Below are 55359 nucleotides of genomic sequence, written 5' to 3'. Positions count from 1 at the left end.
CAACAGCCTGATCAACACGCTCGAAACCGGTGCCGGCAAGCTCACCCTGGCCGACACCAACGTCGAAGGCGCCAACCTGCTGGCCCTTCAGACCCGTCAGTCCCTGGCTACCACGACCCTGTCGCTGGCATCCCAGGCCGACCAGAACGTCCTGCGTCTGTTCTAATCAGACCACAGGCGGCAAAGCCAGGAACGGCGGCGCCATCTGGTTTCAACGACAAGAGAGAGGCGGTGCAGAACGCACCGCCTCTTTTCTTTTGGCCCCTGCCCCGGCAGCCATGCCAGGCGCCACCGGGGCACCCAAAGCCCCGTGAGTGGATTTGATTTGCATTCATGGGCCGCTTTCCACGTCCCGGAAAGCCGTTTTACCGCCTATACTTATCCGCACGAATCAATGGCCTGCCAGGAAGGCAGCGGCCGATGCTCATCCGGCACCGCATCCGCACGGCCACGCATGTGATCACCCTCGCGACCATGGAGAACGCATATGGCGCTGAAGATCGAGCTCAAGCCCGGCGAACGCTTCATCCTCGGCAATGCGGTCATCACCAATGACGATCAGCGCACCCGCCTCTTCGTGGAGGGCTCAGCCCCCATCCTGCGCGAGAAGGACATCATGCGCCCGGAGGAGGCCGACAGCCCCTGCAAGCGGCTCTACCTGGCCGTCCAGCTGATGTATCTGAGCAATGATCCGTCCGAGCAGCACTCGCTCTATTTCCAGCTCACCAACGACATCATCCAGGCTGCCCCCAGCACGCTCGAATACATAGAGCGTATGAACAATCAAATCTTAACCGGCGCGTTCTACAAAGCTCTGAAGGAAGCAAAATCGCTCATCGAATATGAGCAGGAGCTTATGTCGAATGCACAATCCGGCGCAGGCGTACGGTCAGACGGCTAGGGTCGTCTCTAACCCGCGTGAACACGAAGCCAATCTGCTTATCAAGGCCGCCAAGCAGCTCCAGGCGGTGAAAGAGCCATTTGATCCGCGTAGTGACAAATTCCGCGATGCGGTGACCTATAACCGCAAGCTCTGGAGCATCTTCGCGTCCTCTGTTGTGGGTGACGACAACCCCCTTCCCGACCAGATCAAGCAGAACATCGCCAATCTCGGCATCTTCGTCATGAAGCACACGGTCTCGGTCCAGGCGAGCCCGGCACCCGAGAAGCTGGACGTGCTCATCAACATCAACCGCGAAATCGCAGCCGGCCTCTATTCCAAGCCGGCCTGAGCGGCCGCGTTGTATCCGCAAGGGGCACACCCTTCGCCCACGGACAGCACCGGACACGAAAAAGGCTCCCTCAGCGAGGGAGCCTTTCTTGTTGGGCAGGACGGCCCGTCTGGCGGATGCCGCCTGGATGCCGCCTAGATGTAGTTCGTCAGCGTCAGCCGCGAGACAAGCGAGGTCACCTGGTAGCTGGCGGTCAGCTGGTTCTGCAGCTGCAGGATCTTCGCCCCCACCTCGTTGGTGTCGGCGTTCTCCGTCTCCGCAAGCAGCACCTGCGTAGCGTTGATCGTGCGCTCGTGACGGTCCTTGGTATTGGACAGGCTGGTTTCCTTCAGTGCCAGCTGCGTGCGCAAATCGGCAATCGACGTGGTGCCGTTGAAAGCAAACTTCTTGCCTGTGCGCTGCGTGGTCTCGTCATAGGCACGCTGCGACAGTGGGTCTGCGTCCGGGAACTCCAGCGCCGCCAGCACGGCCAGCGTCTTCACCACGTCCCGCGTCGGTCCCTCATCGGCCCGCGTCGCGTAGCTGATGATCCGGCCGTCATCGATCTTCGCCGTCGCGCTGTCACGGATCGGCGTCGTCGTGTTGTCGCCCTTGTACCAAAACACCGTATCCGTGGTGGTGGCATCGCGCAGGCCGGTTGCCGTGTCGAAAGGCGGGCCGTCAACACGCTGCGGCGGCGTCGCTGAATCATACTCGAAGAACTCGGTCGCCGCCCGCTGGGCGCTCGCCCCCTTCAGCGAGGTCTGCGCCAGGATTTCCACGTCCCGCGCCAGCGCCGACTGGAAATTCGCCGCCGTCGCATTGGCATCCGCCCCCACCAGGAACTTGCCTTCATTCGGCGTGCCGGTGGTGATCGCCTTCAGCGTCAGGGTTTCCTTCGTGCCGTCAGGCAGGTTGAAGGAGATGTTGATTGTCTGCCCGTCGGTCGGCAGCGGGGCTGCGAACTGCACGGACAGGGCCTGCGGCGCCCCGGCAATACCCGCCGTCACATTGGCGAGGTCAGTGGACACCGCATCGAATTTGAGGCCGAAGGGCGGCGCGTTGTCTTCGGTCACCGTCACCGTATCACCGGCCGGCACAGGGATCTGCAGCCGCCCGCGATTGTCCGAGCCCAGGTCAGCCTGGGCGCGTTCGGAGACAATCTGCTTGAAGCCTGCCCGGCCCACGTCACCATTGATGACCGTGTCATAGACTTCCACCGGCTGCGTCTGCGTCGCGGCCCCGCCAAACAGGTGCCGCCCGCCGATATCAGTGTTGAGCACCGCCAGCACTTCCTCCAGCCGCTCCGCGGCGGTGTACTGAAGCTGCGTCTGCTTGGTGTCGATGGTTTCATAGCCTGACGTCAGCGATGCCGTGCGCATTTCCGCGGCGATGTCATCCACGCGCGACAGGCTCTGCTGCACCGTTGTCAGGCGCAGCTGCGTCTGGTCGATGGTGCGGATATAGGCATCCATCACGTTGAGTTCGGCCCGCAGGTCGAGCACCAACCCCGCATTCACCCCAAGGCCCGCATGGCTCTGGGACTTCTTGCCGGTGGCAAGCTGCGTCTGCAGATCCGTGAGCTGCGCGCGCATGGTGTTGATCTGGTTCGTCGTGGTCAGAGACTGGAGGAGCGAAGGCACCTGCATTGTTCTATTCCCTACCCGTCACCTAGCGAAGGATGGTCGAGAGGAGATCCATCATCTCCTGCACCGCCGACATCACCCGCGCATTGGCGGCATAAGCATTCTGCAGCACCAGGAGCTGCGCCATTTCCGTGTCGATCGACACGCCGGACGTGTTCTGCTGCTTTTCCTCAAGGCCGAGCTGCACAACCTTCTGGCTGTCCACCGCCCGGTTCGCCAGCACCAGCTCGTTCGCCTGGAACGAGACGATGCGGCGCGCAAACTCATCCACCCCGCCTGAGAACGGCTGGGTCGTCCCGCCAATGCCGGTCGCCGGGTCAAAGGCCCGCGCCGTGCCGGTCAGGCGCTCCAGCAGGTCCGACGGCCGGGTGGGATCGCCCGTATCCGTTGCCGGCGTCGTCGAATAGACAACCAGCGACGAGGGGTCGGCCCGCACGGCGGCATTGAGCGCGATGCGGCTGGCAAAGCCCACCTTCTGCGTCGCACCGTCCTGAGAGGCTGTGTAGGCAAGCTGCGCGTTGCGGCCGTCCACGAACAGCGGCAGCGCCGTGCCCTGGCCGGTCAGCCCGGTTGCCGTCACCGTCGCGCTGACGGCGGCAATATCGGTCGTGGCGCCTGCCCCGTCATCGACGATGCGCACCGTCGTACCGGCCGGGTTGGAGGCATCCACATTGATGCCCGCGGCCGCCAGGGCTGCGTCAAGGTTGGTGGCAAAGTCACCCGCACCCGTCCCCCACGCCACACCGATGACCTGGTCACCCGGATTCGGCGTCACCGTGTTGTCCAGCGGCAGCGAGGCCGGATCATCCACACGGATGATGGTCACCTGGCGCTGCGTGCCTGCGGGCGTTTCGGTATAGGTCAGGTTGATGCTGTCGCCGTTCTGCAGCGACGCCACATCAATGTCGAAACCCGCCGGCGGGCCCGCATGGGCCGTGGACGCCACCGTCGTTTCCGACAGCGACTTGGCGAGGTTGTGGGCAATCTCGTCGAGCTGCGCCTGCGCCTGCACCAGCCGCTCATCGCGCAGCTCGATGAGACCGGCAATCTTGCCTTCGCGGATCGTGCCGTCCCGCAAAAGGTCGATCGGCGCGGAGTTACCCACCTGCAGCGTGATGGTGCCCACGTCGCGCAGCGCCGGATCGGAATTGTACAGCGAGGACGGCCCCAGCGTCGGATGCTCGTCGAAGCTCAGTACCGTCGGCTCCGTGTCCAGCAGCAGGTTACCGCCGGTGGTGAACACGGAAATGCGGCCGCCGTCGCGCTCGATGGTGCGGATGTCCATCAGCTTGGACAGCTCCGCCACCGCCTTGTCGCGCTCATCCTGCAGGTCAGCGACTGAGCCTGCCTGGTTGGCCGAGATCTTGAGGTTGATGTCGTGGATCTTCGACAGGGCCGCATTGGCCTCCGCCACGGCGTCCGACAGGCGGCGCTCTGCTTCGCGGCGCATCTGCTGGATCTCATCCGACAGGCGGTTGAGCTCGATGGCTGCCTCATCGGCCGCCGCCAGCGCCGCTTCACGCGTCACCGTGGATTCCGGCGTCGTCGCCAGATCCTGGATCGACGTGCCGAGACGGTTGATATAGGAGGCGATGGAGGTCTCACCGTCCGGCGTGCCGAACAGCTGATCGACCCGCGTCAGGAATTCCTGCCGCACATCCAGCTTGGCGCTGACACCGCTGGAGCGGTTGAGCTGCCCCAGCAGGTAATTGTCCACTTCGCGCACCGCGGCCCGAACCGACACACCAATGCCCTCGCCCGCCACCAGCGCGTTCGACTGGCTCGACACCTTGCGCGTGTAGCCTTCCGTCGTCGCATTGGCGATGTTGCGCGACGTGAGGTCCACAGAGGCCTGGTTGGCCTTGAGACCCGATACGGCGGCATGGAGCGCTGTGGTGAGAGACATGGTAACTGCTGTGTTCTTGGTGCGATGAACTGTGCGGGTGAAACCGAGTGAAGCGCCGTCCGGCGGGCTGTTAGGTCAGCCCGCCGCCGGCAAGCGGATTACCGCTTCATGTTGAGCGTTTCCTGGACCAGCTCGTCCGAGGTCGTCACGATGCGGGTCGTCGCGGAATAGGCCTGCTGGGTGACGATCAGCTTCGAGAACTCGTCCGCAATATCCACGTTGGAAGTCTCGCGCGCTTCCGCCACGATCTGGCCGGACGCGCCCTGGATGGCCTCGCCCGAATCCTGCGTCGCAGCCCACGCACCGCCATCAAGCTTGCGCAGCTTGTTGTCGGCGTTGAACTTCACCAGCGTCACTTCCGCCAGGTCCAGCTGCTTGCCGTTGGTATAGGTCCCCACCACGCGGCCATTGTCCGACACGGCAATGGAGGCCAGCGCGCCGGAAGCAAAGCCGTCCTGCTCAATATCCTTCACCGAGACGGAGCCGTTGGAATCCGCGAACTGCGAAATCTGGTTGGAGCCGTGATTGACGGTGATGTTGCCCAGGTTGATGCCATCCACCGTCAGGTTGGTGACGGTCGTGGAGGTGATGGGCGGCGTGGCCACACCGGAGGAGTTGAAGGTGTAGTTCTGGCCCACATTGTTCCACTTGGCAGCCGCGCCCGTGGCCGTGGTGCTGGTACGGTAGAACAGGTTCCAGGTCTCCGAGCCGGCACCCTGCCCGGCGCCGTTGGCCGTGTTGTTCACCTTCGACCAGCGGAGTTCCACGTTCACCGGATTGCCGATCGAGTCGTACATGGTGATGGCACCGCCGGCGAGCGAGCGGTCGAGGAACAACTGCTCGTCCTGCGCCTGCACGAAGCCGTCACCACCGAATGTCGTCGGATCATTGGTGAAGGTCGCGTCCAGCATCAGTTCCGAGTTGGCCACCGCGGCATCCGCAGTAACGGTCTTCGGGAAGGACGGCAGGTTGGCCGTGTAATCCAGCGTCGTCGTCTGCTTGGCGGAAATGAAATCGTTGGTGATCTGGATGCGGTCCGGCACGTCACCCAGCTTGTTGCCGGTCACCGGGTTGATGGCCAGGCCCTGGAGGTAATAGCCCGATCCGTTCACCAGGTAGCCGAAGCGGTCGACCTCGAAGTCACCGCGGCGGGTGTAGTAGTCGATCTCGTTGAACACCGGCCGGTTGTCCAGCGTCGCCACGCGCTCGGACACCATGAAATAGCCGTCGCCATTGATCGCCATGTGCGTTGGCACCTGGGCGGCTTCCAGCGCACCCTGCACCGTATTGGTGAAGCGGGCCTCCGCCAGCACCGTGCCCGGGGCATGGTTGCGCGACGTGGAGAACGTCACCAGGTCCTTGAAATTCGTTTCCGTCCGCTTGAAGCCGATGGTCTGCGAGTTGGCGATATTGTCAGAGATATGGCCCAGCGCCTTCGAATTGGCCTTGAGGCCGGTCACGGCGGTGGTCATGGCACCGAAGATGGTCATCGGGATCCTCCAGAGGACTGACACGGGATACCCGCTCAGGCGCGGGCACAAATGAACTCGCCTCCCTATGAGCAAGCCCCGGGCCAGAGGCTTTCCCGTGCATTTTCAATGCCTTAGAAGATCGCGCGCAGCCTGGTTGCGAGCACTTATTGCCGCTCCCGGCAGCTTTTGCCGGGCAGATTGGGGCAGGCCGGCGCGCGTCATGCCGCTTGCCCAACCGCGCCCGTGCCCCTAGGTTTGCGCCCGTTCAAAAATCTTACCGACGAAACCAAACTGATCTGGCAGGACTTGTTGATGCGCTTTGAAGGCACGAAAGACTATGTGGCAACCGAAGACCTTCGCGTTGCCGTGAACGCAGCCATTACCCTGGAGCGTCCGCTGCTCGTGAAGGGCGAACCCGGCACCGGCAAGACCGTGCTCGCCGAGCAGGTGGCAACCGCCCTGGGCGTTCCGATGATCACCTGGAACATCAAGTCCACCACCAAGGCGCATCAGGGCCTTTACGAGTACGACGCCATCACCCGCCTGCGCGACAGCCAGCTGGGCGACGAGCGCGTCAAGGACGTGAAGAACTACATCAACAAGGGCAAGCTCTGGGAAGCGTTTGAGGCCAATGAGAAGGTCGTGCTGCTGATCGACGAGATCGACAAGGCCGACATCGAGTTCCCGAACGACCTCCTGCAGGAACTCGACCGCATGGAGTTCTACGTTTACGAGACCGATGAGGTGATCAAGGCCAAGGAGCGCCCGATCGTCATCATCACCTCGAACAACGAAAAGGAACTGCCGGACGCCTTCCTGCGCCGCTGCTTCTTCCACTACATCAAGTTCCCGGATGCCGACACCATGACGGAAATCGTCAAGGTGCACTTCGACAATCTGAAGGAACGCCTGGTGAAGGAAGCGCTGGACGTCTTCTACGAGATGCGCGACGTGCCGGGCCTCAAGAAGAAGCCGTCCACGTCCGAATTGCTGGACTGGCTGAAGCTGTTGATGAACGAGGACATCTCGCCGGAAACCTTGCGCGAGCGCGACGCCTCCAAGCTGATCCCGCCGCTACACGGCGCCCTGCTGAAGAACGAGCAGGACGTGCACCTGTTCGAGCGCCTCGCCTTCCTCGCCCGCCGCGAACGCAATTAGCGGCGGCTTGAGGCTGAATACCAAACGGCGGAGACAGAACCCTGTCTCCGCCGTTTTCATTTGGGGAGAGTGCCGCGCCTAGCTGCGGATCATCCGGTAGACCCAGATCAGCAGGCACGCACCGGCAATCGCCACGATCAGCTGGCCGATAATGCCGCCCAGGCCCACGCCGATGAGGCCGAGCAGGAAATTCAGCACGATGGCGCCGCCGATACCCAAGAGGATATTGGTCAGCAGCCCGTGATCCGCCTTCATGATCTGCTCGGCGATCCAGCCCGCCAGCGCGCCGATGAGGATGGAAAGAATGATACCCATACCGGTCATGTTGTGATCCCTTCAGCCTGGGTGATGTGGTGGTTCTTCACACATAAACACGCGTCTTGCCTGAACGGTTCCACCCGCCCGCGGCGCCCTTTAGACTGGCCCGCATGACCACAAGCAATGATCCGGACACCATCGCCTTCTACGATGCCGAGGCTGATACCTACGCAGCGAAAGAGCGCGAGGTTGATCTGCCGCCCTCTTTCTTGCGGCTCGTCACGGCACTGCCACCAGGCGGACACGTGCTGGACCTCGGCTCCGGCGACGGGCACTACGCCCACGCATTTGAGGCGCGCGGCTTTGAGGTGACCGCCATGGATGCCTCAGCCGGTCTGGCCGCCATCGCCAGCAGAAACCTGCGGAAGCCGGTGCGCGTCGCCCGGTTCGACGAGCTTGAGGACGTCGCAGAGTTTGACGGGGTCTGGGCGCACGCCTCGCTCCACCATGCCCCGCTGGAGGCCCTGCCGGATGCCATCGCCCGCATCCATCGCAGCCTCAGGCCCGGCGGCCTCTTCCATATGTCGGTCAAAACGGGCAAACCCGCCGGCCGCGACAGGCTTGGCCGTTTCTACAGCTACCCGTCACGCAGCGCCATCGACCACGCACTGACGCACGCTGGTACATGGGCCGAAACCGACTTCCAGACGACGCACCGCGAAGGGTATGACGGTGTGGCAACGGACTGGATCATTCTCTTTGCCCGGAAAGCCTGATGACCACCATCTACATCGACGGCGACGCCTGCCCGGTAAAATCCGAAGCCATCTCTGTGGCCGAGCGGCACACCCTGCCGGTTTTCCTCGTGTCCAATTCCGGCATGCGCACCGGCAATCATCCCCTGGTGAAGAACATCATGGTGTCTGACGGCGCGGACGCCGCTGATGACTGGATCGCGGAGGAAATCAGCGCGGGCGATATTGCGATTACCGCCGATATCCCGCTGGCCGACCGCTGCCTGAAGAAGGACGCCCACGTCATCGGCCCCGATGGCCGCGCCTTCACCCACCAGAATATCGGCTCGGCGCTGGCCGCCCGCGAGCTCAACCGGCATCTGCGTGAAACCGGCGTGATGACCGGCGGCAACGCCCAGTTCTCGAAAACCGACCGTTCGCGGTTCATGAACGCGCTCGATCAGTTGATCCGCAAGGCCGGATAGCGCATTTCCGATTTGTCTGATCCAGTCAGACGCTCCCGGCGTAGGTACCAGAGGCAGATGGGTGACCCACTGCTCCGCCTGCGCATCCGCGTCCCCCCTCGCGGGCCCGCAGGCGGCATCAAAAACAACTGACCCCCTCGGGAGTAGTTCATGCCCAAATCCCCCCGCACCTCCATCGCCCTCGTCATGGCAGCCACCGCCGGCTTCATCGCCGCCCCGGCGCTCGCCATGCACCACGGCGCGGACGAGGCCAAGAAGACCGAAGCCTCCGCTGACGCCATGATGAAGGCCGACATCGTCGATACCGCTGTCGCTGCTGACGACTTCAACACCCTCGTCACCGCCGTTCAGGCCGCCGGCCTCGTCGAAACCCTGAAGGGTGATGGCCCGTTCACGGTCTTCGCGCCGACGGATGCCGCCTTCGCGGCCCTGCCGGAGGGCGCGCTGGACAGCCTGCTCGCCAACAAAGACCAGCTGGCTGCCGTGCTCACCTATCACGTGGTCCCCGGCAAGGTGATGGCCGCCGACATTGCGGGTAAGTCTCTCAATGTCGCCACCGTTCAGGGCAGCGAAGTCGCCATCGACGCGACGGGCGATGCCCCCACCATCAACGGTGCCACCATCGTCACCACCGATGTGGAAGCCTCCAACGGCGTCATTCACATTATCGACGCTGTGATCCTGCCGCCGGCGGAAGAAGCGGCCGAATAAGCGGCCACACACGCGTAAAAAGCCTCAAGGCGGCGGTTTTCTCAGGGAAACCGCCGCCTTTTGCGTCAGATATGCAGATGGGTTTGCCGCAGGAGATAAAGCGCAGCGCTTGCACTTCCGCCCCCAGACGTGGGACTTTACGGCCAAATCCGTCATCAAACTCTGCCGTCAGGTACCTTCCATGTTCGTCAACTTCTTCCATGAGCTGAAAACCGCCGGCCTGCCCGTCTCCCTGCGCGAATATCTCACGCTGCTGGAGGCCATGGACGCCGACGTGATCGACCGCCAGGTGGAGGATTTCTACTTCCTCTCCCGCTCCGCCCTGGTGAAGGACGAAAAGAACCTCGACAAGTTCGACCAGGTCTTCGGTCACGTCTTCAAGGGGCTCGAAAGCCTTGGCGACGGTGAAGTCGCCGAGATTCCCGAGGACTGGCTGAAAGCGCTGACCGAGAAATTCCTCACCGAAGAGGAAAAGGCGCAGATCGAATCCCTCGGCGGCTGGGACAAGATCATGGAGACCCTGAAGAAGCGTCTCGAGGAGCAGGAAAAGCGCCACGAGGGCGGCAACAAGATGATCGGCACCGCCGGCACCTCCCCTTTCGGCGCCGAAGGCTACAACCCCGAAGGCGTCCGCATCGGCCAGAAGGAAGGCCGCCACGGCAAGGCCGTGAAGGTTTGGGACAAGCGCGAATACAAGAACCTCGATGATTCAGTCGAGCTCGGCACCCGCAACATCAAGGTGGCGCTGCGCCGCCTGCGCCGCTGGGCCCGCGAGGGCGCAGCCGAAGAGCTGGATCTCGACGGCACCATCAAGGCCACCGCCGACCACGGCTATCTCGACATTCAGCTCATCCCCGAGCGCCGCAACACCATCAAGACACTGCTGTTCTTCGATGTCGGCGGCTCAATGGACCCGCACATCAAGGTGTGTGAGGAGCTGTTCTCGGCTGCCCGCACCGAGTTCAAGAACATGGAATATTTCTACTTCCACAATTGTCTGTATGAGGACGTTTGGAAGGACAACCGCCGCCGCCACAACGAGAAGCTGTCCACCTGGGACGTGCTGCACCGCTTCCCGTCCGACTACAAGGTCATCTTCGTCGGCGATGCGTCCATGAGCCCCTACGAGATCACCTATGCAGGCGGCTCCGTCGAGCACTGGAACGAGGAGCCCGGCGGTGTCTGGCTCGAGCGTCTCCAGCAGGTCTATGAAAACGTGGTGTGGCTTAACCCGGTGGCCGAACGCCATTGGGAATACACCCCCTCCATCGAGCTTGTCCGCCAGCTGATCGGCGACCGCATGTTCCCGCTGACGCTGGAAGGCCTCGACGGCGCCATGCGCGAGCTGTCACGCTAGGACCTGTTTGTGAGCACCGAACAACGGCTGGCCATCTCCGAAGAAGGCCGCAGGGTGGCGTGGTTTGACCTCTGGGTCACCACACCCTTCGCCCTGCCCTTCTTCGCCGAGATCTACGTCTCGCTTGTCTATTACGTGCATTTCCAGCTCGGCTTCGGCGGCACCGTGCCGGGCTTCGCGCCCATCCACTGGATGTTCATCAACATCATGGGCGTGCTGGCGGTGCTGTGGGCACTGATCCGCCTGCGCCTGCCGATCCGCGAATTCGCCCTCGCCGACGCCTATGCGCGCCTCGTCGTCGCGGCGCTCATCGTCTATTGGATATGGCTCGGCGCAACGCCCGTGCTCGCAGCCTTCGTGGTCACGGAAATCGTCGGCGCCCTCTATGTGGTCTGGCCGCGCCGGCCCAACAGCGCCGCCTGACCCGTCACACCACGCCCATGGCGCGGGCATCTTCCAGCATCATCGCAATCCGGTCCTGTCCCCAATAGCGGTGCGTGCGCCCGTCCGCGTCGAAAGCAAAAAACGGCACGCCGAACACCTGGTCCGCCTCGATACGCGGTGTATAGGCCTCGATCATCCGCGCCCTGACGGATGTATCACCCATCGCCGCAACAGCCCCGTCCGGGTCTATGCCCGCGGCTTCCGCCGCCCCGGCGATCACTTCGGGGTCTGCAAGGTCGAGGCTCTGGGTCCAGCGCAGCCGCGCGGCAATCTGCGTGAAGGCCATGCCCCGCCCCTGCTGCTTGGCAAATTCGACAGCATTATGCACCGCCGCCCAGTCCTGCGTGTCCACGGGCGGCATCAGGGCAAGATCATGCCGGGCAGCAATCCGCGCTACGTCCTCGATCACATAGGCCAGCCGTGGCGGATTGGCGACAGGGTCGCTGAACACGGTGCCCGCCGCAAAGCCCACAACCGGGATCGGCTCGACCGAGATCCCCGCCCGCACGATCTCCTCCGTCGCCAGCCACACATAGGGGCTGCGTAGAGAGAAATAGAAGCGGATCGGGGCGTCACTCATGCCAGTCATACGCACAGCCAGCCCCACCGGATGACAGCACGCGCGCAAACGCCGTCGGCACACCCGCTTGACGTCGGGCATTTCATGTAACAATTATTGTTACATGAAAACCAACAGCCAGCTTTCCGTCACCCTGCACCTGCTGCTGCATCTCGCGGACAGCGCATCCCCCGTCACGTCGCAGGCATTGGCGGGTGCCATGCACACCAACCCGGTGGTCATCCGCCGGATGATCGGCGGCCTGCGCGAGGCAGGTCTTGTTCACTCCAGCAAGGGCCATAATGGCGGCTGGTCGCTCGCCCGCGATCTTGCGGAGATCACGCTGCTGGATGTCTATCACGCCCTCGGCAGCCCGCGCCTGCTGGCCCTCACCCACCGCGCCGACAATCCGGATTGCCTGGTGGAAAAAGCCGTCAACGCCTCCCTGGGCGATGCCTTCGAGGCCGCCGAAGCCCTGCTGCTGACCCGCTTCGGCAATGTCAGCCTCGCTGCCCTCCGGCACGATGTGCATGCGGCTCTCGGACATGTCCCCACCCTCTGTGCTGATGGAAATGCCGCATGAACCAGTTCATGAAGATGTTCGATGATCCCGAGGCCGTCGCCCGCTACCAGGACGGCCCGCGCAGGTTCGTGCCCGGCCTTGAGGCGCTGCACCGCATGAGCGCGATCCTGCTGGCCGAGCACATGGCCGCGGATGGCCACCTACTGGTGCTCGGTGCCGGCGGCGGCTTGGAACTCAAGGCCTTCGCAGACGCCCATCCGGGCTGGCGCTTCACCGGTATCGACCCGTCGGCAAAAATGCTCGAGCTGGCCCGGCAGACGCTTGGTCCCCTGGCCCCGCGCGCCAGCCTGGTGGAAGGCTACGCGCAGGACGCCCCCGAGGGCCCCTTCGATGGGGCCGCCTGCCTGCTGACACTCCACTTCCTGCCAAGGGAAGAACGCATCGACACCGCCGCGCAGATCCACAAGCGCCTCGCCCCGGGCGCGCCCTTCGTTGTCGCCCATTCAAGCTTTCCGCAGGCCCCGGACGAACGCACCCGCTGGCTGTCACGCTACGCGGCCTATGCCGTTGCCTCGGGCGTGCCTGCGGACCAGGCGGAGAATGCCCGCGCCACTGTCGAGGCCGGGATTTCGATGCTGTCGCCGGAAGAAGACGCCGACGTGCTGCGCCAGGCAGGCTTCAGGGACGTGACACCTTTTTACGCAGCCTTCAGCTGGCGCGGCTGGGTCGCCTATGCCTGAGGCACCGTTCCAGGCCTAGTGGAAATCCCGGCTCTTGGGGATCATCCGGGCCGCCGCCTGCTGCACCGACTGACGCGTGGCGCGCGGCATTTCCTTGGGCCGCTGGCGGAACTGCTGCTCGATCTGTTCGGCCCGCGCCGCGCGCGCGTCCTGCCGCCGGGCAGTTATGGCCCGCGGGTCCTCCCCCGGCCGCCGCACTTCGTCCGCATTGGCAAGGGCGGCATCGCCGATGCCCTCACCGAGTGAGAGCGCTCCCAGCATGTGGGTCAGGTCTTCCAGATGATCCGCCACGATGTGGATCACCTGCCCCTGCCGCTGCAGCCGCCCGCGCACGCCCAGCACCCGCGCGCCCAAAACCACCTTGCGGTAGGTCTCGAACACCGGCGGCCAGACGATGATGTTGGCGGCCCCGAACTCATCTTCCAGCGTTGCGAAGATCACCCCCTTCGCGCTGCCCGGCCGCTGCCGCACCAGCACAAGCCCCGCCAGCGACACCTGCGCGTCATTGCGCGTCCGCGGCAGTTCAGCGGAGGTGATATAGCGCGCTGCCGTCAGCTCCCCGCGCAGGAAGGAAAGCGGATGCGCCTTCAGCGACAGGCGCATATGGGTGTAGTCCTCCACCACATGCTCCCCCAGCGGCATGGCGGGCAGCGGCACTTCCTCCTCATGCTGAAAGCCCGTGCCTTCCGCATGGGCGAACAGCGGCAGCGTGGCCGGCATCTTGCGGGTTGCCCCGCCCAGCCCCCGCACCGCCCACAGCGCCTCGCGCCGGTCGAGCTCCAGCGAGCGGAACGCATCCGCCTTGGCCAGCCGCTCCAGCTCCGCCGGTGTCAGCCGCGTCTTGAGCCACAGATCCCGCACGCTGTCGAAGCCCTGCTCAGGCCGGGCCGCCATCAGCTTTTCGGCGGCCTCCACCCTGAAGCCCTTGATCTGCCGCAGGCCCAGCCGCACCGCCATGCGCCCGCCGCCTTCCGCGCTGACCGCGCGTGCCCCTTCCCGCGCTTCAAGCGTTGCGTCCCAGTCGCTGGCATTGATGTCCGGCGCCCGCATCTCCACCCCGTGCTCGCGCGCGTCGCGCACCAACTGCGCCGGGGCATAAAAACCCAAGGGCTGCGCGTTGAGGATCGCCGCGCAGAACACATCCGGGTAATGCCATTTGAGCCAGGCGGACACATAGACCAGCAGCGCGAAACTCGCCGCATGGCTTTCCGGAAAGCCATATTCGCCGAACCCTTCGATCTGCTTGAAGCACCGTTCGGCGAAGTCGCGCTCATAGCCGCGCTCAACCATGCCCTCCACCAGCTTGGCCTGGAAACTGTGGATCGTGCCCACCTTGCGGAAGGTCGCCATGGCCCGCCTCAGTCCGTCTGCCTCCGACGGCGTGAACCCCGCCGCCACGATGGCGATGCGCATGGCCTGCTCCTGGAACAGCGGCACCCCCATGGTCTTGCCCAAAACCGCCTCAAGCTCCTTTGACGGATAGGTCACATCCTCGATCCCGTCGCGCCGCCTGAGATAGGGATGCACCATGTCACCCTGGATCGGCCCCGGCCGCACAATCGCCACCTCGATGACGAGGTCATAGAACTTGCGCGGCTTGAGGCGCGGCAGCATGGACATCTGCGCCCGGCTTTCCACCTGGAACACCCCGATGGAATCCGCCTTGCACAGCATGTCATAGACCTGCGGGTCCTCCGGCGGCAGCGACGCAAGGTCCAGCGGCCGGTCATAATGCTCATCGAGAAACGCAAATGCCCGGCGGATGCAGGACAGCATCCCCAGCGCCAGCACGTCGATCTTCAGCATGCCGAGGGCTGACAGATCATCCTTGTCCCACTCAACAAAGGTGCGGTCCTCCATCGCCGCATTGGCAATCGGCATCACCTCTTCAAGCGGCCCGGCGGTGATGACAAAACCACCCACATGCTGCGACAGGTGACGCGGAAAACCGATCAGCTCCCGCGACAGTTCAAGCGCCAGCATCAGCGTGTGGTCGGTCGGGTCCAGCCCCTGCTCGCGCACATGGTCAGGGTCGATGCCGGAGGATGACCACCCCCATGTGGTGCCCGACAGCGCCGCCGTCACATCCTCCGACAGCCCCATCACCTTGCCCACCTCGCGGATCGACGAGCGCGACCGGTAGGAGATCACCGTCGCCGCCAGCCCCGCGCGATGGCGGCCATATTTCTCGTAGATGTACTGGATCACCTCCTCGCGCCGCTCATGCTCGAAATCGACATCGATATCCGGCGGCTCGTTGCGCTCCGCCGAGATGAACCGCTCGAACAGCAAGTTGATCTCGACCGGGTTGATCGAGGTGATCCCGAGGCAGAAACACACGCAGGAATTGGCGGCACTCCCCCGCCCCTGGCACAGAATGCCCTGGCTGCGCGCAAAGCGGACAATGTCATAGACCGTGAGGAAGTAAGGCGCGTAATCAAGCCTGGCGATCAGCTCCAGCTCATGGCGCAGCGCCTGTTCCATCTCCGGGTCAGGCCCGTCGGGAAAGCGCGTCTGCGCGTGTTCCCAGGTCAGGCGCTCCAGCGTCTCCTGCGGCGTCTCGCCCTTGCCAAATACTTCGTCCGGATACTGATAGGCGAGCTCGTCCATCGAGAAGGAAATGGATTTCGCAAGATCCACCGTCGCCGTAATCGCGTCCGGCCAGGCGGCAAACAGCCGCGCCATCTCTTCCGGCGGTTTCAGATGCCGCTCCGCATTGGCAGCCAGCAGCGCGCCTGCGTCTTCCACCCGCACATGCTCGCGGATCGCCGTCACCACATCCTGCAAAGCGCGGCGCTGGGGCGCGTGGTAGTGCACGTCATTGCTTGCCATCAGCCGCAGGCCCAGCCCTTCGGCAAGGGCTGCAAGCCGCGTCAACCGCGCCCGGTCATCCGCGCCATAGAGAAAGCCCGCCGCCAGATAGGGGATGTCCAGAAGCGCCATCGCCTCCCGCAGCCGCGCCTCGAAGGCCGCATCCACCTGAGCCGGCGGCATCACCACCAGCACCTGCCCGTCCTGCGCGCCGGCAATATCCGCAAGGCTCAGATGACACTCCCCCTTCGGCGCGCGCCGGTTGCCCAGGGTCAACAGTTTCGACAGCCGCCCATAGGCCGCCCGGTCACGCGGGAAGCACAGAAGCTCAAACCCGTCCTGCGTCACGAGCCGCGCCCCCACCACCAGCTGGATGCCCGCTTCCTTGGCCGCCATATGCGCCCGCACAACCCCCGCCAGCGTGTTGCGGTCGGCAATCCCCACCGCCTCATGCCCCAAAGCGGCGGCCTGGTGCACCAGCTCGTCCGGATGGCTGCCGCTGCGCAGAAAACTGAAATTGCTGGTCACCCCCAGCTCCGCAAAACGCGTCATGCGGCCTCCCCCGTCACCGGTGCCGCCACGGCCTCCCGCCCCGCCCGGCTTGACCTTTTGCGCAGCACCGGCGAAAACTGCGGAGTATTGCTCCGCAAAGATGAGCAGGTCTCCACGCCCCGTGCTCGGGAACACCGCCCCGCACGCAGCGTCCCGCGCGCACCGCCCCCGTGGCGGATGCCGCCCGGCATCGCGGGAGACACCAACAACCGGTCGGGATCAGGGAGTGGGCCGCCATGAAGATGAAGGAACTCGAGGACCGCAGCGGCATCGGGCGCGAGACCATCCGCTACTACATCCGCGAAGGCCTGCTGCCGGAGCCCGAACGCCCCAAGACCAATGTGGCGATCTACAATGAAAGCCACCTCCACCGCCTCAACCTCATCCGCACCCTGCAGCGCGAGCGCTTCCTGCCGCTCGGCGTCATCCGCCGCCTGATCGAGGAAGCCGGCGACCGCGACCCGGACATGGTGCCCGGCCTGTTCGGCCTGGAAATCATGCTCGCCGACCGGCTGGGGGCCGAAGCCAACCGCACCCCGGTCGATGTGGAAAAGATCGCCGACGAAAGCGGCATGACCCTGGAGGAGATCGGCGAGATCGCGGCTGAAGGCATCATCACCCTCAATGAGGGCCCCGGCGGACGGCGGACGGTCAGCGCGCAGGACGCCGCCCTCCTCTCCACCTGGGCGCGGGTCCAGTCTCTCGGCTTCGACCCCCGCAAGGGCTACGGCACCCCCTATCTCAAGCAGTACCAGGCCCTGGCCGAAGCGCTGGCCGAGTTCGACGTCACCACCTTCTATGACCGGCTTGCCGATAATCTGGATACGGACCGTGCCGCGGCCATGGCTGCGGCCTCCATTCCCCTGTCGCTTGAAGTGTTCGGCCATCTGCGCGTCAAGGCCATCCTCAAGAAGGTGACCGAGCGCAATGCCGAGGTCCTGCAGCAGGAACATGAAGGCACCCGCAGGAGCGCCTGACAGCCCGCCCTCCTGCCCGCGCGCACGACCACTCATCACGCAAACACCCATCACGCAAACACCCCGTGCATGAACCAGCGCGGCGCCGTTGTCTCGCGCTCATAAAGCCCGTCGCGATAGATCCAGAAGCGCCGCCCCGCCTCGTCCTCCACCCGGTAATAATCCCGCGTGACGCTGCCGCGATCCGCCGCCAGCCACCATTCCGGCGCCAGCCGCTCCGGCCCCTCCGCCTTCGCCACCGCATGCAGCATCCGCCGCCAGCGGAACTGCCGCGGCGGGCCCTCCGGCACCTCCGCCACCACTTCCACGGGTTCGGGCGGCGTCAGCATGCGGATCGGCCGCAGCGGCGCGTCGCCATACATCACCAGCGGCGGCACACCGTCCTCCACCGTCATGTCGCGGGCCGACACCGCAGGCACGCTGCCCTGCGCCCGCTCCGGCAGATGGCTCGCCCGCGCCGTCAGTTGCACGACGCGCCCGGCCCCCAGCCGGTTCGACAGCCGGTCGATCAGCTCTTCCAGGCTCGAACCATCCGTCTGTTCCTGCGTCAGATCCGTCTGCCGCTGGGCAACGCTGTCAACGGCGCAGGCTTCCAGCACCACGCCTTCGACGCCATAGCCCACATCGATATCCGCCCCCGACAGCCCGCCCGCCGGCACCAGCTTTTCCGCAAACAGCGCCGCGATCCGGTCGGCATCCTGCAAAGGCGATGACGCGCCCGCATCAAACACAAAGCGCTGCCCATCCACCCGGTAGAGCTGCAGCCGCAACCGCCGCGCTCCCTGCTGGCGGCGCACAAGCTCCGCTGACAGATCCCGCGCCGCCAGCGTGATCGCCGCCACGATGCCATCAAGCGCGATCAGCGGATCGCCGAACAACAGCCGCGCCCGCGCCAGCACCCGGACAGCATCAGGGGCCACCGGCTCCCCGCGCCCGCCAACCGCCTGGTCCAGCCGCTGGCCCAAAAACGCACCAAACCGCGCCACCAGCGGTGCCCGCGGCCGTGCCAGCACGTCACCGATGCTCACAAGCCCCAGCCGCCCCAGATCATCCGCCATCTCCTGCGAGATACGCAGAGCCGCAAGCGGCAGCGGCACCACCGCCTCACGCACAGCCCCCGGCTTGACGATGCGCAGACGCTCCTGCCCGTAGCGCGCAACCGCCCAGGCAGCCCCCACCGTATCCGCCACCGCCGCCCGCGCGTCATGGCCCATGCCCGCCATGCGGCCCAGCACATCTTCCAGCAGCGCCTGCTCGCCGCCGAACAGATGTGCGCAGCCGGAAATATCCAAAAGCAGCCCGCAGCCCTCATGCGCGCCCACCGGCACCTCTTCGGCCCGCGTCCAGGGCGTGTAGCGCGTCGCCCATTCCGCCAGCCGCGTCAGCCGCCGGGCATCTCCCGCGCTGTCCCGGTCCTGTACCTCGAGCGCCGGCACCAGGGCGCGCGCATCCGCCAGCCGCTGGCCCGGGCGGATGCCCGCCGCCGCCGCCGTTCCGTTGGTGGCCGCAATCCGCAGCCCGCCCTTCACCGCGTCGATCAGCGCAAAGGGCGCCTGCCGCCCGCCTTCTGCCGCATCAGACGGCGAGTTTTTTTGCAGGCCGGGCGCGCGCCGGGGCCTCCGGCCGCGCAGCCGCTGCAGCTCCGCCTGCGCCCTGTCGGCGTGGCGCTGCATCCGCTCCACGGGAAAGCCTGGCAGCCACAGCGAAACGATGCGTCTCATGCATCCACTCCATCAGGAAATGACAGGGCGCACCGCCGCGCACCCGGTCGAGATGAACCGAGAACCGAAGCCGTCCGGGGGCGGTCGGTGTCAGGGGATTGGCGGCACTTGCCGCCGATGAAATCCGGAACCGCGTCAGCGCCGCGGACGGCGCCGACGCCGCCCCCGCCGCATGCCCCGCCAGAAGCAGTGCCGGCCGCCCGAACTTCTCCGCCGCCAGCTGCAGCCGCCGCGAGGCCTTGAGGTCATAGGCCCTGCCCCCGCCCAGCTCCGTCACCACGCCCGCAAGGTCAGGCGTCTTCAGGGCTTCCTCCGTCACCCACAGCGCCTCGCGGTCATCCCGCACGCGCACCAGCACCAGTTGGCGCGGATCAAGCCCCAGCATCCGCAGGCCGGGCCCGTAGAGCAGGCCCAGATCATGGCTGCCGGTGCCCTGCACCACCCACACAAGCGCGGGTTTTGCGGGCGGTGACCCCTGCGCTGTGAGCCGCGCCCCCAGCGCCGCCGCAAAGCCCGACACCGCCCCCATATCCGGATAGGCCGTGCCGACAATCTCGTGCAGCCCGCCCAGGATCAGCCCGCGGCCTCCTGTCAGACGCCGGTCCAGCGCCGCCTCGCCGAGGGACAGGGCCGGCCGCACCTCCTGAGGCGACTCAAGACGTGAGAGATCGCGCCTAAGCGCGCTCAGCACCTCCTGTTTTGCCGCCCTGTCCGCCATCACACCCGCTGCTTTCCTCACCCTTTTCGGGCCTGTTTCACACCCGGAATATGCTTATATTCCTAGATAGTTCCTGTTTTGTTCTATTTTCCCGCCTGTCAGGAGTCAAATGAAGAATCATCTTTGCGCAGATAGAGCCCCCTCAGCCGCCCCGCCCCTCTGCTAGATTGCCGCCAGCATGAGGAGACAGAAATGGCAGACACCGAGCGGTTTTCCATCACCCCCATCGGCCGCGTCACCGCCACCCGCACCGAGCCCATCGATGATGACTGGGACAGCGTCCCCGCCTCAATCACCCTGGACGACCGCTTCGATGCCGAAGCGCTGATGGGCCTTGACGCCTTCAGCCATGTGGAAGTGATCTACCTGTTCCATCAGGTCCCGGACGGGGAAGTGGAAGGCAAGGCCCGCCACCCGCGCGGCAACACCGACTGGCCCCGCGTCGGCATCTTCGCCCAGCGCGGCAAGGGCCGCCCCAACCGCCTCGGCGCCACCATCGCCCGCATCGACCGGGTGGACGGCCGCACCCTCCACCTGACGGGCCTGGATGCCATCGACGGCACCCCGGTCCTCGACCTCAAGCCCGTCATGCACGGCTTCCTCCCCCGCGGCCCACTCAAGGAACCCGACTGGGCCCGCGCCATCATGGAAAGCTATTGGGACACACAGGAGACCCTGTCATGAAGCTCAACCAGGTCACGGTCGGTGCCACCGACATTCCCCGCGCGATTGAGTTCTACACCCGCCTTGGCATGACGCTGATCGTCGAGGATGGACATTACGCACGCTTCGAGATGCCAGCGGGCGACACCTTCTCCGTGCACCAGGCAGACACGATCTCCGGCGCCACCACGGTGGTCTATTTCGAGTTTGCGGATGTGGACACAGCCGTGAAGGACGCGGAGGCCCGCGGCATCACTTTCGACTCCCAGCCCGAAGACCAGTCATGGCTGTGGCGGGAAGCCTATCTGTCCGACCCGGACGGCAACCGCATCTGCTTCCTGCAGGAAAGCCCCAACCGCCGCTTCCCGCCCTGGCGTGTAGACGGGCGGACGGCTTAGCAGCTCTCAGCCACCTCCCATACCACCAGTCACATAGACCCTCCGGTCAAGCCGGAGGGAAAGCGGAGGGGGATGGATACGCGCAGCCCCCAAAACCCCTCTCCCCTCGCGGGAGAGGGAGGGGCCCGCATGCGCAAGCATGTGGGAGGGTGAGGGGGTGAGCCTCCACCACCTCCCGTGCCGCCAGTCAGATAGACCCTCCGGTCAAGCCGGAGGGAGAGCGGAGGGGGATGAATACCTGAATAAATCCGCTGTCCCTCCGGCGTGACCGGAGGGCCCATGGGAGGCACGGACATGCTCCCGCACAGTGTCGATCAAAAACCTTAGCCCTGCACCGCCTGGCCCCAGTAATTATACCCGGCGAATTTCGGCGTGGACGGCAGATACATCTGCTCCATCCCCTCGATCCGGAACCCACCCTCGGCCAGCATGTCCGGGATCGGACGATTGAGATTGCAGCCGCCGGCGATCTTCTTCCACATGGGGTTGATGCGGTCCTGCCAGCGCGCCACGCCCATGTCCGGGGCCTTGCCATGCTCGCAGAAGATGAGCTTGCCGCCCGGCTTCAGCACCCGGGCCATGCCTTCCAGCGCCTTGATGCCGTCAGGGATGGTGCACAGCGTATAGGTGAGCAGCACCGTATCCACCGAATTGGCATCCAGCGGGATCTCCTCCCCCGGCAGGTCGATGAACTCGACGGGAATGCCCGCCTCCTTCACCCGCGGGGCGGCCCGCTCGCGCATGCCTTCGGACGGTTCGAGGCCGAACACCATCTCCACCTTCGCCTTGTCGTAATACGGCAGGTTCAGCCCCGACCCCATGCCGATCTCCAGCACCCGGCCCTCAGCCTGCGGCACCACCTTGCGCCGCTGATAGGTAATCGGCTTGGCCCCGCAGGCCACGTCCAGAAAGCGCGGCAGAATATGCTTTTCGTAAAAACCCATGCCAGAAAGTCCCCGACCCTGATGCGATCTTGATGTGATTACGATAAGTGTGCGCCAAAAGCCCCGCACGCGGCAAATGCGCAAACTCATCAAGGATCCAGGCCATGCCGACACCCCCCGACCTCACCGCGCCCGACGCCACGGCCCTGTTCCCCATCGAGGGGCAGCCCTCCATGGTCTTCCTCAAGCCGCTCGTCACCAACCCGCAGATCGAGATCGGCGAGTACAGCTATTACCATTCCTTCGACGACCCCAAGGCCTTCGAGGAAAATGTGCGCTACCTGTTCGATTTCATCGGCGACCGGCTGGTGATCGGCAGGTTCTGCTCGATCGCCCATGGTGCGGAATTCCTGATGAATGGCGGCAACCATCTCACCGACACCGTGTCGAGCTTCCCCTTCGCCATCTTCGGGGCCGACTGGGCTGGCGCCATGCCCGATGCCTGGCCGCACAAGGGTGATCTCGTCATCGGCCATGATGTCTGGATCGGTTATGACGCCACCCTGATGGCCGGCATCACCGTCGGCCACGGCGCGGTCATCGCGTCGAAGGCCGTGGTCGCCAGCGATGTGCCGCCCTACGCCATGGTCGCAGGCAATCCCGCCCGGATCATCCGTATGCGTCATTCAGAAGAAGACATTGCCCGCCTGCTCGAGCTGGCCTGGTGGGACTGGCCCATCGAGCGCATCACCCGCCACGCCCGCCTGATCGCCACCGGCACCCCGGCCCAGCTGGCCGATGCCGCCGCCCGCGACTGACCAGGCCCGTCAGCGCCTGTCAGCGCCAGTTGGACACACCGAAGCGCAGCAGCCGGTCGCCGTCGATCGGGCCGATCGCCCGGCCGCGACCGCGGAAGGTCAGTACCGCTGATTTGAGATGCCCGCCAGAGCGCAAGGCAGAGGCCACCCGCGCCCCCTCGCCCAGCGCATCCCACACGGCTTCCGCCGTCAGTTCACCCTCAGGACGTGTCACTGTCCGCGAGATGGCCGAGGCACAAAGCTGCGCTATCGCAGCGGAGCGCGCCACAACGCCAACAGCTTCCGCCGACAGCGCTTCTTCTTCGGCGGTCACCACCGCCACACCGCCGGTCTCGCCCTTGAGCGCAATGGGCGCATCAAGACTGCGCAGCAGCTCGAATGCCATGCCGTCAGGCACACCGGCGATGTCGGGAAACCGCATGTCCATTGCCAGGCAATAGGCAATGGCCCGCCCCATGGCGAGACCCAGGCGCCTCGGCTCTTTCGCCGTACGCCACTCGGACAGCGCCGTGTCCATCAGTGCCGCATCCAGCGCCGGGGCCAGTTCGGGCCTTACCCCGCCGGAGACACTCACCCCATGCGCCTGCTTCGACAGCTCACGCACCAGCTCGCTCTTGGCCAGCACATCGGTGCCCGCCATGTCGCCCTGGGCCAGCAATTGCCGGTCGGCCGCATGGACAGCACGCAGCTCCGCCAGCCGCTCACGCAGGCGGACGCCCTCGCCCTCCGGCATCTCACCGGCGCAAAGCAGGGTGACGGCCATCAGCGGCACACCTTCAACATGAGTGAGAAAATCGTCGTCGGCAGTCTAGCCCGGAGGCCCTAGCCCACGAAAGCGCGCTCGACCACATAGGTCGCTGGCGTCGCGTTGGAGCCTTCCACCAGCCCCGCCTTCTCGCACAGCTCCTTGGTGTCCTTGAGCATGTCCATGGACCCGCAGATCATCACCCGGTCTTCCTCCGGGTTCAGCGGCGGCACGCCGAGATCCTCGAACAGCTTGCCCGAGGTGATGAGATCGGTGATGCGCCCCTTGAACGGATAGTCCTCGCGGGTGCACGAGCCATAGTGAACGAATTTCTGCGGCGCGATCTCGCCCACCAGCGGATCGTCCTTCAGCCCCTCGGTCAGCTCTTTGCCATATTCAAGCTCGGCCACTTCGCGGCACGTATGGGTGAGGATCACCTGCTCGAACCGCTCATAAGTTTCAGGATCCCGCATGACGGACGCAAACGGTGCGATGCCCGTGCCGGTGGAGAACATGTAAAGCCGCTTGCCCGGCAACAGCGCGTCATGCACCAGCGTGCCTGTCGGCTTCTTGCCCAAAAGCACCTTGTCGCCCGGCTTGATGTCGCCCAGCATCGAGGTCAGCGGGCCGTCCGGCACCTTGATCGAGAAGAATTCCAGCGTGTCGTCCCAGGAGGGGCTCGCAACGGAGTAAGCACGCATGATCGGCTTGCCCTTCGGACCCGGCAGCCCGATCATCACAAACTCGCCGGAGCGGAAGCGGAAGGCAGACGGGCGGGTGATGCGGAACTTGAACAGGCGGTCCGTGTAATGCTTCACCGAGAGGACTTCCTCCTCGGTCGGCGCATTCGGGTTCACCTTCGCCTCAACTGCCTGGGACATGGCTTCTTCCTTCATCACCCGGGCACGCTGATGGCCGCCCGCCGAACAAAAATATGGCGCTGCACATACCCTTATGCGCGCCCGAGGTCAAAGTGCCGGGATGCCGCGACGGCAGTTTTCACATCATTTTGAAGTGATTAAATATATTTCCCATGCACAGCGTGTCATATAGGGAGCGCCGGGTGATTTCAACACCCGCAAAATCAACCGATCCGCCCCCGGCGCGCGTCCGCTGTCTGAAATCCTGCTGATCCGGCAGCCAAAAGGTCAATCTGTCGCGCTCCAGCCCTTTCGCCCCACCCGCCAACAGGCCATATAAGGCGTGTCGGCAACCTCAAGAGATCCCCGCCAGTTCCATGACCAGCGCGCCCACCCCTCCCAAGGCCAAACACTGCGAAACCATGGCGGATGTCCGCCGGGAGATCGACCGGCTGGACCGTGAGCTGGTGCGCCTGATGGCCGAGCGCCTGCGCTACATCGAGGAAGCCGCCCGCGTGAAGCAGGACCGCGGCACCGTGCGCGACGAAGCCCGCATCGAGGACGTGGTGGCCAAGGTTCTGGCCGAGGCCGGGAAGGTGAACCTCGCCCCGGAAGTCGCCGAACCGGTCTGGCGCCTGCTCATCGAGCGCTCCATCGCCCACGAATATGTGAAGTTCGACGCCAACAAGTCGGCCGCCGAATAACCGCCCGGCATCCCGCTCGCCTTAATCATGTCTTTGGACTGCACCCCGCAGGGTTCACACTGAGCTTCCCGCGATTCCCTTCTGTGCAGGACCGGATCATGACCAGCGCCCCCACCCCGGACAGTGACGCCCGCCGCAGCGCCTGGGAAACCGCCTATGACAAGAAGCAGAACTTCGTCTTCTACCCGGAAGAGGAAGTGGTTCGGTTCGTCTCGCGCCACCTGCGCCAGCGCCAGGGCCTCGACACCTTCCGCGATGTGATGCCCAACGCCGAGGGGCTGAAATTCCTCGACGCCGGTTGCGGCATCGGCCGTCATCTCAATATGGCGCTCACCTTCGGCTTTGAGCCCTACGGCTTCGACCTGTCTGACAGCGCCGTTGCCGTGGCGCGCGACTGGCTGGGGAAGAGCGGGCTTGCTGCACCGGACAGCCGCATCATCCAGGCCGACATCCGCGACCTGCCCTATGACACCGCCTTCTTCGACTGCATCATCAGCCACGCGGTGCTGGATTCCATGCCCACCGCCATCGCCCGCGACGGCATGGTGGAACTGGCCCGCGTGCTGAAACCGGGCGGCCTGTTCTTCTGTGATTTCATCGGCGGCGGCGACCATGAAGAGGTGATCACCACCGAGCATGAAAAAGGCACGCTCCAGTCCTTTTTCACGCCGGAAAAGATCGACGCCCAGCTGCCGGACAGCTTCGAGCTGATCGAGCGGGTGCGCACCGAGCGCACCACCACCCGCTCAGCACATGTCCACAGCCGCCTGCACGTTACCCTGCGCCGCCTCTAGGCGCGGCACCACCGCCTCACCGATATGCACATTGGTGAAGTGGAACCAGAAATCCGAGTTGTATACGTCCGGCGCCCGGTCCACCCGACATTGGAAGCCGATGGACAGATCCTCCCACGGCAACCCGTTGGCCACCACATGCCACAGGCTGTCCTTCCGCACACGGATGAGAAGACACCGCGGCCCATTCTCCCCCCGCTCCGCTGCAAACCGGTCAGCCACCTCTTGCGCCGTCAGCACGTCTGCTCTCGGGGCATCGCCGGTGAAATCCACCACCACGCCCTCGGCCACATAGCTGCTGAAATCGCGCGTCATCGGCGCGACATAGACAATGAGATCATCCGTAAATGACGCCGCCTCGAAATAGGATTTGAGCGCATCCCCCTGATGGTCCTGCCCCTCCTCCACCATGCGGGAGATGTACCCCTGGCAATAGGCAGGCGTCACATCAAACAGCCGGTCGCCCGAAAAGGCTGACAGCTCGATCCCGTCCCCGTCGAACACCGCGATGTCCGTCTTAAGCGGGTCCGCAAAAACGATCTCCGGCATCTTCCTGCCGAGATACTCACAGATCTCGGCACTGGAATTCTTCGCGTTCAGCGCCTTGGTGCCCGCGTCTTCCGGCGCTGCTTCGGTGAAGAACCCCGCATAGGGCATCACAGCCCGGGGCCGGGCCTCGCGCACATAGCGCTCCGCCATGTCCCGCACGGCCACGCGGTTGCGCGCCGTCACCCGGCGCTTTTCGTCGTCGCTCATCGTGTCGAACGTCACGGGATAGCCGCTGGCCCCGCCCGCAAAGGCCGTCAGCAGAATGTCCGGCGCCTCCGGCAGCACGAAATTGTTGAGCTTGTTGCTGTCCACGCTCAGCAGCGCCGAGTGGCCGCCGCCTTCAACCCACAGCCCGCTGTCATCCCGGAAATCACCGGCCTGCAGCACGGAGACGCGGCCGCCCGTCTCCCCCACCTCATAGACATGGTTGAACTGCACTGCATGCACCGTCTCGAACCCCATCTCCCGCAGCGGCCCCACGGTGGAGCCCGAGGGAAAGTCCGGCGCGATGATCGGCATGTCGCGACGCAGCTTCTCCAGGGTCTCCCGATGCATGTGGTCCGGATGGTTGTGCGAGATATAAACGAGATCGGCGGAGTTCAGCACATCGAGCGCGTCTTCCGGCGGCGTCACCGCATGCCACCAGCCCGTCACGAAGCACGGACCCATCAGCCACGGATCGGTAACCACCCGCAGCCCCGCCACGTCGATCACGACGCAGGCATGGGCCAGGAAACGCACCGTCATCGGCGCGGGAGACATTTCCGTCTGGCGCGCCGGTGCCTCGAGCACGAAATGCGTGCGTTCATAGGCCAGCACGCCGTCCTCCACCGTGAAGTCCAGCGCGTGCTTGCCCGTCTGGGCATTGGTGTAGCGGCGGCTGGCCAGGTCCAGTTGCCAGCCATGCAGCGGACATGTCGCCGTCGCACCGCCCGCATCGAGCACCAGCTTGCCCGACGCGTGATCACACACCCGGTCGATGGCCCAGGCGACCCGGCCCGCCTCATCCAGCGCGAAAATGATGTCGTCGGTCTGATGCGTGCCCGCCTCAAGACCCGCCAGGTCCACCCGGCAGGTCTCTGTTGCCTGCGCCTTGCGGGAAAACACACCCCGGTCGATCAGGTCCATCTCATCCCCCTTGCATCCGCGCCCGTCAGCCGCCTGTCAGTCGCCGGCCTGCGACATCAGGAAATCCGCAAACCGGAAATCAAGCTCCGTATCGATATCAACGGAGCGCTCGGGCGGCATCTCATAGAGGTGCGTATCAGCGAACCACAGCCCCTCGCCCTCCATCAGCGCATCCCGCCGCCACACATAGATAGAGCCATTGAGGTCAAAACAGCGCGGCGCATCCTGGCGGCGCACCACGTCACCCGCCGGTGCCTTGGACAGGCCGACGGACCCGTCCGCCCGCTCTTCCACCAGATTGAAGTAGGGCGACGACTTGGCCTCGCTGCCCGAGATCACGTTGGAAACGCCCAGCCGCGTCTGCATGTCCACAGCCCCGCGAATGTCATCGGCCAGGCGCGTTGGCGAGGTGGGCTGAAGATCAGTGATGGTCTCAAACCTAGTGCCCACCAGCGCTTCCACCTCCGCCACGCAATGGCGGATCGCCGGCAGCTTGCCCGCCTCGTCCGTTGCCATCTGCGCCGGGCGCTCCACAAGATGCGTGGCCCCTGCGGCCCGGCCTGCTTCCAGAATGTCGTCTGCGTCGCTGGAAACAGCAATGGCGTCGAACAGCCCCGCCTCTAACGCGTGGCGCACGCTGTGGGCAATCAGCGGCGCACCCGCGATCAGCCGCACATTCTTGCCCGGCACACCTTTTGATCCGCCGCGGGCCAGGATGGTCGCCAGCCGCGCCATCAGGCCTGCTTGTCCTTCGGCGTGAACACCGCCTGGAACTCCGTCCGCGCCTTTTCCAGATCATCGAACTGGCCGATATCGATCCAGTATTCATGCACCGGAAACACCACCCCGTGGCCGTCCCGCGCCAGCAGATCATCGAACAGGGTCGTCATGTCATAGAAGTGCCCGCGCGGCACAAGGTCGAGCACTTCCGGCTCCAGCGCATAGATGCCGGAATTGACGAAATAGCTGTGCGTCGGCTTCTCGGTCAGCGCGGTAATGCGGTTGCCCTTGGTCTCGACCACGCCATAGGGCACCTGGAACTTGTATTCGCGCACGCACATAGTGGCATCCGCCGTCTGGTCCGCGTGGAACCCCAGCAGCCGCCGGAAATCGATATCCGTCACGAGGTCCGCGTTCATCACCAGGAAAGGCGCCGACGGCCGCTGCGGCAGCAGCGTCAGCGCGCCCGCCGTCCCCATGCGGGTTTCTTCTTCCAGATAATCAATCCGCACACCCCAGCGCGACCCATCCCCAAAATGATCCCGCACCTGCTCAGCCAGATAATTCACCGCCAGGAAAATGCGGGTGAAGCCCTGCCCTGCCAGCTGCTCGATGATGGTTTCCAGCACCGGCCGCCCACCCACGGGCACCAGCGGCTTGGGAATGTCTTCCGTGATCGGACGAAGCCGCGTGCCCAGCCCCCCCGCCATGATGACGACCCAGTTCTCGGCCTTGGGCGCGGACAGCATGTCGTCCAGCAATTCAAGCCCCACCAGCATGCCGTCGCCATCGACGATGGGCAATTGCTTGACCCGCCCGTCGCGCATGTAACGCAGCAGCACATCGCGCGCGAGGTCCGGCCCCGCCACGATGGGGTTTTCCTTCATCACGTCCCGCGCCGGTGCATCCAGCGCCAGCCCGCGCAGGATGCCGCGCCTGATGTCACCATCGGTGATGGTGCCGAGCAGCCTGCCCGCCTCGTCCACCACCAGCGCAATCTGCTTGCCGGTCTCGGTGATGCCGCGGATTACGTCCTGCAGCGCCGTCTCCGGCGTCACGCACACATCCTGGAACTTTGCCCGCGTCATCCGCGCATCTCCTTCGCCGGCACGCCCGCCACGCGCGCGCCCGGCGCCACATCGGAAATCACCACGGCCCCGGCGGCCACCAGCGCGTCCTCGCCGATGGAAATGCCCTGGATCACCCGCGCGCCTGCGCCCACATGCGCGCCATCCCCAACGGTCACGTCACCGCACAGCACAGCACCCGGTGCCACATGCGCATGGTCCCCGATCCGGCAATCATGATCGACAATCGCACCCGTATTGATGATGGCGTTGCAGCCGATCTCGACCCCCGCCTGCACGCAGGCACCAAGCATCACCTGCACGCCCGGCGCGATGCTTACACCGCCTGAGACGGCCGCTGCCGGATGCACCAGCGCCGGCAGCAGATGGCCCGCCCAGTGCAGCCCGTCAAACATCCGCCGCCGGAGCGAGACATCCCCCGCCGACCCCACACCCATGGCAAGGTCAGCCGTGCCGGGCAGGATCTCCGCCAGCACGTCATCCGTGCCCAGCCAGTCGATACCCTCGATGACGGTGCTGTCCGTCGGCGCGATGAAGCCGCGCACCGGCCGTCCCAGCGCCGCCAGCATGTCGGCCACCACATGCGCGTGCCCGCCGGCCCCGATCAGGACCACGTCACGTTCAGCAGTGTCACCGGCCTGATGCGTCATTCCACTGCCTCATCCGGTCCATAGGCCCGCGTCGCCCGCGTCCCGACCACAGCCCAGTAATCCATCGGTGTGCGCCCATCCCCGGGCCGCTTCACCGTGAGATTGGCCTCGGTGAAAGTATCCCCTGCCGCAATCGCCTGCGCCGCCACCAGAGACTTGCGTGCAACGATGATGTTCTTGCGTTCAGCCTCCCCCGGTGCCTTCACCGGCGAGCCGAGCGCTGCCGACGCCTCACGGATCATCGCAATCATGGTGCCGAGATCATCCGGCTCCAGCGAGGCCTTGTGGTCCGGCCCCGGCATGGCGCGGTCGAGCGTGAAATGCTTCTCGATCAGGGTCGCCCCCTGCCCCACGGCCAGCACCGGCACCGCCAGCCCCGCCGTATGGTCCGAATACCCCGTCTTGACGCCGAAGGCGCGCCCCATGGTCGCCATGGCGCGCATGTTCACAGCCTCGGGCGGCGTCGGATAATCCGTCGTGCAGTGAAGCACCGTGACCTTGTCCCGCAGCGCGTCGCGTCCCTGCGTGCTGGCATATGCCGCCTCGAACGCCTCACGCCCCGGTGCCTCATTGCCGCCCACCATGCCGAAGGCCACAACGCCGAGCGCGGCTTCAACATCACCCAGCGTCGCCATGCCTGTCGACAGGATCATCGGCAGACCGCTCCGCGCGGCTTCCAGCACCAGCGGCGCATTGGTCAGTTCGCCGGACGGGATCTTGATGCGCCTGATGCCCATCTCGCCGACCAGGAATTTGAGGCTCTCGGTATCAAATGCCGTCGACAGGAACTCAATCCCCGCAGCCGCGCAGGCCGCCGCAATCTCGTGGTGATGCGCCTCGGGCAGTTCCAGCGCCCGCAGCATGTCGAGCTGTGACTGCTCACCCCCCGTCTCGCGCGCCTGATAGACCGCCTTGGGTGCAGACGCTGCCGCCAGCGCCTCGGCCTTGAAGGTCTGGAACTTGACGATGTCAGCCCCCGCCTCTGCCGCCGCCGCCACAAGCTCAAGCGCTGTCTCCAGCGAGCCATTGTGGTTGACGCCTGCTTCGGCGATCACGGTCACATGGTCACTCATCGCACCAGCTCCAGCGGTTTGAAGCCAATATCCATGTCCGCCTCGCTGCGGATGTCATCCGCCACGCGCAGCTTCTTGATGAGCAGGCCGTCCAGCGGCACTGTCTTGAGCGCCGTTACCATCTGCCGGCATGTATCCTCGCCCCCATAGGGCGTCTCGCAGCGCGCCGCGAGTGACTGCGACGCCGGCGACAACGCCTGCGTCAGCGCGCCCGCAATGGCGTTCGGTGTTTCCGCGCAATCGATCACGCTGGCAGCCCTCAGCCGCCCGTCCTGCCGCGGTCCGATATTTACGGTCGGCGTGCCAAGTGCCGGCGCTTCGATGATGCCGCTCGACGAATTGCCCACAACAGCCTTCGCCGCCTTCACCAGCGACAGATAGCGCCTGTGCCCCAGCGACGGCACCATCACCGCGGCCGGATGGTTTTCAGCCAGCCGGTGCATGCTTTCGGCGACCGCACTGCTGCCCGGATCGGCATTAACGCCGGTAATCACCATCTGCATCTCCGGGAACAGCGCCAGCGCCTCCCCCAGCGCCAGCACCGGCGCAACTCCATGGTCGTCTGCCAGCGTCACCGGATGATAGGTCACTGCCAGCACGTCACGCTCAGGGTCCAGCCCCAGCTCGGCGGCAATCGACGCCCAGTCGGCAATCGTCTGGTTACGGATGGTCTCGACCGCCAGCGACCCCACCGCGAACACCCGCGCCGGGTCCTCGCCCATGGCGATGATCCGGTCCGCATAGGCCTGCGCTGCGGGAAAATGCAGATGCGCCATCTTGGTCACCGCATGGCGCACCTGTTCGTCGATCTGCCCCTCGCTGGCTTCCCCGCCGTGAATATGCACAAGCGGCACCCGCGCCATCAACGCCGCTGCCGCGGCCCCGAGAATTTCAAACCTGTCACCCAGCACGATGGCGAGATCCGGCGTCAGATCACCCAGCGCTTCGGCAAAGCCCCAGCACGCGGACCCAAGCGCATAGCCCATGCCCTGCGCGCTGTCGTCATTGAGCGGCATCGGCACACGCGCGGCGATGTCAAAGCCCGCCTCTTCGATCTCGGAGATCGTCATGCCGTGCCGGTTGGAGAGATGCGCCCCGCCCGCGATGATCGAGAGCCTTACCTGCCTGTCATCGCGCAGCGCCTCGGCCAGCGGATGCAGGATGCCCCAATCCGCCCGCGTGGTGGTGATGATCGCGATATGCCGGTCCACCTCAATCATGCAGCAAATCCTGCAGCTTGGGGCTCGACGGCAAATTGATGAGCTGACCGGACAGCCGCTCGGTCACCGACAGGTCCGCCGTCGGACAGGTGCGGAACATCGGCAGATTGTGCAAAGGCTCCCACACGGGCCGCGCCAGGATGCCGTCGGAGATCAGCGCCTCCAGCACCGCGTCCCGCTCCGGCCGCGTCGCCACTGCAAGGCGGATCGTGTTGAGCCAGTAATTGGACCGCGCCCCCGGCGGCTGCCCCATGAAGTCCGCCCCCTGCACTGAGCAGAAGCTCGCCGCATAGCGTGCCGCCAGCCGCCGCTTGCGCTTGATGAAATCATCAAGCCGCTCCACCTGCGCCAGCAGCAGCGCCGCGTTAAGGCTCGGCATGCGATAATTGAAGCCGGTCTCGTCGTGCACATATTCCCATTTGTGCGGCAGCTTGGCCGTCGACCCCAGATGCCGCACCCGCGCGGCAAGCTCAGCGTCATTGGTCAGCACCGCCCCGCCGCCGCCGGCGGTCGCGATCTTGTTGCCGTTGAACGACAGAGCCGCAATGCGCGACAGGCTGCCCGCGGGCTTGCCCTCATAGGAGGAGCCCAGCGCTTCCGCGGCATCCTCCACCAGCGGCACACCCCACTGGTCGGCCACGTCCTGCAGCGCGTCCATCTCGGCCGGGTGGCCAAACGCGTGCATCACCACGATGGCCGCAATCCGCCGCCCCGTTGCCTTGTTGCGGCAGTCACCCGCCTGCATCACGCAGGCCTCGTCCATGTGTTTCTTCAGCGCGCGCGGATCAAGGCCCAGCGTCCATTCATCCGCATCCGCGAAATGCGGGATCGCCCCCGTATAGCTCACGGCATTCGCAGTCGCGACGAAGGACAGCGACGGGACGATCACCTCGTCCCCCTCACCAACACCAAGTGCTGCCAGCGCCAGATGCAATGCCGCCGTGCCGGCGGACGTGGCGAACACGTTCTCGACCCCACACAATTCGCCTAGCGCCGCTTCCAGCCGGTCGACGAACGGCCCCACCGTGGAAACCCAGCCGGAGCCGACGCACTCATTGATGTATTGCGCTTCAAGCGGCCCGATCTCGGGCTCATGCAGCGGAAACGGCCCGGCTCCGTCGCCCAGCACGGCGCGCACCGCGGCCACCACCTGCTCCGGCAGGCCGGGCTTGCTCATGCCCGGTCCGGATGTGTTGGAAAAATCTTCAGCCGCGGCCCCTGACATCACTTAACGCTCCCTACACGGATGGCCTGAAGAATTGCACAGCGCCGGTCACAGCGTGTCCGGCACCCCGTCGCGCACCTGGTAATTGCCGTAATAGGTCTTCAGCGTGTCCGCCCGGCCATACAGCCCGTCCTGCACGGCGCTGATGAGCTGCGGCACGAATTCCGCCACCGAGTGCTGCGCCTCAAAGCCGAGCTGAGTGCGGATCTTGGCAAACGACACACGGTAGTTGCGCGCATCTGCCCCCTTCTCCACGAACGCTACCGGCGCATCCACATGGCGCAGGAATTCCTCCACCAGCATCGCCTTGGTGTAGTTGTTGTCGTCCGAACCCACATTGAAGACCTCGCCCTTCACCTTGGCGCTGTCGCTTTCCAGCACCTTGATGATGGCACCCGAGATGTCGCGCACATGGGCGTAGGGCCGCCAGGTGTCCTTGTCATAGACATCCAGCGGCGTCTTCATCGCCATCGCCCGACCAAACTCGTTGACCGTGAGATCAAACCGCATGCGCTGGCTCATGCCGAACGCCGTAGCGATACGCAGCAGCGTCGGACACACCTTGTGGCTGTCCAATTGTCCGAGCACGAATTGTTCAAACCCCACCTTGGTTTCCGCATAAAGCGACAAGGGGTTCAGGCTCGAGGTCTCATCCGCCAGCGTGTTGTCGTCCATCAGCCCGTAATTCGAGCAGGTGGAGGTGAACACGAAGCGGTCGATGTCATGGGTGTCCAGTGCAGCAAACAGCGCCTGGCTGCCGTCAAGGTTCACCGAGCGTGTCAGCTCCGGATATTTCTTCGAGATCGGATCGCCCACCAGCGACGCCAGCAGCACCACGTGGTCCACGCCATCGAGCGCCTGCGCCACCACGTCAGCCCGGCGCAGATCACCGTTGACCAGCCGGTAGCCCGGTTCGTCATAGATGCCTTCCACCGACAGCGCGTGGTCGTAGAGGAAATTGTCGAGCACCGTCACGCCATAGCCGCGCGCCAGCAGCGTGCGCACCAGTACCGAGCCCACATAGCCCGCGCCGCCGACAACGCACACGCGCGCCGGACCGCCGCTCTTGCCTGTCGGCACGGCACCCGCGGCACCCGCCTGCGGGAGTTTCGAATCCTGAAGGGTCATTGGCCTCAACGCCTTTCGAGCCGGCGCCGCCACACCCCCGCCAAAGGCAGGGCGCATGGGCGGCAGCCTGTCATTCACCTGTGTGACCGACAGTGCGCCCGAATGGTTAATGAAGGCTCAACGCCCCTGTCACCCAACTGTTGAAAACCCAAGGCTTCCGGGGGGTTAGGCGCGCTGGAACGCACCTCAGCGGGCGTGCTTGCCCGCGTCCCACCCATGCGCCGCCATATGCGCTGCCGCGTGGGCCGACGGCTCCTCCTCAAGCGCCGTGGCGAACGTGTCGTTCCACCGGTTGAGGAAGCCGAACAGGGAAATGACCGCCACCAGATCGACAATCTGCTCATCGCTGAAATGCTGCTTCAGCGCCGACATGTCAGCCCCCGTCACAGCGTTCGGCACCTGCGCCGCCGATTGCGCCACCCGCAGCGCCGACCGCTCCGCCTCAGAGAACAAGTCGGACGTCTCATAGTCCCACAGCGCCTCCAGCTTGTCGGCGCTGATGCCCGCATTGGCGGCCTGATGATGCGTATGCGTCTGGCAATAAACACAGCCCGCGGCCCGGCTCGCCATGAAAGCCGCCATGCGCTTGATCTCATCCGGCAGCGCCGACGGCCCCTGCACCGCAAGCCCCAGCCCGGCAAAGGCCTCAACCAGCCCCGGCTTGCGTGCCATGATCAGCATGGAATTGGGGAGAAACCCCATCGCGCCTTCGACAAGCTGGAACACCCCCTCCAGCTCCGCAAGATCCTCGCGTTTCAGCCCGTCCACATGTGTGCTGTCCGTCATTCCTGACTCCCTTTGATTTATCTGACGGGCAATGCCCGCCGGATGTGTTGAAGGCAGCCTAGCCGCCCCCGGCTGCGGCGTGAACGCCTGCCGGGGACGGCCGGGGAAACCGGGACCGAGATCAGCCCAGCCCGAGCTTGGACTTGAGCCGCGGCTTGTCTTCCGGCTTGCCTTGGCTGTAATCGCCGAACGGCCCGTCACGCCGTGTCACCGCCGCCTTCACGCCGCCGGCCATGGCATCACGCACGAACTGCCGTCCCTCCGGCGTGTTGCGCATGATGCCGTCAAGGATCGGCCCCAGCGTCTGCGTGCTCTGCAGGCCCATATTGTCGTAGGTCTGGTTCACCACCAGCTTCATGGTGGCAAGCTGCGTCAGCGGGATCCGGGTCAGCTTGCGCGCCAGCTCATCCACCGTCGTATCCAGCTCCTCGAGCGGCACGGCGAAATTGATCAGGTCCATGTCGGCGGCCTCCCGGCCACTCACCCATTCACCGGTGAGCGCATAGTACTTGGCCTTGGCAAGACCCAGCCTGTAGATCCACATGCCGCTCAGATGCGCACCCCACACCCGTGAATAGGGCGTGCCGAAGCGTGCATCCTCAGATGCCACGACCAGGTCAGCGCACAGGGCCATCTCCGACCCGCCGCCCACGCAATAGCCATGCACCTTGGCGATGGTCGGCTTGCTGCCGCGCCACAGGGCCATGAAGGTCTGCAGATAGGAGGTGTGCTGACCGGTGACGGAGATCACATCCAGGCCGGGATCATAGTCCTTCTCCTGGATGTTGCCGTAATGCTCGAGCCCGTTCGAGAAATCGAACCCGCCGCAAAAACTGTCTCCCGCCCCTTCCAGCACGATGACTTTCACATCCTCGTCCAGATTGGCGTCGCGCAGATGCGCGTCCAGCCCCTGCAGCACCTCCGGCATCAGCGTGTTGTACTTTGCCGGCCGGTTGAGGGTGATGGTCGCAATCCCATCCGCCTTTGACAGCGTCACCGCATCATCTGACATTCCGTTTCTCCTCTGTGGTGAGGCAGCCCGCTTGACCTTCGCAGCCGCGTCACCCATTGATCACATTGAACTTACCGAACGGTAAGATTGTGCCTACCGATCGGTAGGGAGTCAACCCGTACCCAGACCAATGGACCTCGCCCGTGACGACATCCACCCGTGAAGACCTGCTCCAGTCGGCCCTCAAGCTCTTTGCGGAAAAGGGGTTTTACGGTGCCAGCATCGCCCAGATCGCCCGCGAACTGGGGCTGACCAAGCAGGCGCTGCTGCACCATTTCGGCACCAAGGAGAAGCTCTATGGGGAGGTGCTGGCGCTCATCAATGACAGCATGACCGAGCGCCTGGCCGCTGTGCCGTCATCCGCGGCCTCGCCGGAGGAACGGTTCGAGCAGGTGTTCATGGCGCTTTACGGCGATGGCGACGGCGCATCAGACGTCGCCCGCCTGGTGATGCGCGAGCTCATGGACAATGTCGGCCGTGCCGACCAGGCCCGATCCTGGTACCTGAAGCCGTTTCTGGAAATGCTGATCAAACTAGCCCGCGACCTGCCCGGCAATGCGGACAGGTCCGACGGCGAACTGCTCGCCGTGACCTACCAGCTTCTGGGCGCGATCAACTATTACGCCCTGTCGCAGACAACGCTTGAAAAGATATTCGGTGCACAGACATTCGGACATTCGCAGGACGCCTTCCCCGGTGCCCTGCGCGCCCTCATCCGTGCCGCGGCGACACCCTGAGTGCCGCCGCTGAGGATCGTCAGGCCTGCCAGTCTTCCAGCAGCTCGTCGATGAAGCCCGTGGCGGACAGCACCAGCGTGTCGAGGTCGCTGATGATGGCAAGGCGGGCATCCGGCGCGGTCAGCACTTCGGCCTGCGCGGTCACATCGGCCAGTGCCCAGGCACCGACGCCGCGGGCGGACCCCTTCAGCGTGTGAGCCGCTTCCTTCCAGGCCTTGTCATCAACCGGCTGCTTGGCAAGGTCGGCCAGCTTTTGCAGGCTGACCGCAAGCTGCTGACGGAACAGGCCGAGAATCTCGGCTTCGAGGTCCCGGCGGCCCATGGTGAACTTGGAGAGGTGCACCAGGTCGATCGGCCGGTTCTCGGCCATCACGGGGGCGCAGGAATTGTGAGCAGTGGCGGGCTGCATACGGTTTCCTTCCGAATCAGAACAGCCTGCAAAGGCTACGTCCCAAGCACGTAGGAATTGTTAAAAGCACCGCATACACGCAATCCGGATCACACTCCCCCGCCGCCAATTGCCCTTATGCCTAACGAACCGGTAACGCGCTGACACCGAACAGCCATTCATGGCCGAATGCCAGCGCCAGATAGAGCCCGACACCCACCAGCGGCCACAGAATGCCGATCTCCCCCAGCCGCAGCTTGTTGCGCCCGGTGAGAATGGCCCCGAATGGCAGGTTGGAGGTGCGCGCCGCGAAGGCGTCCCACCGGTCTCCCAGCTTCCGCGCCCGCTTGGCGTCAATCAGCATGGGGCCGATGAAGGCCAGCACCGCGAAAGCCCCGAAGAAGATCAGCGACGAGAGATCCCCGTTCATCGCCACATGGGCCAGCGCCCACAGCAGCACACCCCAGAGGAAGGGGTGCCGCGTGATACGCAGGATACCGCGCGCCGCATCCCCCGCTTCCCGGCCGTCGTCATTGCCGTCGCCGCCCTCAAGCGCCGAATCACCACCCGCAGCCGTCGGGCTCTTGGTCACATTGCCCAGCACCACCAGGATCGCCGCCACCAGGATCGCGGTCATGGCGAAGTGGTGCCACCACGGCGCAGGCGCCCACAGGAAGGTGAAGGTCTCCTCGCTGGCCCGGTTGAAGGCCATGGCCAGCCACACGATGGCCCCTAGGGACAGAAGCGAGAACAGCCCCATATAGGGCCCCTCGCCGATCATCCGCACCAGCCCGTCGCGCAGGCGCGTGCCGGAAATGAAGATGTGAATGCCCAGGAAGCAAGCCGCCGCCGCTGCCAGGTTGAGTGTCGGATCCGCAATCATCTAAAGCCCCTCCCCGGACCATCCGTCCGGCCGGCAGCAGCACAGAAGCCTTGCCACCGCCCATTTGCCATTCGTCCGCAGCCTACCCGGTTACCCGGTCTGTGCATCCAGTCCGGATGCACCCCCATATGCCTGCCACGGGCCTGAATCGTTTCCCCGCCGCCTGACTGCTTCGTTCCGCTTCACTGCTGGCAGTCTTTCCGGCGCCACGATAGAGTAAACAAATGGTTACCGGCCCCGCACGCGAAAACCCCCGAAATGCCGTTTTCCGGCAGTTTTTCGTTCAGACGGGTGCCTGTCCCCATGCCGCAGGTCCCGCCTGCCTCCCGTCATCCACCGCCTGTCGATAAGAGGATCGGACCCGTGCCGGACCGCCCCCTGAAACGTCCCCGCCTCATGCGCCCCCTTTTCACCGGATCACAGAAGAGCGAAGCTGATACACACACCGGCGACGCAGCGGCCAATGCCGCCGGCGCGGTGCACGAATTGCGGCCGACCATCGACGAGACGGCAGCCGCCGGAACCGGGAGTGAGGCGCCGTCCATGGCAGGCACGCCCTCAGGCTCAACTGAAACAGCCCGGCAGGCACCCGCGTCGCCTGATGGCCGGGATCCTTCGAGAGACGACACGCGGGACGACGACGATTTGTTCGAACGCCCCATCGTCCCGTCCGCAGCCCTTGACCGCGACGGCCCGGCCCGCACGCAGAAATCCGGCAAAGCGCACCCCCTGCATGGCGAGACGCGGAAGGACACCCGCACCGACAAGGCGCAGGATGCATCCAGTGCTGCCGCCGCCGCGCGCACCCGCGCCAAGCCTGCCCGGGCCCCGCGCAGGGCATCTTCCTCGGCGCTATATCTCGCTACCATCGGCAGTGCCTTCTGGTCCGGCATCATGGCCGCCTATGCGGTGGGCTATTACGGTCCGGCGGGCCTGCTCACCCTGTCGCCCATCACCGTGGCCCTGCTGGCTGCTGCCCTGTTCGGCCCGCTCGCCATCATCTGGGGCTTTGCGCTGGTCATCTATTGGGGCAGCCAGATGCGCATGAGCGCCGAGCACATGGCCGAGGCGACCCGCGCCCTGCTCGCCCCCAATGATGCAGCGATTGCCGCCAGTGCCAGCGTCGGCCATGCCGTCTCCGCGGAGATGCGCCGCATGGAACAGGCCCTCAAACAGGCCGAGGCCCGCGCCGCCGACCTCCGCAAATCCCTGAACGGTGAACTGAACGGTCTCGAGGCCGCCAGCGCCCGGGCGGAGATGCGCGCCCGCACCCTGCGCGACCTCGTGGGTAGCGAGCGCAAGGCCCTGGCAGACACCGCGCAGGCGCTCGAGCAGGAATCCGCCCAGGTGGTGGAAGCTACCCGCGCCCAGGTGGAACTTGTATCCGGCGTCACCGGCCGCGCCGCCGAACAGATGACCGAAGCGCAGGCAGGCATTGGCCGCGCCAGCGAATATCTCTCCAAGACCATGGAAGCAGTCGCCCGCTCCACCAAGGCCGTGCGCGAAAACGTGGAAGCCCAGGCCGACCGGCTGGACGCAACCGCCGAGACCGCCGTCACCCGTGCGGGCGAACTGGCGGGCCAGTTCGCCACCCAGGGCGAGGCCCTGACCGAGACCAGCCGCACGCTCGCCGCTGAGAACGAACGCGCCGTCCGCATCTTCGCCGAGCAGCGGGAGACGCTAGAGGCCCTGGCCAACGATCTGCGTGACCGGGCCGGCAAGATCGAACAGGCCATCGCCGGCCACGCGGACCTGATCAGCGAAGCGCTGGACCAGGCCGACGCCAAGGCCATGGGGCTGGGTCCGCGCATCGCCCGCGAGGCCGAACGCCTGAGCGCCGCCGCCCGCGTCGCTGCCAGCGAGATCGAGAAGACCACCGGCCTGATGGAGACCCGCACCTCGGACATGCAGGCCCGCATGACCGATGCCACCGGCCATCTGCAGCAGACCATCGATTTCTCGACCCGCAACGTGGATGCCAGTGGCGAGCGCCTGCAGGCCCTGCTCAGCGATATCGGAACCGCTGCCCAGACAGCCGCCCGCGACATGACCGCAGCAACCGAGGACCTCGGCACCCGCCTCTCCCGCCTGCCGGAAGATGCAGGCGTGCAGGCCGAACGGCTGCGTACCATCATGGCCGAACAGATCGGCGCCATCAGCACCGTGGCCGAAAGCGTGGCCGATGCGCTGGAACGCATGGGCGGGTCTCCTGTCTCCGGCGCATGGCCGCCCGCCGACACGCGCGCTGTAGCCAGCGCCTCACAGGCACCGCAAGCCGACACACCGTCGGACACAGCCCCTGCGCCTGCCATGGCACCTGCTGCAACACCCGCCCCGGCATCGGAGCGCGGCTCATGGCGTCTCGGTGACGTGCTGTCCGCCGCCCGCGCCCGCGAGGACCGGGCCCAGTCCATGCCGCGCGCCGCGCACCACATCGTGGAAACCCTGCAATCCCTGTCGATCGACATCGACCGCGCTTTGGAAGACCAGCCGCCGGTTGAACTGTGGAAGCGCTATCGTGCCGGGGAGCGCGGCGTCTTCGCCCGCAGGCTTGCGGGCCTCAAGGGCAAGGAGCCCTACACCCGCATCGCAGAGCGCTACCAGTCCAATGCCGAGTTCCGCGAGGACGCGGACCGCTACATGGACCAGTTCGAGACCCTGCTGACGGACGCCAATGACAAGAACCCGGACGGGCTTCTGGGCGAGACCTATCTGTCGTCGGATATCGGCAAGGTCTATGCCCTGCTCGCCGAAGCAACAGGCCGCGTTTCCTGAGGGACTGCTTTGACTGGCACGACTACTGGGCGGTCAGTCAGCCACCGGCGCAAAGGTGGCGCTGGCGGCTGCCGCCCATACCACGATATCGCTCACCACAGTCGCAGCGGCCACATTCATCGCCGCCACCACATCAGCCACACTGTCTGATGCGGCCGTGCCGCGCGCGGTGAAAGTCCGCGCATCGATCACCCGCCGCTTGTCGAGCGACACAAGCTTGGTGCTCAGGCGGATCATCACCGTCGGCATCACCGTGCTGCCCTCTGCCGCAGGGGCAGTCACCCGCGCCTCGAAGTCCCGCAGATCACTGATCAGGGCCACATTGGCCTTCACACCGACAGTCTGCCGCGTGGCTGACATCTGAAGGCCCGCATTCTCGAAGGTCTCGACAATCAGGTCCTGCACCAGCCGCGGCGCGCGGTCGGTCCACCGCGCCTGCGGAAAATATTGCAGCGCATGCGGGCCTGAATAGATGGCGATGCGGTCCGTATCCAGCGCCCGCTCCGCCAGCGGTTCCTCGACGATCAACTGCCAGCCGGGCCGGTCCGCAACCAGCGGCACCTCGGCCGGTGCCTGCAGGCCATAAAGCGTCGTGGGCGTGTCGCCCGTCGGCAGCAGGCTGGCGCAGCCCGACAGCACAGCGCCCAGCATCACAGGCAGAAGCACACGCCCCCGCAGCATCGCCCGCATTCCCCCAATCAGATCAGTCAATTGCCATACTCCGCAGGCTCGTCCCCGAGCAGGAATTCGGTCGGGTTGCGTTCAAGTTCGGTCACCAGCCGGTTCACCGAGGTCACCATGCGCCGCGTGTCGCGCAGCAAACGGTCCACTTCAGGCACGCTGCTGTCGGAGAGCTGCTGCATCGCCGGGCGCACATCCGCAACCAGCTCACGCGCTTCCACCGCCAGATCACCATAGGCACCCGTCGCCCGCTCCACCTCGTTGAGCGTGCCGTTGAGCTTGACGGTGATCTCGGCGATCTGCTCAGACGCCACCGCCAGGTTCTTGATGATCTCATCAATCTCCTGGTGATTGGCCGAGATCGTGCCAGACACGGTTTCCACGTCACGCACGGTGGCCGAGATCTGCCCCTCGTTCTCGCCCAGCAGCCGGTCCACCCGCACCAGCAGGTCATTGGCCGCCGTCAGCACCTGCGGCGCCGAGGTAATGAGCTGCTGCACCGCCGAGCGGTCAGCCACGATCACCGGCACGTCGCTGCCGTTCTCTGGCATGAGCGGCGGGCTGTTGGGCGCACCGCCCGTGATTTCGATGAAGGCAACGCCGGTAATGCCCTGGAACTCCAGCCGCGCCTTGCTGTCCTTGGTCACCGGTGTGCGTTCATCCACATTGATGCGTATGCGGACAAGCCGGGGGTCCGCCCCCAGCGCGATCTGAGAGACCTCACCCACCTTGATGCCGTTGTAGCGCACGTCGCCGCCTACCGAGAGACCGGCGACGGACCCGTCAAACACAACGTCATAAGGCTCGAACTCCGTATCTCCCTCGAACCCCGTCAGCCAGACGAGAAACAGGAACACCGACGCGACGATGGCCGCGGCGAATGAGCCGATGAGCACGTAATTGGCGCGCGTTTCCATGTTGCGTCCTTTGCTCCTGCCCGTGCCGGACTAGACCTTGGCCCGGCCGGCCGCGCCCGCCGCTGCCCGGGACCGCGGCCCCTGGAAATATTCCTGGATCCACGCATTGGGATGCGCGGACACGTCGCTGATAGGCCCTATGACCATAACACGCCGCTCCGCCAGCACCGCCACCCGGTCGCAAATAGCGTAAAGACTGTCGAGATCATGGGTGACCATGAACACCGTCAGCCCCAGCGCATCCTTCAGCTGCCGGATCAGCCCGTCATAATCCGCAGCGCCGATCGGGTCGAGGCCCGCTGTCGGCTCATCGAGGAACACGATCTCCGGGTCCAGCGCTAGCGCCCGTGCAAGCGCCGCCCGCTTGCGCATGCCACCGGACAGCTCGCTGGGAAATTTGGGCCCTGCCGATGGCGGCAGCCCCACCATGGCAATCTTCTCAGCCGCCAGTTCGTCCATCAGCGGTTTGGGCAGGTCGAGATGTTCCCGCATCGGCACCTGGACATTCTGTGCAACCGTCAGCGCCGAGAACAGCGCACCGTCCTGAAACGCCACGCCCCAGCGCTGCTCAACCGCCTGCCGGGCCGTGCCCTCCAGCGCCGTCACATCCTGGCCGAACACCCGCACGCTGCCCGCGTCGGGCCGCTTGAGGCCCACGATCGTGCGCAGCAGCACCGATTTACCGGTACCCGACCCGCCGACAATGCCGATCACCTCGCCGCGCCGCACATCCAGGTCCAGCCGGTCATGAATGACCTGGCTGCCGAACTGGTTCCGCAGATTGCGCACCTGGATGATGGTGTCGGCCTGCCCTGCTGCCTCCATTGCCATCCCCGCCCCTAATAATCCACGGCGGTGAAGAAGATGGCGAACAGCGCGTCGAGCACGATCACCGTGAAGATGGATTTGACCACCGAAGATGTCGTCCGCTCACCGACGGATTCCGCGCTGCCGGACACCCGCATGCCTTCCAGGCAGCCGATAATGGCAATCGCCATCGCCAGGAACGGCGCCTTGATGATGCCGACAAAGAACGTGCTGGTGTCGATCGCCGCATCCACCCGCTGCAGATAGGTCTGCGGCGAAATCTCGAGGAAGACATAGGCCACCACGCCACCGCCCAGCAGACCCATGATGTCAGCAACAAAGGTCAGCACCGGCAGCATCAGCACCAGCGCGATTACCCGCGGTGCCACAAGCACTTCCACCGGGTCCATGCCCAGCGTGCGCATGGCGTCGATCTCCTCGCGCACCTTCATGGAGCCGATCTCCGCCGTGAAGGCACTGCCCGAGCGGCCGGCGATGATGATGGCCGTGATCAGCACGCCAAGCTCCCGCAGCATGGAAATGCCCACGAGGTTGACCGTGAACACTTCCGCGCCGAACAGCTTGAGCTGCGAGGCGCCCTGCTGCGCCAGCACAGCGCCGATAAGGAAAGTCAGCAGCGCCACGATGGGCACGGCGTTGAGCCCCACCCGCTCCATGTGGCTTACCACCGATGTGAGCCGCAGGGTACGCGGCCGGGTGATGATGCGCCCCAGCACCATCACCACGATCCCGGTCATGTTCAGTATCGCGACGAATTCCGACACCAGATTGACCACCGCCCGGCCCATCCGCTCCGCCAGAAGCGAGATGACATTGCGCTCCTCGATTTCGATGTCGCAAGGCTGGTCACTCTCGCGCGCCAGCTCGATCAGTTCGGCGTGGGCATGGCTCGCACCGCGCAGCTCCACCTGCGCGCCCGCTTCCTCGAGGTCGCGCCGGGTCCGGTGCACCAGCCAGGCGCCTGCCGTGTCGAGACCGTCCACCGAGGACAGATCGACCACCACATGCCCCTGCAGATGCCGGGGCGTCGCCTTCACGGAGGACGCAATAGCGCGCAACGGGGCATCCTGCGGCCCCACATGACGCACGGTCCACAGGCCGGACAGGGTGATCTGTCCGCCGTCCGCCGTTTCCGTCGTGGTGAATGTTGCCGCCAAATGCTCCCCCGCGAGGCTTCCCCCGCTCATGAGCGCGGAGTGTGCCCGAAATTGCCTTAATCACGCAATAAACCCTCGGAATACATGGCAAACACGCGACCGTGAGGCCGGTTTCCCCGCCGTGGCATTGATACGCATGGCCGAAGCCGCTTCTCCGCACTAAGTTTGGTGCCATAGACACGATCTGGAGGAACGGATGTCGACACCCCGCACGAAGACAATGACCATCCGGCCATATCTGGCCATGGCCGCCGCCGGCGCCCTGCTCACCGCAGCCGCCCTTATCGCCGCCCCCGCAGCCTATGCGCAGGACGCAGCCGCTGAAGCACCGGCCGCCGCCGCAGCAGGCGATCCGGACAAGGGCAAGCGCGTGTTCAACCGCTGCAAATCCTGCCACACCGTGGAAGAAGGCGGCCCCAACCGCGTCGGCCCCAACCTCTATGGTGTTGTGGGTGCCGAATTCGGCAGCAAGGACTTCAAATATTCCGCCAACCTGCTCGAGCTGAAGGCGGAAGGCCGCGTGTGGGATGAAGCCACCCTCGACGCCTACCTCAAGAAGCCGAAGGACGTGATCCCCAAGGGCACCATGAGCTTTGCCGGTCTGGCCAAGGACACCGACCGTGCCAATGTCATTGCCTATCTCGCAAGTTTCGGCGGGGCCGCTGCCGAGTAACGGCACTTTCCCCAAATTTGCGACGCGCTGATGCTTCAAGCCCGGCCCGGATCTTCCGGACCGGGCTTTTTGTTGCCGGCAGCCATCTGCGCAAGACCACCTGCCCCAAGGCCACGCCCAGTAGCACGGCCTTAACCTTCCTGAACTAATATTCAGCCTGGGGATTACCGCTGCACGCATTGCGTGCCGGACACACGGGCCATTCGCACCTGCCTGCCATGTTGGGGCCAATTTTCCGGCGTTTCATGGTGGGCTGTGCAGGCCGTGTTAAGGCGCGTCATGCTGTGATGCAGCCTGATGCACAGATGCGCCTGACCACGGGGCAGACGGGGACAGCCGAGGACCATGAGAACCATTCAGCTATTGCGGCGCCTGCTGGCGGCGCTGGCGGGCATCGCGCTCGTCGGCTGGCTCGTGGTCATGCAATACGACCCCGCCCGGATCGCCACGACCATCCGCATGGCTGTGTTCGACACCTATCAGCAGACGGCCCCGCGCCCCTATCGCGATCCCGCTGTCTCCACCGGCACCGGCGTCATGTATGTGAACATCGACCGCCCCAGTCTGGAGCGCGTGGGCCCCTGGCCTTGGCCGCGCACCCGCTTCGCCGATGTCACCCAGAAAGCACTGTCCAAGGGCGCGCGCGTGGTGGTCTTCGAAACCCCGTTCGAGTGGCCGGACGCCACCTCCCCACGCGAAGCGGTGCAGGAATGGCTGGCCCGTCCCGAACTTGACCTTGACCAGATCGCCCGCCTGGAAGAAGCCTCCTCCGGCCTGCCGGATCATGACGCGGTCTTTGCCGGTGCCATTTCAGGCGGTCCGGTGGTCACGGCCTTTGCCCTGTCGGATGATGCCAACAGCCTCGTCCCCGTGCGCAAGACGCCGGTCTCCGCCCGCGGCGGCGATCTCGGCCCCTACATTCCCGTCCGCAAGGGCATGAGCCCCAGCCTCAAATCGCTGGAAGACGCTGCCTCCGGCAATGGTGCCCGCACCCTGTCTGACGGCCCTGCCGCTGACAATGTGATCCGCCAGGTGCCGTTGCTGGAACAGGTATCCGGCACCGTCGTGCCCGGCCTGTCCCTTGAGGCCATCCGTGTGGCGGAAGGCGCGCGCGGCATCCTCGCCATCGTCGCCAAGCCTGACGCCGATCTCACCTTTGGCCGCCGCCCGGGTCTCCAGCGCATCGTCGTCGGCCAGAAGGAATTCCCGACGGACGCCGATGGCGGCCTGTGGCTGCACTACACCCGCACCCAGGCAAGCCGCGCCCTGCCCGCCTGGAAACTGCTGGGCGATCATCCGGATGCGGAGCGGCTGAAGGACGCCATCGTCTTCGTCAGCGCCAGCGTCGAAGGGCCTGAAGCCTTCGTCGACAGCCCGCTGGGCACCATTCCCCGCGTCGAACCGCACCTGCAGGCTATCGAGCAGATGCTGCTGGGCCATTATCTCTGGCGGCCGGACTGGGCCCTGCCCGCTGAACAGGTCTTCCTGCTCGTCGCCGGTGTCGCCCTGCTCGCCCTGCTCATCAGCTACGGCACGCTCTGGGCCGCCCTGTTCACCGCCATAGCCGTCACCGGTGCTGTCTGGGCCGGCTGGTTCGCCTTCACCACAAAGCTCTGGCTTGTCGATCCGGCGCTGCCGGTGATCGGCCTCATGGCCATCTTCACGCTCGGCGCGGTGATGAACCTCACCCGCCGCAACGCCACCGAAAAATTCGTCCGCGCCCAGTTCACCGACCGGTTGGCGCCGAAGCACATTTCGGCGCTCGTGCGCGAACCTGCCCTCGCCGCACCGGAAGGCCGCTTCACACCGGTGACCGCGCTGTCCGCCGATGTGCGCGGCTTCCACCGTGTTGCCGAGCCCTTCGGCCCGGACGCGTCAGGGCTCGCAAGCCTCATCACCAACATCCACGAGCCGCTGACCCGCTGCGTGCTGCGTCACGACGGCATGGTCGACCGCTTCGTCGGCGGCGGCATGAATGCGCTGTGGAATGCCCCCGTCGCCCGCGAGGGCCACACAGTCCAGGCCTGCCAGGCCGCCCTGCGCATGGTCGCCGAGCTTGAGCCCGTCAACCGTGACCTCGAGCGCGACGCCCGCCGCGCCCACCGCCCGTTCATCCCCGTATCCATGAGCATCGGCATCGAACGCGGCGATGCTGTTGTCGGCAATCTGGGCTCCGGTAATGTCTATGATTTCTCCGCCATCGGCGGCGCGGTCAACGAAGCGCAGCTCCTGCAGCGGCTCTCCCGCCGCTACGGCCCGGCCATCATTGTTGGCGCAGAGGCACGTGACCGGGTGAAGGACAAGTTCGCGCTGCTGGAGATCGATCAGCTCCGCCTCGACGGCCGCATCGACCCCTGGCGCGTCTATGCCCTGCTGGGTGACCCCATCATGGGTGCCAACCCCAAGTTCCGCGCCCTGCACGAGGCGCATGAGGCCCTGTTCAAGGCCTACCGCGCCCGCGACTGGGCCGCCGCCCGCCTCGTCATCGCCGAATGCCGCAAGCTCTCCGGCGCCATCCCGACGCTGTATGATCTGTATGAGGAGCGTATCGACCGGCTCGAGCAGTCCCCGCCCGACAAAGACTGGAACGGCGTCCACGAGATCGCCGACCTGCTGGCGCCGGCCAAATCAAAGGTTGCCATCGGCAAGCCCGAGGCCGCCGACCTCGGTGAAGCCCCGGTCTGAATGCCCGCCCCGTCCAGCCGGACGGGTCTAGGCGATCTCGATGCCGATCTTGCCGAAATGGCCCGCAGCGCCCATGTGCCCCAGCCCCGCCTGCAGCTCTTCCAGACCATAGGTGCTGTCGATCACCGGGCGGATTTCATGCAGGGCCATTGCCTTCAGCATGTCCTCGAAATGTGCGCGGCTGCCCACGGTGATGCCGTGGATGCGGGCATTCTGCGAGAACATCGTCGCGACATTCATGTCCTTCACCACGCCGGACAGAAGCCCGATCACCGCGATATGCCCGCCGACGCGGATCGCGGCCAGTGACTGGGTGAAGGTTTCCGCCCCGCCGACTTCCACGACGTGGTCAACGCCCACACTGCCGGTGAACCCGCGCGCCGCGCGGCCCCAGTCCTTGGTCTGCGAATAGTTGATCGTGTGGTCCGCCCCCAGCGCCTTGGCGCGCTCGAGCTTTTCATCCGACGACGAGGTAATGATCACCCGCGCGCCCGCCGCCTTGGCGAACTGCAGCGCAAAGATCGAGACACCGCCGGTGCCCTGCACCAGCACCGTGTCGCCTGCCTTGAGATTGCCTTCGACAATCAGCGCCCGCCATGCGGTCAGCGCCGCGCAAGGCAGCATCGCCGCTTCCATGTCCGACAGATAGTCCGGCAGCTTCACCACACCGTCTTCGCCGATCAGCAGATAATCCTGCGCGCAGCCGTCCAGCGTGCCGCCGAGCGCCTTGGACAGGCCCTCGACGGTCGGCCCGCCCGCGTGCCAGGTGGGAAAGAAGATCGGGCACACCCGGTCACCCACCGCAACGCGGCTCACGCCCTCGCCGGCCTCCACGACCTCACCCGCACTGTCGGACAGCGGCACCAGCGGCAGCGGATACTGCCCGCCCATGCCCATCACCGTCGCAAGATCACGATAGTTGAGGCAGGCCGCCTTCAGCCGCACAACGATCTGCCCCGGCCCCGCCTTGGGAACATCCCGTTCCGCCAGTGCCAGGTTCTCCAGCCCGTAGGCCCCGCGAATTTCCATTGCCCGCATGATGCGTGCCTCCCCGTTAGTCCGTTTGCCGATTATCGTTTGAAAGTGTTGTCTGGTGGCGGCGGCAGCCGTCTTCAGCGCGGCACGTCACCCTTGATCTGGCAGCGATGCATCACCCGCCGTGACGCCGGGTCAAACGCATCACGCCTGTGATTGAGGCTGCGATTGTCCCAGATCAGCAGATCGCCAGTCCGCCACTGATGCGTCCACGCAAAACGCGGGTCAGCGCAATGGGCCCACAGCGCGTCCAGCAGCGCTTCGTTGTCCGCAACGTCCATGTCCACGATCCACCCGTTGCGGCGGCGTCCGAGATAAAGGGACGGCACGCCCGTTTCAGGATGGGTACGGATCACCGGGTGCCGCGCGCCTGGCGCCCTGGTCACATCAGTGACAGGCGCAGCGCCCTTGCGCAGTTCTCCGACACTCGTATAGCTCGAGTCATGATTGGCGGTGCGCCCTTCAATCCGCGCACGCAAATCGGCCGGCAGCTCCGCCAGCGCCAGTTCCATATTGGCGAAGCTGGTGTCACCACCCGCAGGCGGGATCTCCAGCGAATAGAGCACGCTCGCCATCGGCGGCTCATCCACATAGGACATGTCGGTGTGCCACTCGGCTTCATCCGAGCCAAGCGCACCGATGGGTTTGCCCTCTTCCACAACGTTGGAAATGATCCACACTTCCGGCCGCGACTTTTCCTGCGCGCCCACATCGTCGGTCGCGCTGGCCGGGGCCAGATCAAGCGCCCCGAAGCGACCGGCGAAGGTCACAAGGTCGTCGTCGGTCAGGTCCTGGCCGCGGAACAGCAGCACTTTGTGCTCAAGCCAGGCCTGCCGCAGGGCAGAAAACGTCGCGTCATCAAGGGCCCGCACATCAAGCCCGCTGATCTCCGCGCCGACAGCAGCGCCCGTCGGCACCACCTCGAAAGGCAAATCCAGTTTCGTTGCAGGATCACCCATCGATCCGCTCTCCATTCCATGTCCGGTGGCCAAGCAAGGCCGCGCCGCAAGCAAGCACAGCTAGGGCCGTCATCGCAAGATAGGTCACCCCACCGTGATCGCCATAAAGACGCCCTGCCAGGAAGGTTGCCCCCGCCATCACGACACCGCCCGCAAGCGCCGAATAGACGCTCTGCGCGGTGGAGGCGAGCCCCGGCGGCACCGCCCGCACGAGAAACTGCATGATGCCCAGATGCGCCAGCCCAAAGGTCATCGCATGCAGGCATTGCAACAGCGGCAACGACCAGAACGGCGGATCAACCGCCATCACCGTCCAGCGCACGACCGCCGCCCCGGCTCCCAGCAGGATAAGCAGCGCCGGGCTCACCCGCCTGACGATCGGCGCTGCCTGCCACAACAGGGCAACCTCGACCACGACGGCCCACGCCCACAGCGCACCGATCACGCTGTCACTCAGCCCGAGTGCCTGCCAGTGCAGCGTGCCGAAGGCGTAGTAGACCGCGTGCGTCGCCTGCACCCCGGCAGAGGCAAAGGCAAACAGCAGGAAGACCGGCGACCGCACGAGCCGCACGGCGCTCGCGATATCCACCCGCCCCACACCGCCGACCTGACGCTCCGTATCCGGCGCATCGGTGAGCAGGAGATAGGCAATGAAGTTGAACACGCCTGCGCCAATCACCGTCCAGATCACCACATTGGCACCAAGACTGCCCAGCAGCCCGCCCACCACCAAATTGGCGATGATGAAAGCCACCGAGCCCCAGGCCCGCGCCCGCCCATAGGAGAGTTTGCCCGCCTCGCTGTCGCGCATCGCCAGCGCGTCTGTCATCGGCATGATCGGCGGCCCCACCACCGTCATCACCATCAGCACCGCAAGGATCGGCCAGAAGCTGCCGGTGGCCAGATAGGCGCAATTGCACACCAGCGCCACGAGGGTCAGCAGCCGCAGGGTAAACACCGGCTGGCCGGCCCGGTCAGCCAGATAGGCAATCACCGGCATGGTGGCAATGCGCACCACACCGGAAATGCCCAGCAGCAGCCCGATCTCATAGGCACTCAGCCCATGGCTCTTCAGCCATACCGGGAAGTACGGCAGGAACGTGCCCATGGCGAGGAAGATGGCCCCATAGGCAAAGGCATAGCGCTGCTCAAGCGACATGGTCATTATTTTGCCTTAGGCGGTATTTTCATCCGCCGCAATCAGCCACACGCGCCCTCTGACTTTGATTGAAAGACCTCGCCTCATGAAACTCTGGCTTGCCCTCGCCGCCCTCAACGGCTTCATCGCGGTCATGGCGGGGGCCTTCGCCGCGCACGGCCTTGAAGGCCGCGTCGCTGAGCGGGCTCTTGCCGCCTTCGAGACCGGCGCGCGCTACCACATGTTTCATGCGCTCGCGCTCATTGCCGTTGCCTGGCTCACAAGCCACTCAGCCATCAGCCAGGCCAGCGTCACCCTGGCCGGGTGGGCTTTCCTTGCCGGCATCCTGCTGTTCTCCGGCACGCTCTATGTCTATGGGCTGACCGAAAGCCGCGCGCTGGTGATGCTGACGCCCGTGGGCGGCGTCGCCTTTCTGATCGGCTGGGCGGCCCTTTTCTGGACCGCGGTCAGATTTAAGGCCTGATTCCAAAAGGCTTTCGCCGCCGCCTGCCCCGCCCGGAGCAGCTTCAGGCTGCGTAGTTGCGCCATACCCGATGACTCCCACGTCATCTTTGTATATGGTCCGCGCAAAATCGCGGGCGTTTTCCGCGAAATTAGTGTGTTTTTTCAGGGAGATAGGCATGAGTGAAGCCGCCGAAACCGCAGCCCCGGAAGTTCCGTCCGAGCCGATCATGAGCGTCGCGGACGCCCATGCGCTGATGACGTCCCCCGGCACCCCCTTCGCAATGGAAGAGACTGAGGTCCGTGGCCTCAAGATGCGGGTCTGGAAGGAAGCCAAGCAGAACCTGCGCGAGCTGTTCTCGGTCGTGAAGGATCACGGTGACCAGGAATTCGTTGTCTATGAAGACGACCGCATGACCTATGCGGAGTTCCACAAGGCCGCCATCGCGCTGTCGCACATCCTCAAGGACAAGTACGGCGTCCAGAAGGGTGACCGCGTGGCCATCGCCATGCGCAACTACCCCGAATGGCCGATCGCGTTTTTCGCCGGCGCCATCATCGGCGCCGTCATGGTGCCGCTCAATTCCTGGTGGACCGGCGAGGAACTGGAATACGGCCTCGAGGATTCAGGCACTTCCATCGTCTTCGTGGACGAGGAACGCGCCTTCTCCATTACGCCCTTCGCCAAGCGCCTGGGCATCAAGTCCGTGATCGCCGCCCGCGCCTCGAAGCTGCCGGACACCGATGCCACGGTTGAGCGCTTCGAAGAGGTGCTGTGCCCGCATGCGGATTACGCCAAGCTGCCGGAGCAGGACATGCCGGACGTTGCCCTCGACCCCGAGGACGACGCCACCATCATGTACACCTCCGGCACCACCGGCCGCCCCAAGGGCGCGCTTGGCACCCAGCGCAATATCTGCGGCAACGTCGTCGGCCTCGGCATCGCGCCGGTGCGTCAGTTGCTGCGCTACGGCCAGCCCCTGCCGGACCCGGAGAACATGCCCAAGCGGTCCATGCTTCTGTCCGTGCCGCTGTTCCACGCAACGGGCCTGCACGCCATCCTGTGCGGCAACCTCACCTCCGGCAACAAGCTGGTGATGATGTTCAAGTGGGACCCCACCCGCGCGCTGGAACTCATCGAGCGCGAGAAGATCAACTCCTTCGGCGGCGTGCCCGCCATGGTGTGGCAGGTGGTCGAGCATCCGGACTTCGACAAGTACGACACCTCCAGCGTCGTCTCCGTCGGGTATGGCGGTGCGCCGGCCGCGCCTGAACTGGTGCAGAAGATCAAGACCCTGTTCCCCGCCTCTTCCGCCGCCAATGGGTACGGTCTCACCGAAACCTCGGCCGCCTCGAGCCAGAACGCGGGCTTTGAGTACCAGGCCAAGCCCGAAAGCTGCGGCCCTGTGCTGCCGGTCTGCGACGCCAAGGTCGTGGACGAAAACGGCAACGAACTGCCGACCGGGTCTGTCGGTGAACTGTGGATCTACGGCCCCAACGTCGTGAAGGGCTATTGGAACAAGCCGGAAGCAACCGCTGAAAGCTTCACCGATGGCTGGCTGCACACCGGCGACCTCGCCCGCATCGACGAGGAAGGCTTCATCTACATCCTCGACCGCGCCAAGGACATGCTCATCCGCGGTGGTGAGAACGTGTACTGCGTGGAAGTGGAAGACGCCCTTTATTCCCATGCGGACGTGATGGACGCCGCCGTCATCGGCATCCCCCACAAGGTGTTGGGCGAAGAAGTCGGCGCGGTGGTCCAGGTCACGCCGGGTTCCAGCGTTACCGAAGGTGATCTGCAGACCTATGTCCGTCAGCATCTCGCAGCCTTCAAGGTGCCGGTGAAGATCGAGCTGCGCACAGAGCCGCTGCCACGCAATGCCAACGGCAAGATCCTGAAGCGTCAGCTGCGCGAGGAGTGGGGTCTCGTCTGATCCCCTTCCCATTCGAACGACAACGCGGCGCGGCAGTCATCTGCCGCGCCGTTTGTTTTGCGCGCTGCCGTGCACATGCGTGCGAATCAATTCACGTCAAAATGCAAAAAGGCGCGCTGCAATACGCACCCCGATGCGGCAACACGCGTTTTGGCAAAACAAGTGATGCATCTGCGCCACAGCCCTGTGCATAGCTTTTGAATGCCGCAGCGCAGCCAAGGCCTTAGCCCCGGATTTGATCCACAGGGACGCCGCTCCCGCGAGATCGCATTTGCGTGAACGCCAGTGTTTTGCTGCCTTTGCGCGTTTTTCCTCCGCACACAGAGGAATGGCAACACTCGCACCCGGCACCTCAAGTCGAGCACCAATGCAGATGCATTCCACCTGCCGCGCAGCATCCGCAATGCACTGCAAAGCCGCCTGCAAACGCTCTAACCCCTTGCACCTGCTTGCGAAACGCCCGCAACGAATAACACTCTGTTAACCACAAGCACTTACTCGTCCTTGTGCGTTATTCGCTTACGCCGGCGTGCGTCTTCATCTGGAAGTTGTCGGCCCATGGGCCGGAATACCCGGCAAGACGCCACCAGCTACCTGTGTTCTGGGGTGACACGAGACTTTTAAGTGGGAGAGGACCCAATGGCAGTTGCTAAGAAGAAGACCGCCGCCAAGAAGAAGACGACGGCGAAGAAGAAAACCACCGCTAAGAAGACCACGGCCAAAAAGACCGTGAAGAAGGCGGCACCGAAGCGGAAAGCCGCGGTGAAGAAGAAGACCACCGCGAAGAAGAAGACGGCGGCCAAGCGCCCCGCAGCCAAGAAGAAGACGGCTGCGAAGAAGAAGACCGCCGTTAAGAAGAAAACGGCTGCCAAGCGCCCCGCCGCCAAGAAGAAAACCGCGGTGAAGAAGAAGACCGCCGCGAAGAAGAAAACGGCTGCCAAGCGCCCTGCCGCCAAGAAGAAGGCCGCGGTGAAGAAGAAGACCACCGCGAAGAAGAAGACGGCCGCCAAGCGTCCCGCAGCCAAGAAGAAGACGGCTGCGCGGAAGACGACGACGCGTCGTCGCGGCTGAAAGGAACTGTTGGCACCACCAAGTGCCAAGTCCAGATAGGCTGACGAAGCACTGGACAGACCGGCGGAGCCCTTTGGGGCGCCGCCGGTTTTTCCATTTATGGGGCTCGGCAATGCACCCTGCCGCGCACGCGTCAGCCCATGAGAGACCCGCAATCCCCCGCACGGGGCGCCTCATCCGCGGCTTGACGCACGCCCCCTGCCCCCGCAGCCTTCCGGCACCAGAAAACAGATCCAATGCCCAGGAAGCCTGCAGCCCATGAGTTCCCCCGCCTTTCCCGAACCGACCTTTGTCGAGGCTAACGGCCTCAAGCTCGCAATCCATGAGCAGGGGTCCGGCCTGCCCGTCATCATGTGCCATGGCTTCCCGGAGCTGGCCTTCTCGTGGCGCCACCAGCTGCCCGCCGTGGCCGCTGCGGGCTTCCGCGCCATTGCGCCGGACCAGCGCGGCTATGGCCGCACGGTGGATGCTGCAACCGGCCGCATCCCGGACGGCGTCGAGGCCTATGACATGAAGCACCTCACCGGTGACATGGTGGCCATGATGGACGCCATGGGCATCGACAAGGCTATCTTCTGCGGCCACGACTGGGGCGGCTTCGTCGT

55 protein-coding genes (2 of these 55 cut by a window edge) are annotated in these 55359 nt (G+C 65.0%); 25 read left to right on the top strand and 30 right to left on the bottom strand.

Annotated elements, in window-relative coordinates; translation table 11 throughout:
* The 3 genes from HG718_RS03945 to flaF form a co-directional block, all read left to right on the top strand.
* On the top strand, positions 1-166 hold the end of the coding sequence (locus HG718_RS03945) for a flagellin N-terminal helical domain-containing protein (protein ID WP_027839897.1). Its footprint begins 974 nt before the window's first position; only the last 166 of its 1140 coding nucleotides appear in the window; its start codon lies beyond the left edge, outside the window; it ends in the stop codon at positions 164-166.
* Positions 167-487: 321 nt separating this feature from the next.
* Positions 488-901 (top strand): flagellar biosynthesis repressor FlbT, encoded by a 414-nt coding sequence (flbT, locus tag HG718_RS03940; protein ID WP_027839898.1) that lies wholly within the window; start codon positions 488-490, stop codon positions 899-901.
* Positions 864-1232 (top strand): flagellar biosynthesis regulator FlaF, encoded by a 369-nt coding sequence (gene flaF / locus HG718_RS03935; RefSeq protein WP_027839899.1) that lies wholly within the window; start codon positions 864-866, stop codon positions 1230-1232. The genes flbT and flaF overlap by 38 nt, the downstream gene beginning before the upstream one ends.
* A gap of 134 nt (positions 1233-1366) precedes the next feature.
* On the opposite strand, the gene HG718_RS03930 is transcribed toward flaF, so the two are convergent.
* The 3 genes from HG718_RS03930 to HG718_RS03920 all read right to left on the bottom strand — a co-directional run bounded on the left by HG718_RS03930 (position 1367) and on the right by HG718_RS03920 (position 6253).
* Positions 1367-2860: a flagellin N-terminal helical domain-containing protein gene (locus tag HG718_RS03930; protein WP_160588554.1), complete on the bottom strand. Its 1494-nt coding sequence runs from the start codon at positions 2858-2860 to the stop codon at positions 1367-1369.
* A 22-nt stretch (positions 2861-2882) separates the two neighbouring features.
* On the bottom strand, positions 2883-4763 hold the full coding sequence (gene flgK / locus HG718_RS03925; RefSeq protein ID WP_027839901.1) for a flagellar hook-associated protein FlgK: 1881 nt from the start codon (positions 4761-4763) through the stop codon (positions 2883-2885).
* A gap of 98 nt (positions 4764-4861) precedes the next feature.
* Complete coding sequence (locus tag HG718_RS03920) at positions 4862-6253, bottom strand: flagellar hook protein FlgE (RefSeq protein WP_160588555.1); 1392 nt, start codon at positions 6251-6253, stop codon at positions 4862-4864.
* 294 nt (positions 6254-6547) lie between these two features.
* Here HG718_RS03920 and HG718_RS03915 point away from each other — a divergent pair, with 294 nt between their 5' ends.
* Positions 6548-7393: an AAA family ATPase gene (locus HG718_RS03915; protein WP_027839903.1), complete on the top strand. Its 846-nt coding sequence runs from the start codon at positions 6548-6550 to the stop codon at positions 7391-7393.
* A 78-nt stretch (positions 7394-7471) separates the two neighbouring features.
* Here HG718_RS03915 and HG718_RS03910 read toward each other — a convergent pair whose 3' ends face one another.
* Positions 7472-7717, bottom strand: a complete 246-nt coding sequence (locus tag HG718_RS03910; protein ID WP_160588556.1) for a GlsB/YeaQ/YmgE family stress response membrane protein — start codon at positions 7715-7717, stop codon at positions 7472-7474.
* A 104-nt stretch (positions 7718-7821) separates the two neighbouring features.
* Here HG718_RS03910 and HG718_RS03905 point away from each other — a divergent pair, with 104 nt between their 5' ends.
* The 5 genes from HG718_RS03905 (at position 7822) to HG718_RS03885 (ending at position 11361) form a co-directional block, all read left to right on the top strand.
* On the top strand, positions 7822-8427 hold the full coding sequence (locus HG718_RS03905) for a class I SAM-dependent DNA methyltransferase (protein WP_160588557.1): 606 nt from the start codon (positions 7822-7824) through the stop codon (positions 8425-8427).
* Positions 8427-8870: a YaiI/YqxD family protein gene (locus HG718_RS03900; RefSeq protein WP_160588558.1), complete on the top strand. Its 444-nt coding sequence runs from the start codon at positions 8427-8429 to the stop codon at positions 8868-8870. The genes HG718_RS03905 and HG718_RS03900 overlap by 1 nt, the downstream gene beginning before the upstream one ends.
* A gap of 150 nt (positions 8871-9020) precedes the next feature.
* On the top strand, positions 9021-9581 hold the full coding sequence (locus tag HG718_RS03895) for a fasciclin domain-containing protein (protein WP_027839907.1): 561 nt from the start codon (positions 9021-9023) through the stop codon (positions 9579-9581).
* Between the two features lie 181 nt (positions 9582-9762).
* On the top strand, positions 9763-10938 hold the full coding sequence (locus tag HG718_RS03890; protein WP_027839908.1) for a vWA domain-containing protein: 1176 nt from the start codon (positions 9763-9765) through the stop codon (positions 10936-10938).
* Between the two features lie 9 nt (positions 10939-10947).
* Positions 10948-11361: a hypothetical protein gene (locus HG718_RS03885; RefSeq protein WP_160588559.1), complete on the top strand. Its 414-nt coding sequence runs from the start codon at positions 10948-10950 to the stop codon at positions 11359-11361.
* 4 nt (positions 11362-11365) lie between these two features.
* Here the strand turns inward: HG718_RS03885 and HG718_RS03880 are convergent, their stop codons facing one another.
* Positions 11366-11962: a DsbA family protein gene (locus HG718_RS03880; protein WP_160588560.1), complete on the bottom strand. Its 597-nt coding sequence runs from the start codon at positions 11960-11962 to the stop codon at positions 11366-11368.
* 103 nt (positions 11963-12065) lie between these two features.
* Here HG718_RS03880 and HG718_RS03875 point away from each other — a divergent pair, with 103 nt between their 5' ends.
* Positions 12066-12524 carry an Rrf2 family transcriptional regulator gene (locus HG718_RS03875; RefSeq protein ID WP_160588561.1) on the top strand — a complete coding sequence of 153 codons (459 nt, stop codon included), beginning with the start codon at positions 12066-12068 and terminating at the stop codon, positions 12522-12524.
* The gene (locus HG718_RS03870) at positions 12521-13204 is read left to right on the top strand and encodes a class I SAM-dependent methyltransferase (protein ID WP_244617776.1); all 684 of its coding nucleotides are present in this window, start codon (positions 12521-12523) and stop codon (positions 13202-13204) included. Before HG718_RS03875 ends, HG718_RS03870 begins: the two co-directional genes overlap by 4 nt.
* A 15-nt stretch (positions 13205-13219) precedes the next feature.
* Here HG718_RS03870 and HG718_RS03865 read toward each other — a convergent pair whose 3' ends face one another.
* On the bottom strand, positions 13220-16567 hold the full coding sequence (locus tag HG718_RS03865; RefSeq protein WP_160588562.1) for an error-prone DNA polymerase: 3348 nt from the start codon (positions 16565-16567) through the stop codon (positions 13220-13222).
* Positions 16568-16803: 236 nt separating this feature from the next.
* Here HG718_RS03865 and HG718_RS03860 point away from each other — a divergent pair, with 236 nt between their 5' ends.
* The gene (locus HG718_RS03860; protein WP_027839912.1) at positions 16804-17544 is read left to right on the top strand and encodes a MerR family transcriptional regulator; all 741 of its coding nucleotides are present in this window, start codon (positions 16804-16806) and stop codon (positions 17542-17544) included.
* Positions 17545-17594: 50 nt separating this feature from the next.
* Here the strand turns inward: HG718_RS03860 and HG718_RS03855 are convergent, their stop codons facing one another.
* The gene (locus tag HG718_RS03855) at positions 17595-19217 is read right to left on the bottom strand and encodes a DUF6504 family protein (RefSeq protein ID WP_342212749.1); all 1623 of its coding nucleotides are present in this window, start codon (positions 19215-19217) and stop codon (positions 17595-17597) included.
* Positions 19120-19983, bottom strand: a complete 864-nt coding sequence (locus HG718_RS15720) for an ImuA family protein (protein WP_342212748.1) — start codon at positions 19981-19983, stop codon at positions 19120-19122. Before HG718_RS15720 ends, HG718_RS03855 begins: the two co-directional genes overlap by 98 nt.
* A gap of 192 nt (positions 19984-20175) precedes the next feature.
* On the opposite strand from HG718_RS15720, the gene HG718_RS03850 reads away from it, so the two are divergent.
* Positions 20176-20667: an SAM-dependent methyltransferase gene (locus tag HG718_RS03850; RefSeq protein ID WP_160588564.1), complete on the top strand. Its 492-nt coding sequence runs from the start codon at positions 20176-20178 to the stop codon at positions 20665-20667.
* Entirely contained in the window at positions 20664-21044 is a 381-nt protein-coding gene (locus HG718_RS03845) for a VOC family protein (protein WP_160588565.1), read from the top strand. Before HG718_RS03850 ends, HG718_RS03845 begins: the two co-directional genes overlap by 4 nt.
* Before the next feature lie 323 nt (positions 21045-21367).
* Here HG718_RS03845 and HG718_RS03840 read toward each other — a convergent pair whose 3' ends face one another.
* On the bottom strand, positions 21368-22078 hold the full coding sequence (locus HG718_RS03840) for a class I SAM-dependent methyltransferase (RefSeq protein ID WP_160588566.1): 711 nt from the start codon (positions 22076-22078) through the stop codon (positions 21368-21370).
* Between the two features lie 14 nt (positions 22079-22092).
* Here HG718_RS03840 and HG718_RS03835 point away from each other — a divergent pair, with 14 nt between their 5' ends.
* Positions 22093-22746, top strand: coding sequence for a CatB-related O-acetyltransferase (locus HG718_RS03835; RefSeq protein ID WP_160588567.1), 654 nt, complete (start codon positions 22093-22095; stop codon positions 22744-22746).
* A gap of 19 nt (positions 22747-22765) precedes the next feature.
* Here HG718_RS03835 and HG718_RS03830 read toward each other — a convergent pair whose 3' ends face one another.
* Both HG718_RS03830 and HG718_RS03825 read right to left on the bottom strand, forming a co-directional pair.
* Positions 22766-23509: a hypothetical protein gene (locus tag HG718_RS03830; protein WP_160588568.1), complete on the bottom strand. Its 744-nt coding sequence runs from the start codon at positions 23507-23509 to the stop codon at positions 22766-22768.
* Positions 23510-23568: 59 nt separating this feature from the next.
* Positions 23569-24372, bottom strand: coding sequence for a ferredoxin--NADP reductase (locus tag HG718_RS03825; RefSeq protein WP_160588569.1), 804 nt, complete (start codon positions 24370-24372; stop codon positions 23569-23571).
* Positions 24373-24728: 356 nt separating this feature from the next.
* Between HG718_RS03825 and HG718_RS03820 the strand changes: the two genes are divergently transcribed.
* Both HG718_RS03820 and HG718_RS03815 read left to right on the top strand, forming a co-directional pair.
* Positions 24729-25055 carry a chorismate mutase gene (locus HG718_RS03820; protein ID WP_027839919.1) on the top strand — a complete coding sequence of 109 codons (327 nt, stop codon included), beginning with the start codon at positions 24729-24731 and terminating at the stop codon, positions 25053-25055.
* Between the two features lie 98 nt (positions 25056-25153).
* Positions 25154-25849, top strand: a complete 696-nt coding sequence (locus HG718_RS03815; protein WP_160588570.1) for a class I SAM-dependent methyltransferase — start codon at positions 25154-25156, stop codon at positions 25847-25849.
* Here the strand turns inward: HG718_RS03815 and HG718_RS03810 are convergent.
* From HG718_RS03810 to HG718_RS03765, 10 genes are all read right to left on the bottom strand, one after another.
* On the bottom strand, positions 25802-27526 hold the full coding sequence (locus HG718_RS03810) for an MBL fold metallo-hydrolase (protein ID WP_160588571.1): 1725 nt from the start codon (positions 27524-27526) through the stop codon (positions 25802-25804). The genes HG718_RS03815 and HG718_RS03810 overlap by 48 nt on opposite strands.
* A 36-nt stretch (positions 27527-27562) precedes the next feature.
* Positions 27563-28261 (bottom strand): acylneuraminate cytidylyltransferase family protein, encoded by a 699-nt coding sequence (locus HG718_RS03805; RefSeq protein ID WP_160588572.1) that lies wholly within the window; start codon positions 28259-28261, stop codon positions 27563-27565.
* Entirely contained in the window at positions 28261-29334 is a 1074-nt protein-coding gene (locus tag HG718_RS03800) for a nucleotidyltransferase family protein (protein ID WP_160588573.1), read from the bottom strand. Before HG718_RS03800 ends, HG718_RS03805 begins: the two co-directional genes overlap by 1 nt.
* Entirely contained in the window at positions 29331-29984 is a 654-nt protein-coding gene (locus HG718_RS03795; protein ID WP_160588574.1) for an acetyltransferase, read from the bottom strand. Before HG718_RS03795 ends, HG718_RS03800 begins: the two co-directional genes overlap by 4 nt.
* The gene (gene neuB / locus HG718_RS03790; protein ID WP_160588575.1) at positions 29981-31057 is read right to left on the bottom strand and encodes an N-acetylneuraminate synthase; all 1077 of its coding nucleotides are present in this window, start codon (positions 31055-31057) and stop codon (positions 29981-29983) included. Before neuB ends, HG718_RS03795 begins: the two co-directional genes overlap by 4 nt.
* Positions 31054-32277: a UDP-N-acetylglucosamine 2-epimerase gene (gene neuC / locus HG718_RS03785; protein WP_160588576.1), complete on the bottom strand. Its 1224-nt coding sequence runs from the start codon at positions 32275-32277 to the stop codon at positions 31054-31056. The genes neuB and neuC overlap by 4 nt, the downstream gene beginning before the upstream one ends.
* A complete protein-coding gene (locus HG718_RS03780) occupies positions 32270-33454 on the bottom strand; it encodes a LegC family aminotransferase (RefSeq protein ID WP_160588577.1) in 1185 nt (394 codons plus the stop codon). The genes neuC and HG718_RS03780 overlap by 8 nt, the downstream gene beginning before the upstream one ends.
* Positions 33455-33550: 96 nt before the next feature.
* On the bottom strand, positions 33551-34630 hold the full coding sequence (locus HG718_RS03775; RefSeq protein WP_160588578.1) for an NAD-dependent epimerase/dehydratase family protein: 1080 nt from the start codon (positions 34628-34630) through the stop codon (positions 33551-33553).
* 186 nt (positions 34631-34816) lie between these two features.
* Positions 34817-35416 carry a carboxymuconolactone decarboxylase family protein gene (locus HG718_RS03770; protein WP_244617777.1) on the bottom strand — a complete coding sequence of 200 codons (600 nt, stop codon included), beginning with the start codon at positions 35414-35416 and terminating at the stop codon, positions 34817-34819.
* 121 nt (positions 35417-35537) lie between these two features.
* Positions 35538-36428 carry a crotonase/enoyl-CoA hydratase family protein gene (locus HG718_RS03765; protein ID WP_160588579.1) on the bottom strand — a complete coding sequence of 297 codons (891 nt, stop codon included), beginning with the start codon at positions 36426-36428 and terminating at the stop codon, positions 35538-35540.
* 143 nt (positions 36429-36571) lie between these two features.
* Between HG718_RS03765 and HG718_RS03760 the strand changes: the two genes are divergently transcribed.
* Positions 36572-37165, top strand: coding sequence for a TetR/AcrR family transcriptional regulator (locus tag HG718_RS03760; protein WP_160588580.1), 594 nt, complete (start codon positions 36572-36574; stop codon positions 37163-37165).
* Positions 37166-37184: 19 nt separating this feature from the next.
* On the opposite strand, the gene HG718_RS03755 is transcribed toward HG718_RS03760, so the two are convergent.
* Positions 37185-37574 carry an Hpt domain-containing protein gene (locus HG718_RS03755; RefSeq protein WP_036263383.1) on the bottom strand — a complete coding sequence of 130 codons (390 nt, stop codon included), beginning with the start codon at positions 37572-37574 and terminating at the stop codon, positions 37185-37187.
* Positions 37575-37695: 121 nt separating this feature from the next.
* A complete protein-coding gene (locus HG718_RS03750; protein WP_160588581.1) occupies positions 37696-38436 on the bottom strand; it encodes an NnrU family protein in 741 nt (246 codons plus the stop codon).
* A 396-nt stretch (positions 38437-38832) separates the two neighbouring features.
* On the opposite strand from HG718_RS03750, the gene HG718_RS03745 reads away from it, so the two are divergent.
* Positions 38833-41211, top strand: a complete 2379-nt coding sequence (locus tag HG718_RS03745) for a coiled-coil domain-containing protein (RefSeq protein ID WP_160588582.1) — start codon at positions 38833-38835, stop codon at positions 41209-41211.
* A 33-nt stretch (positions 41212-41244) separates the two neighbouring features.
* Here the strand turns inward: HG718_RS03745 and HG718_RS03740 are convergent, their stop codons facing one another.
* From HG718_RS03740 to HG718_RS03725, 4 genes are read right to left on the bottom strand one after another with little or no spacing between them, the layout of a single operon-like run.
* Complete coding sequence (locus HG718_RS03740) at positions 41245-41922, bottom strand: ABC-type transport auxiliary lipoprotein family protein (protein WP_160588583.1); 678 nt, start codon at positions 41920-41922, stop codon at positions 41245-41247.
* Positions 41919-42809 carry an MlaD family protein gene (locus HG718_RS03735; RefSeq protein WP_160588584.1) on the bottom strand — a complete coding sequence of 297 codons (891 nt, stop codon included), beginning with the start codon at positions 42807-42809 and terminating at the stop codon, positions 41919-41921. Before HG718_RS03735 ends, HG718_RS03740 begins: the two co-directional genes overlap by 4 nt.
* A 30-nt stretch (positions 42810-42839) precedes the next feature.
* Positions 42840-43634: an ABC transporter ATP-binding protein gene (locus tag HG718_RS03730; protein WP_160588653.1), complete on the bottom strand. Its 795-nt coding sequence runs from the start codon at positions 43632-43634 to the stop codon at positions 42840-42842.
* Positions 43635-43648: 14 nt separating this feature from the next.
* The gene (locus HG718_RS03725) at positions 43649-44794 is read right to left on the bottom strand and encodes an ABC transporter permease (RefSeq protein ID WP_205345705.1); all 1146 of its coding nucleotides are present in this window, start codon (positions 44792-44794) and stop codon (positions 43649-43651) included.
* Positions 44795-44990: 196 nt separating this feature from the next.
* Here HG718_RS03725 and HG718_RS03720 point away from each other — a divergent pair, with 196 nt between their 5' ends.
* Together HG718_RS03720 and HG718_RS03715 are read left to right on the top strand one after the other, a co-directional pair.
* Entirely contained in the window at positions 44991-45467 is a 477-nt protein-coding gene (locus HG718_RS03720; protein WP_244617779.1) for a c-type cytochrome, read from the top strand.
* 345 nt (positions 45468-45812) lie between these two features.
* Positions 45813-48152 (top strand): CHASE2 domain-containing protein, encoded by a 2340-nt coding sequence (locus HG718_RS03715; protein ID WP_160588586.1) that lies wholly within the window; start codon positions 45813-45815, stop codon positions 48150-48152.
* 27 nt (positions 48153-48179) lie between these two features.
* Here HG718_RS03715 and HG718_RS03710 read toward each other — a convergent pair whose 3' ends face one another.
* From HG718_RS03710 to HG718_RS03700, 3 genes are all read right to left on the bottom strand, one after another.
* Positions 48180-49190, bottom strand: coding sequence for a zinc-dependent alcohol dehydrogenase family protein (locus tag HG718_RS03710; protein WP_160588587.1), 1011 nt, complete (start codon positions 49188-49190; stop codon positions 48180-48182).
* Positions 49191-49264: 74 nt separating this feature from the next.
* Positions 49265-50146, bottom strand: coding sequence for a TauD/TfdA dioxygenase family protein (locus HG718_RS03705; protein ID WP_170080180.1), 882 nt, complete (start codon positions 50144-50146; stop codon positions 49265-49267).
* On the bottom strand, positions 50139-51311 hold the full coding sequence (locus HG718_RS03700) for an MFS transporter (protein ID WP_160588588.1): 1173 nt from the start codon (positions 51309-51311) through the stop codon (positions 50139-50141). The genes HG718_RS03705 and HG718_RS03700 overlap by 8 nt, the downstream gene beginning before the upstream one ends.
* Positions 51312-51390: 79 nt before the next feature.
* Here HG718_RS03700 and HG718_RS03695 point away from each other — a divergent pair, with 79 nt between their 5' ends.
* The 4 genes from HG718_RS03695 to HG718_RS03680 all read left to right on the top strand — a co-directional run.
* Positions 51391-51768, top strand: a complete 378-nt coding sequence (locus HG718_RS03695) for a DUF423 domain-containing protein (protein ID WP_160588589.1) — start codon at positions 51391-51393, stop codon at positions 51766-51768.
* Between the two features lie 157 nt (positions 51769-51925).
* Positions 51926-53683 carry a class I adenylate-forming enzyme family protein gene (locus HG718_RS03690; protein ID WP_160588590.1) on the top strand — a complete coding sequence of 586 codons (1758 nt, stop codon included), beginning with the start codon at positions 51926-51928 and terminating at the stop codon, positions 53681-53683.
* A gap of 639 nt (positions 53684-54322) precedes the next feature.
* Positions 54323-54754 (top strand): hypothetical protein, encoded by a 432-nt coding sequence (locus tag HG718_RS03685; protein WP_027841310.1) that lies wholly within the window; start codon positions 54323-54325, stop codon positions 54752-54754.
* 258 nt (positions 54755-55012) lie between these two features.
* A protein-coding gene (locus HG718_RS03680) for an alpha/beta fold hydrolase (protein WP_160588592.1) crosses the window boundary here: on the top strand, positions 55013-55359 show its start. 649 nt of this gene lie beyond the right edge of the window; only the first 347 of its 996 coding nucleotides appear in the window; it begins with the start codon at positions 55013-55015; its stop codon lies beyond the right edge, outside the window.

Origin of the sequence: Pyruvatibacter mobilis (assembly GCF_012848855.1) — a bacterium.
Taxonomy (GTDB): domain Bacteria; phylum Pseudomonadota; class Alphaproteobacteria; order CGMCC-115125; family CGMCC-115125; genus Pyruvatibacter; species Pyruvatibacter mobilis.
This window is presented reverse-complemented; position numbering and strand designations above follow the sequence as displayed.

What these genes read in the sequence shown, in the direction of transcription:
- flbT (WP_027839898.1), top strand. Translation starts at nt 488, where the DNA reads ATGGCGCTGAAGATCGAGCTCAAGCCCGGCGAACGCTTCATCCTCGGC.
- flaF (WP_027839899.1), top strand. Translation starts at nt 864, where the DNA reads ATGCACAATCCGGCGCAGGCGTACGGTCAGACGGCTAGGGTCGTCTCT.
- HG718_RS03930 (WP_160588554.1), bottom strand. Translation starts at nt 2,860, where the DNA reads ATGCAGGTGCCTTCGCTCCTCCAGTCTCTGACCACGACGAACCAGATC.
- flgK (WP_027839901.1), bottom strand. Translation starts at nt 4,763, where the DNA reads ATGTCTCTCACCACAGCGCTCCATGCCGCCGTATCGGGTCTCAAGGCC.
- HG718_RS03920 (WP_160588555.1), bottom strand. Translation starts at nt 6,253, where the DNA reads ATGACCATCTTCGGTGCCATGACCACCGCCGTGACCGGCCTCAAGGCC.
- HG718_RS03915 (WP_027839903.1), top strand. Translation starts at nt 6,548, where the DNA reads ATGCGCTTTGAAGGCACGAAAGACTATGTGGCAACCGAAGACCTTCGC.
- HG718_RS03910 (WP_160588556.1), bottom strand. Translation starts at nt 7,717, where the DNA reads ATGACCGGTATGGGTATCATTCTTTCCATCCTCATCGGCGCGCTGGCG.
- HG718_RS03905 (WP_160588557.1), top strand. Translation starts at nt 7,822, where the DNA reads ATGACCACAAGCAATGATCCGGACACCATCGCCTTCTACGATGCCGAG.
- HG718_RS03900 (WP_160588558.1), top strand. Translation starts at nt 8,427, where the DNA reads ATGACCACCATCTACATCGACGGCGACGCCTGCCCGGTAAAATCCGAA.
- HG718_RS03895 (WP_027839907.1), top strand. Translation starts at nt 9,021, where the DNA reads ATGCCCAAATCCCCCCGCACCTCCATCGCCCTCGTCATGGCAGCCACC.
- HG718_RS03890 (WP_027839908.1), top strand. Translation starts at nt 9,763, where the DNA reads ATGTTCGTCAACTTCTTCCATGAGCTGAAAACCGCCGGCCTGCCCGTC.
- HG718_RS03880 (WP_160588560.1), bottom strand. Translation starts at nt 11,962, where the DNA reads ATGAGTGACGCCCCGATCCGCTTCTATTTCTCTCTACGCAGCCCCTAT.
- HG718_RS03875 (WP_160588561.1), top strand. Translation starts at nt 12,066, where the DNA reads ATGAAAACCAACAGCCAGCTTTCCGTCACCCTGCACCTGCTGCTGCAT.
- HG718_RS03870 (WP_244617776.1), top strand. Translation starts at nt 12,521, where the DNA reads ATGAACCAGTTCATGAAGATGTTCGATGATCCCGAGGCCGTCGCCCGC.
- HG718_RS03865 (WP_160588562.1), bottom strand. Translation starts at nt 16,567, where the DNA reads ATGACGCGTTTTGCGGAGCTGGGGGTGACCAGCAATTTCAGTTTTCTG.
- HG718_RS03860 (WP_027839912.1), top strand. Translation starts at nt 16,804, where the DNA reads ATGAAGATGAAGGAACTCGAGGACCGCAGCGGCATCGGGCGCGAGACC.
- HG718_RS03855 (WP_342212749.1), bottom strand. Translation starts at nt 19,217, where the DNA reads ATGCAGCGCCACGCCGACAGGGCGCAGGCGGAGCTGCAGCGGCTGCGC.
- HG718_RS15720 (WP_342212748.1), bottom strand. Translation starts at nt 19,983, where the DNA reads ATGGCGGACAGGGCGGCAAAACAGGAGGTGCTGAGCGCGCTTAGGCGC.
- HG718_RS03850 (WP_160588564.1), top strand. Translation starts at nt 20,176, where the DNA reads ATGGCAGACACCGAGCGGTTTTCCATCACCCCCATCGGCCGCGTCACC.
- HG718_RS03845 (WP_160588565.1), top strand. Translation starts at nt 20,664, where the DNA reads ATGAAGCTCAACCAGGTCACGGTCGGTGCCACCGACATTCCCCGCGCG.
- HG718_RS03840 (WP_160588566.1), bottom strand. Translation starts at nt 22,078, where the DNA reads ATGAGTTTGCGCATTTGCCGCGTGCGGGGCTTTTGGCGCACACTTATC.
- HG718_RS03835 (WP_160588567.1), top strand. Translation starts at nt 22,093, where the DNA reads ATGCCGACACCCCCCGACCTCACCGCGCCCGACGCCACGGCCCTGTTC.
- HG718_RS03830 (WP_160588568.1), bottom strand. Translation starts at nt 23,509, where the DNA reads ATGGCCGTCACCCTGCTTTGCGCCGGTGAGATGCCGGAGGGCGAGGGC.
- HG718_RS03825 (WP_160588569.1), bottom strand. Translation starts at nt 24,372, where the DNA reads ATGTCCCAGGCAGTTGAGGCGAAGGTGAACCCGAATGCGCCGACCGAG.
- HG718_RS03820 (WP_027839919.1), top strand. Translation starts at nt 24,729, where the DNA reads ATGACCAGCGCGCCCACCCCTCCCAAGGCCAAACACTGCGAAACCATG.
- HG718_RS03815 (WP_160588570.1), top strand. Translation starts at nt 25,154, where the DNA reads ATGACCAGCGCCCCCACCCCGGACAGTGACGCCCGCCGCAGCGCCTGG.
- HG718_RS03810 (WP_160588571.1), bottom strand. Translation starts at nt 27,526, where the DNA reads ATGGACCTGATCGACCGGGGTGTGTTTTCCCGCAAGGCGCAGGCAACA.
- HG718_RS03805 (WP_160588572.1), bottom strand. Translation starts at nt 28,261, where the DNA reads ATGGCGCGGCTGGCGACCATCCTGGCCCGCGGCGGATCAAAAGGTGTG.
- HG718_RS03800 (WP_160588573.1), bottom strand. Translation starts at nt 29,334, where the DNA reads ATGACGCGGGCAAAGTTCCAGGATGTGTGCGTGACGCCGGAGACGGCG.
- HG718_RS03795 (WP_160588574.1), bottom strand. Translation starts at nt 29,984, where the DNA reads ATGACGCATCAGGCCGGTGACACTGCTGAACGTGACGTGGTCCTGATC.
- neuB (WP_160588575.1), bottom strand. Translation starts at nt 31,057, where the DNA reads ATGAGTGACCATGTGACCGTGATCGCCGAAGCAGGCGTCAACCACAAT.
- neuC (WP_160588576.1), bottom strand. Translation starts at nt 32,277, where the DNA reads ATGATTGAGGTGGACCGGCATATCGCGATCATCACCACCACGCGGGCG.
- HG718_RS03780 (WP_160588577.1), bottom strand. Translation starts at nt 33,454, where the DNA reads ATGAGCAAGCCCGGCCTGCCGGAGCAGGTGGTGGCCGCGGTGCGCGCC.
- HG718_RS03775 (WP_160588578.1), bottom strand. Translation starts at nt 34,630, where the DNA reads ATGACCCTTCAGGATTCGAAACTCCCGCAGGCGGGTGCCGCGGGTGCC.
- HG718_RS03770 (WP_244617777.1), bottom strand. Translation starts at nt 35,416, where the DNA reads ATGACGGACAGCACACATGTGGACGGGCTGAAACGCGAGGATCTTGCG.
- HG718_RS03765 (WP_160588579.1), bottom strand. Translation starts at nt 36,428, where the DNA reads ATGTCAGATGATGCGGTGACGCTGTCAAAGGCGGATGGGATTGCGACC.
- HG718_RS03755 (WP_036263383.1), bottom strand. Translation starts at nt 37,574, where the DNA reads ATGCAGCCCGCCACTGCTCACAATTCCTGCGCCCCCGTGATGGCCGAG.
- HG718_RS03750 (WP_160588581.1), bottom strand. Translation starts at nt 38,436, where the DNA reads ATGATTGCGGATCCGACACTCAACCTGGCAGCGGCGGCGGCTTGCTTC.
- HG718_RS03745 (WP_160588582.1), top strand. Translation starts at nt 38,833, where the DNA reads ATGCGCCCCCTTTTCACCGGATCACAGAAGAGCGAAGCTGATACACAC.
- HG718_RS03735 (WP_160588584.1), bottom strand. Translation starts at nt 42,809, where the DNA reads ATGGAAACGCGCGCCAATTACGTGCTCATCGGCTCATTCGCCGCGGCC.
- HG718_RS03730 (WP_160588653.1), bottom strand. Translation starts at nt 43,634, where the DNA reads ATGGAGGCAGCAGGGCAGGCCGACACCATCATCCAGGTGCGCAATCTG.
- HG718_RS03720 (WP_244617779.1), top strand. Translation starts at nt 44,991, where the DNA reads ATGTCGACACCCCGCACGAAGACAATGACCATCCGGCCATATCTGGCC.
- HG718_RS03715 (WP_160588586.1), top strand. Translation starts at nt 45,813, where the DNA reads ATGAGAACCATTCAGCTATTGCGGCGCCTGCTGGCGGCGCTGGCGGGC.
- HG718_RS03710 (WP_160588587.1), bottom strand. Translation starts at nt 49,190, where the DNA reads ATGCGGGCAATGGAAATTCGCGGGGCCTACGGGCTGGAGAACCTGGCA.
- HG718_RS03705 (WP_170080180.1), bottom strand. Translation starts at nt 50,146, where the DNA reads ATGGGTGATCCTGCAACGAAACTGGATTTGCCTTTCGAGGTGGTGCCG.
- HG718_RS03700 (WP_160588588.1), bottom strand. Translation starts at nt 51,311, where the DNA reads ATGACCATGTCGCTTGAGCAGCGCTATGCCTTTGCCTATGGGGCCATC.
- HG718_RS03695 (WP_160588589.1), top strand. Translation starts at nt 51,391, where the DNA reads ATGAAACTCTGGCTTGCCCTCGCCGCCCTCAACGGCTTCATCGCGGTC.
- HG718_RS03690 (WP_160588590.1), top strand. Translation starts at nt 51,926, where the DNA reads ATGAGTGAAGCCGCCGAAACCGCAGCCCCGGAAGTTCCGTCCGAGCCG.
- HG718_RS03685 (WP_027841310.1), top strand. Translation starts at nt 54,323, where the DNA reads ATGGCAGTTGCTAAGAAGAAGACCGCCGCCAAGAAGAAGACGACGGCG.